Below are 57,290 nucleotides of genomic sequence, written 5' to 3'. Positions count from 1 at the left end.
GGACGGCCTGCCGGTCGAGGAATCGGTGGCCCGCGCGACGGCGACTGCGGGGTCTGCGGTGGTCTTCGCGGGGCTGACCGTCATGATCGCGCTGGTCGGGCTGAGCGTGGCGGGCATCCCGTTCCTCGCGGTCATGGGCGTCGCGGCGGCGGTGACGGTAGGCGTCACCGTGGTCGTCTCCCTGACGCTGCTGCCGGCGGTCCTCGCCATGGCGGGCGAGCGGCTGCGGCCCCGTGGGCGCTCGCGCGCGGCGTCGGACGAGGACGGTGAAGGCGACCGGACACAGCCGCGGGGTGCCGCCGACCGGTTCTTCGCCGGCTGGGTGCGGGGCGTGACCCGCTTCCCGGCGGTGACCGTCGCCATCGTCGTGGTGGTGCTCGGCGCGCTCGCCCTGCCGGCCATGAATCTGCGGCTCGCGCTGCCGGACGCCGGTGTGCTCAACGAGGACAACTCCGCGCGCGTAACCTACGACCTGGTCTCCGAGAAGTTCGGCGACGGCTTCAACGGGCCGCTCGTCATCACCGGGTCGATCGTGACGAGCAATGACCCCGTGGCCCTCATGGACGAGATCGGCGACGAGCTGGCCGACCTGCCGGGCGTCGCGGACGTGCCGCTCGCCACGCCCAACGAGTCCGCCGACACCGGGATCGTGCAGGTGGTCCCCGCGGGCGGCCCGACATCGGCCGAGACCGAGGCGCTGGTGCACGAGATCCGGAGCCTGCACGATCACTTCCTCGACACGTACGGGGTCGACCTCGCCGTCACGGGCTCGACAGCGATCGGGATCGACGTGTCGGAGAAGCTGGGTGCCGCGCTGCTCCCCTTCGCGCTGCTCGTGGTGGGACTGTCGCTCGTGCTGCTGACCATGGTGTTCCGATCGATAGCCGTGCCGATCAAGGCGACGGTGGGATACCTGCTCTCGGTGGGCGCGGCGTTCGGCGTGATCACGCTCGTCTTCGAGAACGGCTACCTCGCCGAACTCCTGGGCGTGACGCGGACGGGGCCGGTGATCAGCTTCATGCCCATCGTCCTCATGGGCGTGCTGTTCGGCCTGGCCATGGACTACGAGGTGTTCCTGGTCTCCCGCATCCGCGAGGACTACGTGCACGGCACGGGACGGGACCGGGCGCGGAAGGCCATCAGCAGCGGCTTCCGAGGCGCCGCCGGGGTCGTCACCGCCGCCGCCGTGATCATGACGGCCGTGTTCGTCGCGTTCGTGCCGCACGGGGACATGAACCTCAAGCCGATCGCACTCGGGCTCGCCGTGGGCGTGTTCGTGGACGCGTTCGTGGTCCGGATGGTCCTCGTGCCCGCCGTCCTCGCGCTGCTGGGTGAGAAGGCATGGTGGATCCCGCGGAAACTCGACGCCGCCCTGCCGTCGTTCGACGTCGAGGGCGAAGGGCTCGCACGCGAGATCGCGCTGGCCGACTGGCCCGAACCCGGCGCCCGGGACGCCGTCGCCGCCGAACGCCTGGTCGTCCGCGGCGAGTCCGGGACCGTGGCCGGGCCGGTGAGCGTCCGCGTCCCGGAAGGCGGCGCACTCCTCGTCCGCGGCGACTCCGCCGTCCAGGTCGGCAGCATCCTCCTGGCGATGGCGGGACGGGTCGTGCCCACCGGCGGGATCGAGATGGACGGCAAGCTCAAGACCATGGGACTGGTGCTGCCCGAGCGCGCCGCGACCGTCCGCGGAAGGGCCGCGGTCGTCGACGCCGGGAACGCCGTCGCGGGCATCCCGCCCGAGGAATCCGTCCGGCGAGCGGTGCGTGACCGCGCGCGCCTGATCGCCGTGGACGGCACCGAGACCGTCGGCGACCTGACCGAACGGATGGAACTGGCGCAGGCGCTCGCGGACGCGCACCGTGCGGGCGTCGCGGTGGTGGTGGGCGCGGTCGGCGCCACGGCGACCGACCTGGCGCCCCCGGGGACACCGGTACTGGACGTCGGCGCCGCGATCGGGGCCGCCGGCCTGGCCGACGAGCGCGGGAACGAGACTTCGATGCAGGAGGTGCGGCGATGAACGCGACGAGGTGGCTACGGCCGGAACCGGTACGGGACCGGCGGCGGGCGGCGGCCGTGGCCCTGCTGCCGCTCATGATCCTGGGGCTGCTCCTGGCCGCGCTGTGGGATCCGCAGGACCGGCTCGACACCGTGCCGGCCGCGATCGTGAACCTCGACGAGCCGGTGGAGATCGACGGGCAGCTGGTGCCGCTCGGCCGGCAGCTCGCGGCAGGGCTGGTGAGCGGTGGTGAGACGCCCGAGGAGGGTGAGTCCGCCGCCGTGCCGGCGTCGGACGACAGCTACGACTGGCGGGTGACGGACGCGGAGGACGCGGCGTCGGGGCTGGCGGACGGCGAGTACGCGGCCGTCGTGACGATCCCGGAGGGCTTCTCCGCGGCGGCGACGTCCTTCGGGAACGACGACCCGTCCGAGGCGCGCAAGGCGACGATCGACGTCGCGACCGCGCCGGACGGCAGGATCCTGGACGACGCGCTGGCCCAGATCGTGGCGCAGACCGCGACGAGCATCCTCGGCGACACCCTCACCGAGACGTATGTGGACAACGTGCTCGTGGGCTTCTCCACCCTGTCCGACCAGCTCGGCACAGCCGCGGACGGAGCCGGCGAGCTCGCCGACGGAGCCTCCGGAGCCGGTGACGGCGCGGCGCAGCTGGCCGACGGCGCCCACCAGGCGTCCGACGGCGCCGCAGAGCTCGGAGCCGGTGCGGGCCGGCTCGCCGGCGGTGCGGGGGAACTCGCCGGCGGCGTCGGCCGCTGGGCCGGCGGAGCGGACGAGTGGGCCGCCGGTGCCCACCGGTGGGCGGCGGGTGCCGACGACCTGTCCGCCGGGGTGTACGACCTGGCGGGTGGCGTCGGGCAGAGTGCCATGGGAGCGAACCGGCTGGCCGACGGCGCGGACGACCTTGCCGGAGGCGCGCAGGGCGTCGCGGACGGGACGCAGGAGCTTGCCGACCAGTTCGCCGCAGTGGACCAGCAGGTCGACAAGTACGCCGGGAAGGCGCGGGACGCCCTCGCCGGTCTCGAGGATCTCGGCGGGCACCTGGAGGAGCTGACCGCGGGGCTCGAGGAGCTGTGCGGCGGTTCGATCGTGGAGGAGGGCTCGGAGCCGAGCGAGGACGCCGAGGCTGAACTGGCCGAGCTCTGCGACCGGCTCGCGGACGTGGACGGCGAGGCAGAGTCCGGGATCGACACGGTCTCGGACCGGCTGGACGAGATCACGACCGGGGTGGACGATCTCGCGGGTGGAACGGCGCGGCTTGCCGCCGGTTCGCAGCGGGTGGCCGACGGGGTCTCCGGCCTCTCGGCCCGCGTCGGCGAGCTGTCCGGCGGGCTCAGCGAGCTGCAGGTGGGGGCCAACGACGCCGCCGCCGGGATGTCGGGGCTGGCCGACGGTGCGCAGGATCTCGCCGACGGCGCCACGGGTCTCGCCGGCGGCGCCGGTGAGCTGTCCTCCGGCGCAGGTGGCCTGGCTACCGGCGTCTCCGGCCTGGCTGCCGGCGCCGGGGACCTGGCCGGAGGGATCGACACCGTCGCGACCGGAACGGACGATCTCGCCGACGGGATCCACGACCTGTCCGACGGAGCGGGCGACCTGTCCGACGGCCTCGGCCGGGCCACCGAGGAGATCCCCGCCTACAGCGACTCGGAGCGCCAGTCCCTGGCCTCCGTCGTCGCGGACCCGGTCGAGGTCACCGGCGCGTCCGAGCTCAGCACCGGGGCCACCGGACCCATGTTCGCGGTCCTGGCACTCTGGCTCGGCGCACTCGGTGTGATGCTCGTGTTCCCGCCCGTGCCGTTCGGCGCCCGCGGGTCGACGCACGGCCCGCTGCGCCTGGCCCTCGAGGCGCTCGCGCTGCCGGCCGGGATCGGCGCGGCGACCGGTATCACGACCGGGGCGATCCTCGCGGGCGTCGAAGGCCTCGACGCGGGCGGATGGGCGGCCGCGATCACGGTCGGCGCCGCGGTGTCGGTCGCCTTCGTCGCCGTGAACCAGGCGCTGGCCGCCGGGCTCGGGCACGTGGGACGAGGGATCAGCCTGATCGTCGCGGTCCTGGTGATCGCGGCGGGCGTCGTCTCGACGGCGCCCGCCGGGCTCCGCAGCCTGGCTGCGTTCCTTCCGGTCGGGGCCGCCCAGGAGGCCCTGGCGGCGATCACCGCGAGCTCCGGCGGACTGGCCGCGGCCGGCACGGCGCTGGTCGTGTGGGCCCTGGCGGGCATCGCGGTGACGACATTCGTGGTCTCCCGCTCCCGTACGGTTCGCGCGGGAGGCCTCCGGCCCGCCCAGGCGACGTGACCCGGGGGTCGAGCCGGTCGCGACCCGGCCGGCTCGACCACCGGCCCGTCGGCGGCACGCGGGAACGGCCCACGACACACCGATCAGGCGGTGCGATCAGGCCAGGTACTCGTCCACCAGCTGCTCCGCCAGCCCGGTGTACGCCGCCGGGGTGAGCGCCGCCAGGCGTGCCGCGGCGTCGTCGGGCAACCCCAGCCCGGCGACGAACTCGCGCATCCGCTCCGCGTCCACACGCTGCCCGCGCGTGAGGTCCTTGAGCCGCTCGTACGGGTTGTCCATGCCGGGAACGCCCGCCACCGCGGCCGCACGCATCGCGGACTGGACGGGCTCACCCAGGATCTCCCAGTTCTCGTCGAGGTCCTCGGCCATCAGCGGGCCGTTCACCGCGAGTGCCTTCAGCCCACGGGACACGTTGTCGATCGCGAGCATGCTGTGCCCGAACGCCGGCCCGATGTTGCGCTGCGTCGTCGAGTCCGTGAGGTCACGCTGCAGGCGTGAGGTGACCAGCGTGGCCGCCAGCGTGTCCAGCAGGGAGCACGAGATCTCGAGGTTCGCCTCCGCGTTCTCGAACCGGATCGGGTTCACCTTGTGCGGCATCGTCGAGGATCCCGTCGCGCCCTCGACGGGGATCTGCGTGAAGAACCCCAGCGAGATGTACGTCCACACGTCGGTGGCGAGGTTGTGCAGGATCCGGTTGAACCGCGCGACGTCGGCGTACACCTCGGCCTGCCAGTCGTGCGACTCGATCTGCGTCGTCAGCGGGTTCCACGTCAGCCCCAGACCCTCGACGAACGCTCGCGACACGGCCGGCCAGTCCGCACCCGGCACCGCGACCGTGTGCGCCCCGAACGTCCCGGTCGCGCCGTTGATCTTGCCCAGGAACTCCGCGCCCTCGATCCGCCGCAGCTGCCGCCGCAGCCGGTGCGCCAGGACGGCGAGCTCCTTGCCCATCGTGGTCGGCGTCGCGGGCTGGCCGTGCGTGCGGCTCAGCATCGGCACCGCCTTGTGCTCGCGCGCCATCCCGGCGATCTGATCGGTGAGCGCGGTCGCCGCCGGGAGCCAGACGCGGCGGACCGCACCGGCCACCATCAGCGCGTACGACAGGTTGTTGATGTCCTCGCTCGTGCACGCGAAGTGCACCAGCTCCGACGCCGCGGGCAGGCTCGTCCCCGGGATGTGCTCGGGAGCCGCGGCGATACGGCGCTTGATGAAGTACTCGACCGCCTTCACGTCGTGCACCGTGGTGTGCTCGATCTCCTTGAGCTCCGCGATCTCCTCCGCACCGAACGTCGCCGGGATGGCACGCAGGTAGGAGATCTCCTCGCCCGTCAGGCGAGGCGCACCCGGGACCACCGGCCCGGGGACGTCGCCGGCGCCGTTGCACAGCGCGATCAGCCACTCCACCTCGACGACCAGACGCTCGCGGTTGAGCGCGGCCTCGCTCAGGTGGTCCACGAGCAGCGCGACGGCGGAGCGGTACCGGCCGTCGAGCGGACCGAGGGCGATCGGCGGCGTCACCTCGGCGAGGCTGACGCGGGCCGGGACGGACGTGTTCACGGTGGTCTCTGGCACGTGCACCAGTTTCCCATGGGAGGTCTCCCGAGAGCCCCGATGTCCCGTCATGACGCGGCTCGGCGGGTGCGACGCCGACCACAGGGCCGCGTTTCGCGGAGTTGTCGACAGGCGGCGACCTCCGGCCGACGACGGCGGCCACCGGGTGCCTAACGTCGTACCGGCAGGGAACGTCACGGGTGATCACGGGAGGAGGGGCACATGGACGCGACGGAGCCGGCGGTGGCGCTCGCGGCCGTGCGCGGACTCGTGGAGTCCGCGGTGGACGAGGCGACCGCGGCCCAGCGGGTGGGATGGGAGTCCGCGGCGGCGACGCGGTTCCGTGCGGAGGCGGCATCGCAGACTCGCCTGCTGGTGGGGGATCTGGACGCGGTGGATGAGGCGGTACGACTGATCGGAGGGCTCTCGTGAGTTCTCCGAGCATTCCGGCGGTGGCAGCCCCGGATGTGCCGCGTGACCCGGTGGACAACGTCGTCGTCACGGGTGGCACCGGTGTGGCCTCCGTCGACGCGGTGGAGGTCCGGCTCGCGGCCGCGCGGATCACGGGGGCGGTGGACAGCTTGCGGCGGGCGGCAGCGTTGTCCGGGGCGGCTTGGGCCGACCTGGGGGGCGGCGCCGCGGCATGGGGGCCGGCCGGGTTCGGTGCGGTGGCGGCCGCACCGAACCCGGCCGATGCCGGGGCCCGGCTGGTGGCGCGCTCCAGCGGTGCCTGGCACGATGCGGGCGCCCGGCACGAGGCAGGGGTCGTGCCCGGTGCCGGGATCGGGCCCGAGGCGGCGGCAGCTTTCGGGCCCGAGGCGGCGGCAGAGCGCCGCCTCGCGCGTGACGCGATCGAGGGGGTGGCGTCCGGGCTGCGTGTGCGTGCTGACGCCTTCGACGTGCTGGGCTGGCGGCTGCTGCGTGCCGCCGGGCTCTACGAGGAGGCGGAAGGGCTGGTCGAGCGCCTCGTCGGGGGTCTGGTCACGGCGGAGGGGTTCGTCATCGGTGCGGCAGTCGGGACGTGGCCGGTGCTGCGGCTCCTCGGCGGCGCGTACCGGCTCACGGGGAGTCCCGCCCTGGGGAGCGCGGGCTCCGGCGGCGTGCCGGCCGCAGCCGTGGGCCGGCCGTCGCCCGCCGAGTCGGCGGACGGGCACGGGCGACGGGGCGAGGCGCAGGGCGGGGACGCCGGTCGTGGCTGGACCGCAGGGGGGTTCGGCCACGGCGTCGTCCGGGGCGTCGCACCATGGACGGACGAGTTGGCGTACGGCTTCGGACACGGCCTCGCCTGGTCCGCCGGGGCGCGTCGCCCCGGGGTCCCGGGCGCGGCGGGGGAGCTCGCCGAGGCGGTACGCGCCGCCCCGGGGGACGCGCTGGGGCAGAGCGTCCGGCTGGAGCGCGTGGCGCCGGAGGACTTCGCGGGCGGCGCGCCTGCCTGGCGCGATCACGGTGCCGGGACCCTCGAGGAGGCGCTGGGGCGTGTCGACGACCTGTATCCGCGGCGGGGTGCCCCGGAGGCCACGATCGCGGTGCAGCGGGTCACGGGGCCCGGTGATGCCACGTCGTGGGCGGTGCTGGTGCCCGGGACCCAGTCGGTTCCGCCGGCCGCTCATCCCTGGGACGGTCTCACCGACCTGGAACTCGTGGCGGAGCGCCCGGACCAGGCGACCCAGGCCGTGGAGGCCGCGATGTCCGACGCGGGTGTCGGCCCGGACGAGCCGGTGGTCCTGGTGGGGCACAGCCTGGGCGGGATCGTCGTCACCGCGCTGGCGAGCCGCCCGGAGTTCGCGGAGCGCTATCGGATCGGCGGGGTGGTGACGGCCGGCGCGCCGACAGCGACGTTCCGGACCCCTCCGGGCGTGCCGGTGCTGCATCTGGAGACGGCCGAGGAGGTCGTCTCCGCCGTGGACGGCCGGTCGAGCGCGGAGAACCCCCGCGCACCGGATCGCGTCACGGTCGGCCGCACCCTGGCCGACTCCTCGGCCGAGGCGGACGTGGCCGCATCGGGCGACACGTCCCGGGCGCACTCGATCGGGACGCACGCCCGCACCCTGGCACTGGCCCGCGAGTCCGGTGACGTGCGGGTGGCGGACGTCGTCGGCCGGATCGAGCCGCTCCTGCGGGCGGAGCGCGCCGAGACCGCGTTCTACCGGTCGGAGCGGGCCGCCGGTATCAGTCCCGGCGCTTCGCCGGATCCGGCAGGATCGCCATGACGATCATCTGGGCCACCGCGATGACGAGCGCCGCGATCACGTACCACCAGAACCCGCCGGTCACCTCCAGCCCGTAGCTGTCGAACAGCCCCGTGACCAGCGTGGTGATCCACAGCATCAAGGCGTTGATCAGCAAGGAGATCAGGCCGAGCGTGAGCAGGTAGAGCGGCAGCGCCAGCAGGTTGACGAGCGGTTTGATGATCGCGTGCACCAGTCCGTAGACCACGGCGATCACGAAGAGCGAGAGGAGGTACGGGCCGGTTCCCTCGGGAGAGATGACCTGGACGTGGTCGCCGAACAGCACCGTCGTCAGCCAGATCGCGAACGCGGTGGCCAGGATGCGTAGCAGGAGCCTCATGGAGTCGAACCTACTCGTGGTCACTGGATGTTCGCAGGAAATCCGCTCCCGGGGCGGCACCCTCGCCCTCGCCGTCCATGGCATCCTGAATCGCGTGAACACCACCCCCGAGAACACCACGGTTCCCCTGCGCGCCGCCGTCGCCGCGCTGCCCGCCTATGTCCCGGGCGCCCGTGTGGCGCCGGGTTCCGGCGCGTGGAAGTTGTCCTCCAACGAGAATCCGTACCCGCCGCTGGAGTCGGTGCGAGAGGTGATCGCCCGCGCCGCCGCCGAGGTCAACCGCTACCCGGACATGTTCGCCACGGAACTCGTCGGGGCCATCGCCGAGCACGTCGGCCTGACGCCGGCGAACGTCGTGGTCGGGACCGGGTCGGTCTCGGTGCTCGGCCACGTGCTGCAGTCCGTCGTCGAACCGGGCGACGAGGTCGTGTACGCGTGGCGGTCCTTCGAGGCGTACCCGATCTACGCGGCGATCGCCGGCGCGACGTCGGTCACGGTGCCGGTCACGGCCGACGGCCGGCACGACCTGCCAGCCATGGCCGCCGCCGTCACGCCCCGCACCAAGGTGGTGCTGGTGTGCACTCCCAACAACCCGACCGGCCCGGCCGTCCGCTCCGACGAACTGGCCACCTTCCTGGCCGCGGTCCCGCGCGAGGTGCTCGTCGTCATCGACGAGGCGTACCTGGAGTTCGTGCGCGACCCCGACGTGCCCGACGCCCTGACGCTGCTGCGCGAGCACCCGAACGTCGTCGTGCTCCGCACGTTCTCGAAGGCGTACGGGCTCGCCGGCCTGCGCGTCGGCTACGCGCTCGCGCCCACCGCGCTCGCCACCGGCATCCGCTCCGCCTCGACACCGTTCGGCGTGTCCGGGATCGCCCAGCAGGCCGCGCTCGCCTCTCTCGCCCCGGCGGCGCAGGGGGAGCTCATGGAACGGGTCGACGCGCTGGTCGCGGAGCGGACCAGGGTCACCGACGCCCTGCGCGACCAGGGCTGGAAGCTGCCCGATACCCAGGCCAACTTCGTCTGGCTCGGCCTGGGCGACGCCACCATCGACCGCGCCACGGAGGCCACGGAGGCAGGCATCCTCGTGCGCCCGTTCGCGGGCGACGGCATCCGCGTGTCGATCGGCGAAACCGAGGCCAACGACGCCTTCCTGAAGCTCGCCGCCACCTGGCGCTGACCCCGCCGCGACCACACCGACCTCGGGCGACCACCCGGAGATCTTTCGGCGCGAGGCGACTTCACTTTCCTTTGCGCGCGGAGGGTGACAGGCTGAACGGGAAAGATGCCAACTCCCGGCGACACCGTCGTTGCCAGCGGGGCGGAGTCGTTTGGGGGAACCCTCCAAACCGGCGGCTCAAGCCTTGGCTGACGCGGCGGCTGCCGGACACGGTGGGCCCTAACCTACGCTTGCGTAGGCTACGTGAACGTAGGTCAGGGCCCGCAGCGAAGGAGAGATCGTGAACAGCGACATTGGCGAGGACAAGGTCCCGCTCTTGCAGCTCCTCACACCCGAGGGCGCACGAGTCACCGGCCGCGGCAACTCCGCGTACCGGAAGCGGATCGCAGGCCTCAAGCCCGACCAGCTGCGTGGGATGTACCGCGACATGGTGCTGACCCGCCGGTTCGACGACGAAGCGACATCCCTGCAGCGGCAGGGAGAACTGGGCCTCTACGCCCCCTCCCGCGGGCAGGAAGCCGCCCAGGTGGGCAGCGCGTACGCGCTGGCCACCCAGGACTTCGTGTTCCCGTCCTACCGGGAGCACGGCGTGCTGCACGTGCGCGGCGTGGACCCGGTGGACCGGCTCGGGTTCTGGCGCGGGTCCGACCACGGCGGCTGGGACCCCCACGAGTTCCACACGAACACGTACGCCGTCGTCATCGGCACCCAGGCGCTGCACGCCACGGGCTACGCGATGGGCGTGCAGCGCGACGGCGCCGTCGGAACCGGCGACAAGGACGTCGACACCGCGGTCGTCGCCTACTTCGGCGACGGAGCCACCTCCCAGGGAGACGTCAACGAGGGCCTCGTGTTCGCCGCGGTGAACCAGGCGCCCGTCGTGTTCTTCTGCCAGAACAACCAGTGGGCGATCTCCGAGCCCACCACCCGGCAGACCCGGAGCCCGCTCTACGAACGGGGCGAGGGCTTCGGGATCCCGAGCCTCCGCGTGGACGGCAACGACGTCCTCGCCGCCTACGCCGCGACCCAGGAGGCACTGGACCGGGCCCGCTCCGGCCAGGGCCCGAGCTTCATCGAGGCGTTCACGTACCGCATGGGCGCCCACACCACATCGGACGACCCGACCCGCTACCGCACCACGAGCCAGGAGGAGATCTGGCGCAAGCGCGACCCCATCGCGCGGCTCCACACGCTCCTGACGGCCGAAGGCGTCCTCGACGACGACTTCACGTCCGAGGTCGAGAAAGAGGCCGAAGCGCTCGGCGAGCGCATGCGCTCCGAGGTGCGCAAGCTGGAACCGGCCACCAAGACCGAGATGTTCGACACCGTCTACGCCACACCGCACTCGGTCGTGACCGGTGACCGGGCCTGGTTCGAGGCCTACGAGTCCGGCGCGGTCCCCGACGGCGCCCACGTCTCACAGGCCGCGACCGCACCGCAGGGAGGGAACCGATGACCGCCACGATGGAGCGCACCATGACCGACCAGGCCACGGCTGATCAGCCCGCCACGCAGTCCGGCACCGAGACCCTCACCCTCGCCAAGGCAGTCAACGAGGGCCTTCGTGCCGCCATGCGCCACGACGACAAGGTCGTGCTCATGGGCGAGGACATCGGCCCCCTCGGCGGTGTCTTCCGCGTCACCGACGGCCTGCAGGCCGAGTTCGGCGAGCAGCGCGTGGTCGACACCCCGCTCGCCGAGTCCGGCATCGTCGGCACGGCGATCGGCATGGCGATGCGCGGATACCGCCCCGTCTGCGAGATCCAGTTCGACGGGTTCGTGTTCCCCGCCTTCGACCAGATCACCACCCAGCTCGCCAAGATCTACAACCGGTCCCGCGGCCGCGTCCAGATGCCCGTCGTGATCCGGATCCCGTACGGCGGTGGCATCGGCGCCGTCGAGCACCACAGCGAGAGCCCGGAAGTGCTGTTCGCGCACACGGCCGGCCTGCGCGTCGTCAGCCCCTCCACACCGCAGGACGCTTACACCATGATCCAGGAGGCGATCGCCTGCCCGGACCCCGTGGTGTTCTTCGAGCCCAAGAGCCGCTACTGGTCCAAGGGCGAGGTCGACCTCGGAGCGCCGGTCGGCTCCGACACCCTGAACCAGGCACGGATCGCCCGCCCCGGCACCGACATCACGCTCGTCGCCTACGGCCCCAGCGTCGCACCGGCCCTGAAGACCGCCGAGGCACTCGCGGCCGAGGGCCGGTCGGCGGAGGTGGTGGACCTGCGCGCGGTGTCTCCGATCGACACCGCGACCCTGGTGGCCAGCGTCCGCAAGACCGGCCGCTGCATCGTGATCCACGAGGCCCCCACCTTCCTCGGAGCCGGCGCGGAGATCGCCGCCCGCATCACCGAGGAGTGCTTCTACGCACTCGAGGCCCCGGTGCTGCGGGTCGGCGGCTTCCACATGCCGTACCCGATCGCCAAGCTCGAGCACGACTACCTGCCGAGCGTGGATCGGGTGCTCGATGCCGTCGACCGCGCCTTCGCGCACTGAGACCGGAGGGAACGTGGCCAACCAGAGCTTTGCCCTGCCCGATGTCGGGGAGGGCCTCACCGAAGCCGAGATCGTCGAATGGCGGGTCGCCCCGGGCGACTCGGTGCGGGTGAACCAGACGATCGTGGAGATCGAGACGGCCAAGTCGCTCGTCGAACTGCCGTCGCCGTGGACCGGAACCGTCGCCGGGCTCCTCGTCGAGCCCGGAGCCACCGTCGAGGTGGGCACGCCGATCATCGAGATCTCCGTCGCCGGTGCGGCATCGCTGCCGGGATCCGGCGACAACGGCGCGTCGGCCGCCGCGGGATCGTCCGGAGGGCCGGAGGCCTCCGGCGACTCCGAGGGATCCGGCCCCGTCCTCGTGGGCTACGGCACCACCGAGGCGAAGGCGAGCGGTCGGAAGCGGCGCTACCAGGGAGCGGGCACGCCTGCGGCCTCCGGGGGCGCCGCATCTGCTCCCGCCGCATCTGCTCCCGCCGCATCCGCTTCCGCCGCACCGGCGCCCGCCGTCGTCCCGGAGGTTCCGGCACCCGCGGCCGCTCCCACGGCCGGCGTCGTTCCCGGGCGGCCGGCGGCTCCGGCCGGGCCGTCGTCGCTGTCGCCCGTGGTGAGCGTGCCTGCTCCGGGCGCGTCGAGGACCCGCGTCCTGGCGAAGCCTCCGGTCCGTAAGCTGGCCAAGGACCTGGGCATCGACCTGGCGGGCGTGCATCCCTCCGGGCCGGGCGGGATCGTCACCCGGGAGGACGTGCTCGCCCATCAGGCGGCGGCGCAGCCGAGGTCGCTCGCGACGTACGCGGGCGACACGGAGCCGTGGCTCGAGTCCGGTGCGGTGAGCACGGACGGGCGGGAGACGCGCGTCCCCGTGAAGTCGGTGCGCAAGCGGACCGCCGAGGCAATGGTGGCCAGCGCGTTCACCGCGCCGCACGTGACCGTGTTCCACACGGTGGACGTGACCAGGACGATGGAGCTGGTCGAGACCCTCAAGAAGGACCGCGACTTCTCCGACGTCAAGGTGACGCCCCTGCTGATCGCCGCGAAGGCGGTGCTGCTGGCGATCCGGCGGCACCCGCAGATCAACGCGAGCTGGGACGAGGCCGCGCAGGAGATCGTCTACAAGCACTACGCGAACCTGGGGATCGCCGCGGCGACGCCCCGGGGCCTCGTGGTGCCGAACATCAAGGACGCGCACCGGCTCGACCTGCTCGGGCTCGCGCAGGCGATCGCCGGCCTGACCGGTACCGCCCGGGAGGGCCGGACACCGCCGTCGGACATGACGGGGGGGACGTTCACGATCACGAACGTGGGCGTGTTCGGCATCGACACGGGGACGCCGATCCTCAACCCCGGGGAGGCGGGAATCCTCGCGTTCGGCGCGATCCGGCAGCAGCCCTGGGTGCACGACGGCGAGCTCGCCGTGCGCTGGGTGACGCAGCTCGCGCTGAGCATCGACCACCGCCTGGTGGACGGCGAGCTCGGCGCGCGGTTCCTGGCGGACGTCGCCGCGGTCCTGCAGGATCCGTCCCGCGGACTGGTCTGGGGCCGGTAACCCCGCGCACGACGGCCGGGGTGGTGCGTAGCAGCTGCTGCCTACCACCTCGGCCGTTTCGTCTGCCTGGGTGCGGACGCGCAGCGCGGCCTGCGTGGGTACTCCGCTCAGCCTGGGGAGTCCGGGCGATGTCGCGCCGGTTCACGATGTTCGCGCCGGCTCACCCGGCGCGGACGGCCCCCACGACGCGCACGCGCACGGCGACGTCACCGATCTCTTCGGGGATCTTGTCCACCACGGCGGGGTCGACCACGTTGACCTGGAGCACCCAGCCGCCGTCCGAGCTGGGGAGGTCGTCGACCGCCACCTGTTGCGCGAGAACGTTGACGCGTCCCACTCCGGGGGCCGGCACTCGCTGGAGGGCGACACCTCCGGGGGCGGGCCGTTCGGACTCGATCGGACTACTGAACTCGGGGGCGACACCGATACCGACCACGCCGCCGATCCCGGAGACTGCAGCGCGCAGTCCCCTCTTCGCCGCGCGCGCCTCGTCCAGTGTTGTCATCGACGTTCACCTCCCAGACCCGTCTTCCTGACCCACCATTGTGCGCCTGTTGCTCAGGCATGGCCAGGGTACGTCGGTGGTTCATCAGAGTGGCGAAGGTCACATTCCGGACGAGTCCCCGCCCGGTGAACCTACCTCTCGGTCGCGGCGAGCTCGACCTCCATCGTCTCGAGAACGACGTCGATCGGGTTCGCGTAGGTGAGGCCCTTGCCGCCCTGACCACCGCTCTCCGACCCCGCGAAGAGCAGGCCGAGCGCGGTACCGTCCTCACGGTACACGAGCGCTCCGGAGTCGCCGCCGCGGGAGAAGGGGGCCCCGTTTCCCTCGATCTCCACCTGGTCGTCGAAGCTCAGGGCGCCCAGATCCTCGTACCCCACGATGACGTCGTCCAGCTCGATCGCCGTGACCCGGCCCCGGGTGACCGACGTCGTCCGGCCCACCTTCTCAACCGTTTCACCACCGACCGGGCGCGCGATCCGGGCGACCCGGCCCACCGGGTACGCGTGGTCCACCTCGGAACTGTCCAGCCGCGCGATCGCGGCGTCCGTGGCGCACACCTCGCCCGAGACGAGCCGGGCCACCCGGGTCAGCTCGCCGACGCGGTCGCCCGGCATCAGGCCGCCGTCGGCCGGGCCGGGCTGCAGCACGACGTCGCCCGGGCTCGCCTGCGGGCTGCCCGCCAGGACGTGGTAGTTCGACAGCGCGTACAGCTCGCCCGGCGCCCCGGCTCGCCGCACGAAGGCACCGAGCGTTCCCGCGGTCACGCCCACGTGCCCGATCGAGATCCCGGGCCGGAGCGGGCGCACGTGGTCGGTCTCGCCCTCGGCCTGCGACGTCGGTGCCAGCCGGCGTGGACCGAGTTCGCTCAGCGGGCGGATGCGGCCGGTGCGGCGGACGTCGGCGTCGGGGCCGACCTCGTCAGCGACCCTGCGCACGACGGCTCGCGCCCGGGGCAGGCCGAGCCGGTAGCGCACGGCGATGCCGTAGCCGCCGTCCGGCCGCGGCACGAGCCCCAGGGCAAGCGTGGGAGCGCGAACGACGTCGTCGGCGGAGTCGGTGGATTCCGAGCCGGGGCCCGAGGGCTCGACGTCGGGATGGCCGGCGCGCCGACCGGAGGGCGGGACAGCCTGTGGACGAGGCCGTGCGCCGGGGCTCGGAGGCGCGCTCGCTCCGTATCGTTCCCCCAGTTCACGTGCGAAGTCTGCAAGCTGCTCCTTCATCTTGCGGGCCGCGTAACGCTCCATGGGACGATCCTTACTGAACTCACCGACACTCCGAGGGACAAGCCGCTGCGACACGCCGGATGGCGGTAAAAGTCATCCGAAAGGCGGATAACAGCAACCTTGACGTCGCGATATCGTCCCCGCTCCATACACCACGAACCGGAGTCGCGCGACGCAGTGATCGGAACCATGAGCAAGACGGGCAGCACGCGGTCGAGCCGCGCCGATGTCCTCGAGGCCCTGATGTGGGCGCTCGAGCACGACGTCGCCGCGTTCGACGAGCACCGCGCCGCGAGCCTCGCGGCGACCGACGACCTGGCACGCAAACGTGCGAACAAGCGCCTCGTGGAGCGCTACCGCAACGAGACGTCGCGTGACCGCTGAACAGGGTCAGATGTCCTCCTCGCCGATGCCGAGGGATTCTACGAGAGCGATGACCTCGGTGTACGTGATCTCGTCGACGCCGACCAGCTTCCCGGCCGGATCGACGCCCGCGTCGGCCGCGATCTGTTCGATCGCCTCCGGCGAGAGATTCAGCAAGGCGTCCACGATCGCGTCGGCGAGTTCCTCGTCGACCTCCGGCGAGAGCACGATCGGATCGTTCGGGATCATCCCGGACTCCCAGATCTGCCGATGGGCGTCCTGGTCGAACGTGCCGTCGGCGACGGCGGTCGCGAGGGTTCGCGAGTCGATCTCGGCCGCGTCCACCGAGCGGTTCCGCAGGGCGTCGAGCGCCGCGGCGTGCCCGCCCGTGTAGGAGATCCGCACCTCGTCCGGGGTGAGGTTCGCGTCGTCGAGGGCCCGGCGCGGAAGGATGTCACCCGACGTCGTCCCTTGCGCGCCGAGTGCGAGCGTGCGCCCTTCGAGCTGCGCCGGGTTGCTGATGCCGGAGTCGGCCGCCACCCAGATGCCGGTCGTGTACCGGGACAGGTTCCCGTTGGGCATGCCGAACGTCGCGACCGGCGTCACGGCGATGTCCTCGGAGGCGACGGCGTAGCCGATCGCGGAGAACTGGGCGACCTCGAGCTCGCCCCTCTCCATGGCCTCGACCTCACCGGCGTAGTCGTCGAACATCCGGACCTGGACGGCGCAGCCCAGCTCGGCCTCGAGAGCGTCGCCGAGGACCGTGTACGCGCCCTCGAGCTCAGCGGCATTCCCGGAGGGGCCGGCCCCGAAGCGGATGCCGCCCTCGGGGCAGGTCGTGTCGGAGGCTTGGGAGACAGCCGTGCAGGCGCTGAGAGATGCGGCGGTGAGCATGCCGAGCAGCAGTCCGGCGATCGTGCGGGCGGGCTTCTCGTGGTGGACGCGGGTTGCCTTCATGGGGGTGGGCTCCTCGCAGAGGTGAGGGCCGGGCGGACCCGGCCTCCTGGCGGGGCCGGACGGCCCCGGGGATGTCGTCGAACAGCGGGACCTCTGGACTCAGGCGACCTCCTCCACGACCTTGGCGGCCAGTCCGAACGCGCAGGCCAGCCCGACGCCCGAGGTCACGGACACGGCCGAGACCCCGGGCATCGGCTCGGCGACGAGGAAGGGCTGCGGGGCCGAGGCGAAGGTGGCCTCCCAACGCTCCACCGCCCGGAGCGGGACTCCGAGCAGGGATGCTCCCTCCGCGAGAAGGAGATCGTCGAGAGCCTCGGACCGGAACGGGTCGTGGGTGAACCCGTAGGAGTGCGTCTCGCCGAGCGTGACCGTGCCGTCGGGCAGCTGGGTGACCATCAGGTTCACGCCGGCGTCGAGCAGCTCGGGCCGTGTCCCGGCCAGCCGCTCGCGAACCCGTTCCACGGACGGGCTCCAGGCGAACCCCTCGTGGCGGAGCATGGAGGTCCCGGTGAGCACTGCCGGGCCGATCTCCCCGATCGAGCGGCGCGCCGAGCGAGCCGGTGCCACCCGCAGCATCTGCTGCCGGCAGTGCTGGATGCCGGCGTCGTGGGCGGCCTCGGGGAAGAGGCGTCCGACGTCGTGCCCGAGCGCGCAGACGACGCGGCGCGCGACGACGTCGCCGCGCGACGTCCGCACGAGCGTGACGCCGCTGCCCGGCTCCAGCCCGACGACCGACGTCGACCATTCGACACGACAGTCCCGCCGGGTGTTCAGCCACGCGGCAACGGCGGCGACGGCCGTTCGCTGGTCGATGCGCAGGTCCAGCGGGAGGAAGGCGCCACCCGTCACGCCCCGCGGCGAGACGGGCACGCGATCGGTTACGCCCTTGCGGGTCAGGATCTGGGCGTCGCCGTCACGGCGTGCGGCGAAGTCGTCGAGGACGGCGAGCTCGTCGGCGGCGCGGGCCACGACGAGGGAGCCGGTCTCGCGCACGGCGAACCCCGCCTCCTTGCCGAGGCGCAGCCAGCGTTCCCGCGACGCCAGGGCGTAGGAGAGCGCGATGCCGTCCTGCACCGTGACGCCGACGTGGCCGAAGTTCCGTACCGAGGCCCCGACCGCGCGGGCATCACGCTCGACCACGAGAACCGACCAGCCGCGGGACACGGCCTCGACCGCGTGCGCGAGACCGACGATCCCGGCGCCCACGATCACGAGGTCCACGCGAGAGGGCAGCAGGGATCCACCGGAGAAGCTGGTGCGTCGGCTCACAAAGAGAGGTTGCCGGACGCGAATCGTAGAGCTCAAGACCCGCACTGTCCTGGGCAAATACTTTCGCGCACTATTCATCGCGAGTTCCGGGGGCGCCATGTGGTGACCACCTCACGTTCACCGGCACGTCACATTTCGTCAGGGTATGGGCGCCGAAGTCGTTTCTCGCTCGACGCCGACGGCAATAGCCTTGGCCGGTGACCACCCGGCAGGACGCACGGACAACCAGTCAGACGGCATCGCTACTCGCGCGCCCGCGGTGGCTGCTCGCCGCCGTCGTGGCCGGCGTCGTCGTGGCCCTCGGCGCGCTGGGCGCCGCCGGGTCGTTCTCCGGCGCGTTCGCCGCGTTCCAGCAGTTCGCCGATCCCGGCGTCGTGGCGCGCTGGGGAACTCCCGTGGCCCGCACCGTGTCGAACCTGGCCGCGGCCGTCACGCTGGGATCCCTGGTCCTCGCCGCCTTCGTGCTGCCGGCCGGGCGGGACGGCCGGCGCGCGCTCGGGATCGCCGGCATCTCCGCGGGCGTCTGGACCGTCGCCGCCCTGACCGCGCTGGTGCTCGGCACCGCATGGGCCACCTTCCTCCCGCTGGACGACCCGGCGTTCGGTACCGCGCTGTGGTCCTACCTGACGGACGGCGAGGTGGGGCGGGCCCTGCTCGGGGCGGCCCTGCTCGCGGCGGTGACCTCGACGACGGCGCTCCTCGTGCGCGGCCCGACCGGTGCCGCCGTGGCCATCGCCATGGTGCTGGGCGCTCTGGGGCTGCAGGCCTCGACCGGCCACGCCTCCGGGGCCTCCAGTCACGACCTCGCGGTCTCCGCGATGTTCGTGCACCTCGTCGGGGCGGCGATCTGGCTGGGCGGCCTCGCCGGGATCGCGCTGCTCGGGCACCGCGCCACCACGCGGGCGGCGACCGTGCGCCGGTACTCGGCGATCGCCGGGTGGTGCTTCGCGACCGTCGCCGTGAGCGGCCTGGTCAGTTCGTGGATCCGGCTCGGCTCGCTGAGCGCGCTCGACACCGACTACGGCGCCCTGCTGCTCACCAAGGCCCTGCTGCTCGCGGTCCTGGGCGGGATCGGATGGCTGCATCGCCGCAACGTGGTGCACCACCTGGAAGGCGTGCAGCGGCTCGACGGCGGATCACGGCGCGCCGCCGGCCTCTTCTGGCGGCTGGCCGCCGTGGAGATCCTCGCGATGGGGGCCGTGTCCGGCGTCGCCGTCGCCCTCGGCTCGACGGCGCCGCCCGTGCCCGACGAGCCCATCGGCGACCCGACCCCGGCCGAGCTCGTCACGGGACACCCGCTGCCCCCGGAGCCGACGTTCACCCGCTGGATCACGGAGTTCCAGTGGGACGCGCTGCTCGCGTACGCCTGCGCTGCGGGCGTCGTCGTCTACCTGACCTGGTACCTGCGCCTGCGCCGGCGCGGCGACCGCTGGCCCCTGCTGCGCACGGTCTCGTGGTGCTGCGCCATGATCGCGATGTTCTGGGTGACCAACGGCGGCGCTGCCGCCTACGGCCACGTGCTGTTCAGCGGGCACATGGTGCAGCACATGGTGCTCGCGATGGTGGTGCCGCTGTTCCTGGTGCTGTCCGCACCGGTCACCTTGCTCCTGCGGGCCGTGCCCTCGCGCAAGGACGGGTCGCGCGGGCCGCGGGAGTGGGTGCTGTACCTGGTGCACTCGCGGTACGGGAGGCTCCTCGCGCATCCGATCGTGGCAGGGGTGCTCTTCGCCGGCGGGATGATCCTGTTCTACTTCACCCCGCTGTTCGAGTGGGCTCTGACGTCCTACCTGGGCCACGTGTGGATGTTCGTCCACTTCACGCTCGTCGGGTATCTCTTCGCCAACGCCCTGATCGGGATCGATCCGGGCCCGGCCCGGCCCGCCTACCCGATGCGGCTGGTGCTGCTGTTCGCCACGATGGCGTTCCACGCGTTCTTCGGCGTGGCCCTGACGAGCGGTACGTCGCTGCTCGTGCCCGAGTGGTTCGGGCTCATGGGGCGCGAGTGGGGACCGTCCGCGATCGAGGACCAGCAGCTCGGCGGCGCGATCGCCTGGGGGATCGGCGAACTGCCCACGCTCCTGCTGGCCGTGGGCGTGGCAGTGCAGTGGTCACGCTCCGACGCGCGGGAGGCACGCCGCAGCGACCGGGCCGCGGAGCGCGACGGCGACGCCGAGCTCGAGGCCTACAACGCGATGCTGGCACGGCGGGCGGAACGGTCGACCGAGCGGTCGAAGAGACCGCGCTGACCCCGTCTCACCGGCGAGGATCCTACTGACGGAGACTTCTTTCGGATTTTCTTGGCCGGCCCCCATCCTTTTCTCAGCCAAGCACGTTCTACCTAGTGTGAACATAATTGCGACCACCCCCAGCGCCGCTGATGTTCTGGAGTTCGCCAGCACCGACGTGCCCTGCGCGGACGAGCCCGATCTGTGGTTCTCCGAGCACCCCACCGAGCTCGAGACCGCCAAGCGGCAGTGCCTGACGTGTCCGCTCGCCCAGAAGTGCCTCGAGGGGGCCATCTCCCGCCGGGAGCCGTGGGGCGTATGGGGCGGGCAGATCGTCGTCGACGGCATCATCCGCCGGCGCAAGAACCGCCGCGGACGTCCCCGCCTCAAGAACTTCGCGGCCTGACAGATCCGACCACCATCGCCGAGGCAGCGCCTGGACGCTGCCTCGGTGGTCTCGTCATGCGGTGACGGTGCGCGGCAGGCGCCGTCGGCGGCGGCGCGTGAGCTCGCGGTGCTCGCAGACGCCTACTGCGGTTCGAGCAGGAACGCACCTTCGTCGAGTCCGTGAACGCCGGCCACGCGACGGGCCGCGGAGGCAAGCTCGGTCACGATCCGGCGCGCGGTCTCGGCGTCCTCGGGCAGGGTGAGCGGCCGGGTGGGGCGGCGTAGACCCGGGTCGCCTTCCTGGACGATGCCGAGTTCGGCCATGGTCTCGGTGATCGGCTTGGTCATCGCCGGGATCTCCTCGTCGTCGCCCGCACTACGTTGTCGCCTCGCCGCGACTGCGTCCGTGGGGTCAGGCCGTGATTTTGGTTCGTTCGGCGAGTGCGAGGAGGCCGGGGAGGCGTTGGGTGTTCCGGCGGGGTAGGAGTTCCTCGATGATGACGCGTGCGATGGTCTGCTGGGGAAGGAGTTCGGGGGTGAGGGTCTCGGCCTTGCGGAGGGTGTTGACGGCTTCGGTGTTGCGCCAGTCGAGCATCTGGGCGTAGGCGACGGTGAGGAGGTAGCGGGCGTGCATCGCCTTGGGGATGTTGTCGGGGTGTTCGACGCGTTGTGCGAGGTCGAGGCCGTGCCGGGGCTTGTCGGCGTTGACCGCGGCATCGACTGCTCGCATGGCGGCGACGGTGGGGCCGAAGGCGATGCCGGTGTATCTGCTGGAGTGGTCCCGGCGCAGACGGATGGCTGCTGCGTCCAGGAGTTGTTGCGCGTCGGCGGCGTCGTCGTGGCGGCCGGCGCGGGTGAGCGCCAGGGCCGTGTACCGCAGGAGTTCTCCCCACACGGTGAGTTGATCGGGCGAGGCCGTGGAGAGTCGGGGCTCGACTTGTTCCGCTGTTGTCGCGGCGATGCTCTCGGCGTCGCTCCAGAATCCTTGCCGGGTCAGGAGCCATGCCCGGGTGGCCTGCATCGAGGCAAGGAGAAGTTCGTCCTCGGCGAGGTCGGCGGAGCCGAGTGCCTCCGAGAGCGCCAGTTGCGCGAGGTCCTCGACGCCGAGGTGGGTCAGGAGTGAGGCGGTGAGCTGGAGAGTCTCGGCGAGCAGTGCGTGCGCTTCGCGCTGCCCGGCTGCCGGGACCTTTCGGCGGGCCTGGCGGGCTGCTTGGATCAGCGCCGGGAGTTCGCGCGCGAGCACGGCGTACTTGCCCCGCCAGTACAGGCTCCACAGGTCACGTAACTGATTGCGTAGTAGTTCGGGTGCGGGTGGCTCGTCTCCGGGACCGGCGATCCCGATGATTGCCCGCCGGAGGCCGAGGATCTCGCCGTTCTCCGCTCCGAGCATCAGCCCCTTGGGCTTGCCGAGAAGCTCGGCGGCGTTGGTGTCCAGGGCGCCCGCGATCTTCGCCAGCGAGTCGAGGCGGGCGCTGTTGCGCTGGCCCTGTTCGAGCTTGCTGATCAGGTCCAGCGAGACACCCGCACGACCGGCCAGGTCGTTCTGGGTCATATGACGCTGCGTGCGGGCAGCACGGATCTTCTCACCCAGGCTGTTCGTCGATGGCATCGTGCCCCCCCTTCGTGCGCGGCCGTTCCTACACTACGGGCGCCTTCTGGCTTGATACCAGGCCCGCCCGGCCCCGCGGTAGGACAAGACGTCCTAGTCGCGGCATCGATCGAGCTGCCGGACAAGGACATGGCGGGCGACCGTCACCCGAACCGGGATCCGTACGGTCGAAGACACCGGGAACTTGCCCGCAGGGGGCAACCGGCAGTGGCCGACGATGGCCACTCTCCTGGAAGACAAGTAGGCAAGGACGGTGATCAACGACCTCAACGACCTCAACGACCTCAGCGGCAGGATGCCTCCGACCCGTGGGATCGGTGATGTCCTGGACCTGACGGCCGGCCTGCTTTCCGCGGTGGGTGGTCCGCGGATCGAGTTGTTCACCGCTACCCGCAACCGGATCTGTCTGCAGCCGAGGGACCTGGCCGATGGTGAGGCGATCGCGCGGCTGCTGGGTTGTGACCGGCCGCTGGATCATCACCTGCTGACGCCGGGCTACACCGTGTGGACCGGGGAACGCGACGGCGTGGAGATCCAGGTCCGTTCCGTGCTGCGCCACCCGGCAGGAGCCGCCCGATGACCCCACCACGCAAGCGCACGCGGAAATGCTGATCGCGGTCGATGTCGACGGGACCCTGGTCGGTAAGGATCGCAAGGTTCCGGTCCAGACCGTCGATGCGCTGGAGTTGGCGCGGGCGGCCGGGCATCACATCGTTCCGGCCTCGGGCAGGTCGCTGGCCGGGCTGCTGCCGATGTGCCGCAGACTCGGACTGACCGATGGGTTCGCGATCGGGTCCAACGGCGCCGTGACCGTGCACCTCGATACGGGCATGCCCTCCGGCTATGAGCTGCTGGATGCCACCGTGTTCGAACCCGGCCCGCTCATCGCCAAGGCCCAGGCGCTCGAATCCGAGGTCCTGGTCGCGGTCGAGAGCCTCGGGGAGGGCTGGAAGGTCAACCACCAGTTCGAGCCCGGACTCCTCAACGGACCACAGCGCTTAGCCGGTACGCCCGACCTGCAGGGTGAGCCGACGACGCGGGTCGCGCTGCACGCTCCAGGCATGACCCGGCACACCGAGGCCCTGGCCGCACTGGGCGGCGTGACCGTCACACCCGCCGGGAAGAACTGGATCGACGCCACCACCGCCGACGTCACCAAAGCGACCGCCCTCGGGTCGGTCCGGACCCGGCTCGGCATCCCGGCCGCCGCGACCGTCGCCGTGGGCGACGACCTGAACGACATCGCCATGCTGAAATGGGCCGCCCGCGGCATCGCGATGCAACACGCACCCGCCCTCGTCCACCAGGTTGCCGATGAGACCACCGGCTCGATCGACGCGGCCGGGGTTGTGACCGTGCTCCACTCCCTGGTCCCGCAAGAGGCGCTCGACCCGGGGCTGTCCCCGCTGGCCGCGCAACTGACCGCCGCCACCCACACCACCACCGGACTCACCACGGTACGCGTCTGGCACGGCACCCACACCGACCTTGCCGGAGCCGAGGTCTGGACCCACCACACCGGAACCTGGACCCGCCACTCACCCATCCCCGCCGCCCGAGGCGCCACCATGCGCGACATCGAACACGCCGCCCACGAAGCCCGCCTCGACTACCCCCGCGGCCTCGAGGGCAAACGACGCGCCCAATGGCGCTCCACCACCGCCGTCACGGGCCGCCACTCCCAACGACCCGCAGGATTCGAACTCCCCCTCACCCCGTCTTCCTGACCCACCGATCTTGCGGCTGGGCGTGCACCCCCAGGAAGTCTCTTCCCTTCCTGCACCTCCTTGCACGGCGTCCGGCCGCAAGCCCGCCCACCCCTGGGCGGGCAGCCCCAGAAGGGCCGGGACCGACGCCCCTCGGTCCCGGCCCGCACCCCCAGGCACCACCCACAACACACCTGGAGGAAAGATGACCGCAACCACCGAGGCGCCCGGCGCCGAGATCGGCCAGCGCAACGAGCTGCAGTTCGTCTGGCTGGAGATAACGGGCAAATGTCAGCTCGAATGCGTCCACTGCTACGCCGAGTCCGGCCCCAGCGGCAGCCACGGCGTGATGAGCACCACCGACTGGGAACGCGTCATCGACCAGTGCGCCACCCTGGGAGTGGAGATGGTGCAGTTCATCGGCGGGGAACCCACCCTGCACCCGGACCTGCCCGAACTCGTGGAGCACGCCCTGGCCCGCGGGCTGGAGGTCGAGGTGTTCTCCAACCTGGTACACGTCTCGGACCGCATGTGGGACACGTTCACCCTGCCCGGAGTGCGGCTCGCCTGCTCCTGGTACTCCACCGACCCGAAGCAGCACCTGCTCGTCACCAAGCGCAACACCCACGCCCGCACCCGGGAGAACATCTCCGAAGCCATCCGCCGCGAGATCCCGCTGCGCGCGGGCGTGATCGGGATGCTCGACGACCAGAACGTCGAGGCAGCCACGGCGGAGCTGGAGGCTCTGGGCGTGACCGACGTCGGGGTCGACCACCTCCGCCAGGTCGGACGCGGGATCCGCGACCGCGAGGCGACCACGGCAGAACTGTGCGGCAACTGCGGCGACGGCGTCGTGGCCGTCAGCCCGACCGGCGAAGTGTGGCCGTGTGTCTTCACCCGGTGGATGCCGGTCGGGAACATGCAGAAGTCCACCCTGAGGGACGTCCTGGCCGGGCCGGCGCACTCGGCCGCGACGGCCGAGCTGCGGGCAGAGTTCGCGTCTCGTGCTACGGCGTGCAGGCCGAACTGCAACCCGACGTGCGAGCCCAACCGGTGCGGACCGACGTGCGCGCCTTCGTGTGAGCCGGCGCACTGCAATCCGACGTGCGCGCCGAAGTGCGGACCGAGCTGTGGACCGTGCGCACCTGGCGGACGCTGCTGGCCGTACTTCCAGTGACCCGGCCTGGTCACTCGGCCATCAGTCGGTGCACGAACCGCCCCGGGTCCGCGAGGAAGGCCCGTGTGGTGACCACGGGCAATGCGTCGTCGTAGTCGATGCGGGAAAAGCCGTTGTCGTCGAGCTGGTGGATCACCGCGCCGGGGATGGCGAGGAGGATCGGGGAATGGGTCGCGATGATGAACTGCGACCCCTTCTCGGCCAGCTCGACGACGCGGGACAGCAGGGCCAGGCACCCGGTCACCGAGAGCGCGGCTTCCGGCTCGTCGAGCACATAGAGCCCGTCGGTACCGAACCGGTGGGTCACCAGGTCGAGGAACGACTCGCCGTGCGATCGCTCGTGCGGGGAGGTTCCACCGTAGTCGGGCAGCAGGGGCGGAGAGTCTGGGTCCTGGTCGAGTCGTTCGATCTCGGAGGCGACATTGAAGTACGACTCGGCGCGCAGGAAGAACCCGTCTCGTGGGCGGCGTCCCGGATGCCGCACCACCCGAAGATGGTCGGCCAAAGGGAACTCGGCGGCGCGGGTGCTGAACTGGAAGTTGCGGGACCCGCCCTCGGCGTTCAGACCGGAGGCGACAGCGATAGCCTCGATGAGCGTGGACTTGCCGCTCCCATTGTCGCCGCACAACAGCGTCACCGGGCTGTCGAGGTTCAGACCGTCGCCGATCGTGAGGTTGCGGACCGCGGGAATGTTAAACGGCCATCCCTGTGACGGAAGCCGGTCCGCGCGCACTTCGCGCAAATACGGGCCGCCGACCGTGCGAGTGCGCGTCATATGAATATCGTGCCCTACTGAACGCACGCTGGTGACCACACGCAGCCGCACGAGAGACCAGGTCAACGACCGTGATCGGAGCCATCCACGATGGAGCACACTGACCGGCTCGACGCCTATCTCGTGGAAGCTGCTGAGCGGCTCGGTGTGGTACTTGACGGTGATCGCACCTTCGGGCACCACAACAGCACGATCGCGTCCCGAACGACCGACCCGGGTTGGCTCCGAGTGACGACGGACCACCGGGAATGGACCGATCAGCATATGTGGAACGGCATCGCCACAGCCGTCGGCGATCCGTTCGACGACGTTCCTATGCCCCGAGTTCGTCAGTCCGTCGAATGGGCCGACGGAGACTTGAACGTGCGGGCTGATCTGCTCACCTACGTCGACCAGCCGACGCTGGCCGACGGGCTTGTTCTGGACCACGACATCGATCTGCCTGACACCTGGTGGGCGACACTCCGCTCGGGCCTCGAACCGTTGAGACGCCTGACCACCACCAAGCGGATGGCGATCAACCCTCGCCGCTTCACGTCCACCATCCTCGCGATGTTCGGCGCCGAGATCGATCGCGACCGCATCGAGTGGGAGGTCGTCCACGGTGACTTGCACTTCGGGAACCTCACCGCACCCGACCTGGTCATTCTCGACTGGGAATGCTGGGGATGGGCACCGCAGGGCTACGACGCCGCCCACCTCGTCTGTTCTGCGATCCTCCGGCCCGATGTCGCCGCACGGGCACGGGCTGAGTTCGCCGATGTCCTGGACACCTACTCCGGCGGCGTCGCCCAGCTCATCGCAGCGGCGAAGTACCTACGCCTGGTCGAGGACGGCGACCACCCCGAGATCGCCATTCCTGTCCGCCGCCACGCCCAGGACGTCATCCGCGAGCAGCTCACGTCGTGACCTCTCCACCCATCCCGGCCGACGGCGTGCTGCACCACCTGGCCGACCGGATCCTGGGACGCTGAACCGTGCTGATCGAACGCATCAACATCGACACGCGGTCCACCGGGACCGACGAATGGCCCTACACCGTGCCGGCCGTGAAGCAGATCGCCGAGGCGGGACTGGACCTGACCAGTTCCCTGACGTTCCTTGTCGGGGAGAACGGCTCGGGCAAGTCCACCCTTGTCGAAGCGATCGCCGCCGCATGGGGCATCAACCAGCGCGGCGGACGCGGCAGAGCCGACCGCCGACCCGAACCCGGCACACTCGCGGCCGGCATCGACCTCGACCTGACCTCCACCGGCCGCCGCTACCGCACCGGCAAGAACCGGTCGAAGTCGTTCTTCCTGCGCGCCGAAGCCGCACTCGATCTCCTGGAGTTCGTCAGCTCGTTCAACCTCATCGTCCCCGGCTACCCACAAGAAGACCTGCGCACCCTGTCCCACGGCGAGGGCTACCTCGCCGTGTTCCGCGAGATCTTCTCCCGCCCCGGCCTGTACCTACTCGACGAACCCGAAGCAGCACTCTCCTTCACCTCCAGCCTCCAGCTCATCGCCGCCCTGCACACCGCTCCGGACAGCGGCGCCCAGGTCATCTGCGCCACCCACTCCCCCGTCATCGCCGCAACCCCCGGCGCGCAGATCCTCGAACTCGACGACACCGGCATCCACCCCACCACCTGGAACGACCTCGACCTCGTCACCCACTGGCACACCTACCTCAACAACCCCGACAGCTACCTCCGCCACCTCCTGGACTGATACGAGCAAGCGCGTCATCCGTGACGCCGTCGTCGGCGACGCAGAGCAGTTGGCCCTCGTGCATCACTCCACGTGGCGCCACGCCTACGCCGGCCTGCTGTCCGAGAAGCACTGGCTCACCGACCAGGAGATGGGTCACGTCGCCACTGCCGACGTTCATGCGTCGTCGTGACCACAACCAGACTCCTCATTGCCTGTCGCCGCGGGGATCCGCCGACGAACTGATCGCGGTCTGGGACGGCAAGCCCGCACGCGGCTACGGCGGAACCGCCGTTCGCGGCTTGAGATGTACGGGACGGCGCTCTTCCCGCATGCTCCACAATGTCTCAGTGAGTCTCGCCCGCCTGCCCCGTGTCCGCGCATCCGAGCTCGCCGGCCGCGGCTGGCTGAACACCGGCGGCAAGTCGCTCTCGCTCGCGGACTTCCGAGGTCGTCTTTTGATCTTGGACTTCTGGACGTTCTGCTGCATCAACTGCCTGCACGTCCTCGACGAACTGCGTGAACTCGAGGCCGCCCACCGCGACGAACTCGTGATAGTGGGCGTGCACTCACCCAAGTTCGAGCACGAGGCCGACCCCGAGGCGCTCGCGGCCGCCGTCGAACGGTACGAGGTGCACCATCCCGTGCTCGACGATCCTGAGCTCGTCACGTGGCGGGCGTACGCCGCGCGGGCCTGGCCGACCCTCGTCGTCGTCGACCCCGAGGGATACATCGTCGCCCAGATGGCGGGGGAGGGGCACGCGTCCGCCATCGGCGCGCTGGTGGCCGAGCTGATCGAGGAGCACGAGGCCAAGGGCACCCTGCACCGGGGCGACGGCCCCTACGTGCCACCGGAGCCGACGTCGGGCACGCTCCGCTTTCCGGCGAAGGCGATCGGGCTGCCCTCGGGCAACCTTCTCGTGGCCGACGCCGGCCACCACTCCCTGGCCGAGCTGGCGGGCGACGGCGAGACGCTGGTCCGCCGTATCGGCTCGGGCGATCGCGGCTTCCGCGACGGCGGTCCCGGTGAGGCGAGTTTCGCCGAGCCCAACGGGCTGTGCCTGCTGCCGGCGGAGGCCCGCGCCACGCTCGGCTACGACGTGGTCGTCGCCGATACCGCGAACCACGCACTGCGCGGCGTGCGGCTGTTCGACGGCGAGGTGACGACGCTCGCCGGGACGGGACAACAGTTCATGGTGGGCGGGCTGGAGAACAGCGTGGGGCGGACCGGGGAGCTCGACCTCGGGGCCGCCTACGACGCGCGGTCGATCCGTCTCTCCTCCCCGTGGGACGTGGTGTGGTCCCCGGAGCTGAGCGCGCTCGTCGTCGCCATGGCGGGGAACCACACGCTGTGGGCGTTCGGACCCGCACGCGAACTGGCGTCCATGTGGCTCCTGGCCGGCACCATGAACGAAGGCCTGGAGGACGGCCCGGGCAGGGTCGCATGGTTCGCTCAGCCGTCCGGCCTGGCGGTCTCGACCGGCCCGGACGGCCTCCCGGACGGCATGCTCTGGCTCGCCGACTCGGAGACCTCGGCGCTGCGCAAGGTGGCTCCCGTCGACGCCGAGATCGAGACCGCCGTCGGGCACGGGCTGTTCGACTTCGGGCACCGGGACGGCGCCGCCGGTCAGGCACTGCTGCAGCATCCGCTCGGTGTGGCGGTGCTGCCGGACGGCAGTGTCGTCGTCGCGGACACGTACAACGGCGCGATCCGCCGGTACGTACCGCCTGTGGAGGCGGCGCTCGCCGATGGCAGGCCGCTCGCCGCAGGCGAGGTGAGCACGCTCGCTACCGGGCTCGCCGAGCCGAGCGGCGTCGTCGTCCAGGTGGACGGTCGCGCGTGGGTGCCGGGGGACCGGGTGCCCGACGACGGCGAGGTCCACCTGCTCGTCGTGGAGTCGGCGGCGCACCGCCTCACCCGGATCGCGGTGGGCGAGGACCTGGCGGGCGAGATCCTGGATTCCGGGGCGCGCCGCACCCAGCGCCCCGCCACCGACGTCGCGGCCGGCCGGCTGCGGCTCGTGGTCCCCTTCGAGCCGGCGCCGGGCCAGAAGCTCGACGATCGCTGGGGACCGTCCACCGAGTTGAAGGTCAGCGCGACCCCGCCCGAGCTGCTGCGCGCCGGGGCCGGGAGCGGGACGGACCTGTTCCGGGACCTGGAGATCGATCCCGGCGTGTCCGAGGGCGTGCTCCACGTGACCGCCAAGGCTGCGTCGTGCGACGTCGTGCCGGTGGGGCCGGACGGCGAGCCCGACCCGGAGGTCTTCCCGGCCTGCCATCTCGCGAGTCAGGACTGGGGGGTACCGGTGCGGGTGGTCCCGGCGGGCGACGCCGGGCCGGACTCGCTCACGCTGCCCCTGCGGGGGTGAGGGCGCCGGTGCGGGCGCGGGTGAAGACCTTGTGATCGCACCACTCGAAAGGTTTCGATCGAGGCGGTCCGCGGGCTAGACTGACGCCGCAGGAATCACCGGCGTGACGGCCGCGGCATCCGCGGCCCGCGCATCATCGGCGGCCGGCGTGCCGCCCGGACCCGGAGGGGGTGGAGCTCATGACCCGTAGCGAGCCCCCCAGTAGTCCGAGCCGCGGCTGACGGCTCGACCGGCAGGTTCCACCACCGACAACGCACCGACGCGTCCATCGCATCGGTGTGCCGTGCCGTCTTCTTCCGAGCCTCCAGCTGCGGCTGCTCCGTGCCCCCGTCCGCTTGTGCCGCCCCACGCCCATCGCTTGACGGCGTGCCGAGGAGGCAGCAACGACCTCGGAGTACCTCATGACCACCTTCCTGCCCGCACGCCCCGTCCGCTCGCGCCCGCTCCTGGAGGCGCTGCGCCCCCGTCCGCGCCGTCGTCCCGCCGCGCCGTTCATCGCGCCCGACCCCGGAGCGCTCCTGCCGGGCACGCCCCGCCGGTCGCCCGTCGTCGCCGCCGCGATCTACGACGACGGCGAGCGCACCGCATCCTTCTCGAAGCTGTCGGACGCCTTCCGCGCACTGCGCAGCCGCTCCGGCGGCATGGCCTGGATCAGCCTGGAACAGCCCGCCGGCCCGGGGGTCGCGGCCCCGCAGGCGGGTTCCGGAAGCTCTCCCTCCGAGGCGGTGCTCAACTCGCTCGCCGAGGAGTTCGACCTGCACCCGCTCGCCGTCGAGGACGCGATCCAGGCGCACCAGCGCCCCAAGATCGAGCGGTACGGCGACACGCTCTTCGTGGTGCTGCACGCCGCCCGGTACGACGACGACGCCGAGCGCGTCGAGTTCGGCGAGCTGCACGTGTTCATCGGCCCGGACTTCGTCGTCACGGTCCGGCACGGGGCGTCCCCGGACCTGGGCGCCGTCCGCGATCGGCTCGAGAAGGACCGGACCATGCTCGCGCGCGGCCCGGAGGCCGTGCTGTACGCCATTCTCGACGACGTCGTGGACGGCTACGCGCCCGTCGTCGCGGGCCTCGAGAACGACATCGACGAGATCGAGTCCGAGGTGTTCGGCGGCGACCCCGACGTCTCGCGGCGCACGTACGAGCTCTCCCGCCAGGTCGTGGACTTCCAGCGGGCCGTGCGGCCGGCGCAGAAGATCTGCGCGTCCCTGGCGAAGGGCGCGGAGAAGTACGACGTCCACCTCGAGCTCCAGGCCTACCTGCGCGACGTCGCGGACCACCTCACCGAGGCCGCGGACCGTATCGACTCCTACCGGGTAGCGCTCCGCGACATCCTCACCGTGAACGCCACGCTCGTCGCGCAGCGGCAGAACGAGGAGATGAAGCACCTGTCCGAGGTCAGCCTGCGGCAGGGCGAGGAGGTCAAGAAGATCTCCGGCTGGGCCGCGATCCTGTTCGCGCCGACGCTGGTGGGCACCGTGTACGGCATGAACTTCGACGTCATGCCGGAACTCGGCTGGGCGTGGGGTTACCCGGCGGCCCTGGTGGCGATGGCCGCGGTGAGCGTGGGGCTCTTCGGCGTGTTCCGGGGGAAGCGCTGGATCTGAACGGCGGGGCGGCGGCCCGTCCGGCGGATGCCGCGGGTCCGCCAGCCGCTCGTCCGGTAGCGGCCGGCCGTCCGGCAGATGCCGCTCAGGAACCGGCCGCCGGGACCCGCGGCGCGGGGATGCCGGCCCCGGTGCCCAGATGGGCGCGGGCGTAGGCCAGGGCCTCGGCGAGGTCGGCCGTGCGTTCCTCGGCGCTGCGGCCCCGCGTCGAGATCTCCAGGCAGACGTCACCCTGCCAGCCCCGCCGGCCCAGCTCGGCGAGCACCTTGTCGCACTTCATCGTTCCCCGCCCGGGGACGAGGTGCTCGTCGCGGGCGCTGCCGGTGCCGTCGGCGAGGTGCAGGTGCCGCAAGCGGTCGCCGAAGATCTCGAGCAGTTCGAGCCCGTCCTGCTGGGCGACGCTCGCGTGCGAGAGGTCCAGGGTGACGGCGTCGTAGCTGTGGTCGGTCGGGTCCCAGCCGGGGAGGTACGCCTGCATCTCCCGGCCGCCGCCGCGCCAGGGATACATGTTCTCGACGGCGATCGTCACGCCGGTGTTCTCCGTGAGGGTCGCGACCTGCTCCTCGAACTGGCGCGCGTACTTGAACTGCCAGCGGAAGGGCGGGTGCACCACCACCGTGGCCGCGCCGAGCTCCTGCGCCATGTCCACGGTCCGGTGCAGCTTGGGCCCGGGCGCACGGCCCCACACGCGCTGACTGACCAGCAGGCTCGGAGCGTGCAGCGACCGCACCGGCATCCCGGTCTCCGCGGAGTGCCGCGCGAGCGTGAGCGCGTTCCGCGTCGCTTCCTCCGACCAGATCATCACTTCGACGCCGTCGTACCCCGCCGAGGCCGCGGCCTCGAAGGCGTACGGCACGCGGCGCGGGAACACGGATGCGGTGGACAGCGTCACATGGACACCGGGCAGGGTGGTGTCGGGCGCGGTCCTGTCGAATCCGATCGGTTCCTGCATGTCAGCCACCTTAAGAGGGGTTCGTAACGAAAACGTGACCTAGGGGTTCACGGAGCATGGCGACCTGCGCGGATATCACGGACCACCCCTCCCGAGATCCCGGACGGCCTCGCGCGCGGCACGCGCCGTCGGTTGGTCGAGGACGCTCCTGGCCAGTTCACGGCACTGTTCCAGTGTGACCTGGCGCAGTGCGTCGGCCACCGCTGCGAGCGCGCGCGGTGTCATCGACAGCGAGGTGACGCCGAGGCCTACCAGTACCGGCGCGAGCAGCGGGTCCGCGGCGGCCTCGCCGCACACGCCCACCGGACGACCATGCACCGCCCCGCCCTCGCACGCCACCCGGACGAGGTCGAGCACGGCGGGCTGCCACGGCGTGGACAGCGCGGCGACCCCGGCCAGGTCGCGGTCCGCCGCCATCGTGTACTGGGTCAGGTCGTTCGTGCCGAGGCTCGCGAACGCGGCGTCGGCGAGCAGCCATCGCGCCTGGATGGCCGCCGCGGGCGTCTCGATCATGACGCCGGCCGTGGTGAGGTCGTGCGCGGTGCACGCTGCGACGAACTCGCGCGTCTCGTCGGCCGTGGCCACCATCGGCGCCATGACCCAGACCTCGGCGTTCTCGGCGCGTGCCGCCCGCGAGATCGCCTCGAGCTGGCGATCCAGCACGTCAGGATGGTCGACGGCGGTCCGGATGCCGCGGACCCCGAGGGCGGGGTTGTCCTCGTGGTCGGGCGTCAGGAAGCGCAGCGGCTTGTCCGCGCCGGCGTCGAGCGTACGGACGACGACGCGGCGTCCGCCGAACCGCGCGAGCACCGCACGGTAGGCGTCGACCTGCTCGCCGACCGTCGGCTCCGTGCCCCGCCCGAGAAAGCAGAACTCCGTGCGGAACAGGCCCACGCCTCGCGCTCCGGCGCCGGCCGCGGCGACTGCCTCCGCCGGGTCGGCGACGTTCGCGACGAGGTCGACGTCGTGGCCGTCGCGCGTCGCCGCGGTGCCGTCGAACATGCCGCGCGCCGAGGGCCGGCGTCGGACCAGGGGCCTCGTGCCGGCGTCCGGCCCGCCCCCGGCGTCGTCGTCCTCGTCGAGGCCCGCCGCGGACAGGTCGGCCGCGTCAGGGGCGACGAGGACCATGCCGTCGGTGCCGTCGACCAGCACGCTCTCGCCCGTGGAGAGGTCGGCGGCCTCTCCGAGCGCGACGACGGCCGGGATGCCGAGCGATCGCGCGATGATCGCCGTGTGCGACGTCGGGCCGCCGCGGGAGGTAACCACGGCGAGCACCGTGGCCGGGTCGAGGGTCGCCGTGTCGGCGGGCGCGAGATCGGTGGCGACCAGGACGAACGGGTGACCCGGATCCGGGACCCCGGGAGGCGGCGCGCCGGTCAGCGCGGCCACGATGCGGTCGCGGACGTCCCGCACGTCCCGCGCCCGTTCCGCCATCGGGCTGCCCAGCGACTCGAGCTGGGCCGCCACGGTTCCGGCGGCGTCCCACACCGCGCGTTCCGGTGTGAGGTGGTCGGTGCGGACGCGGTGGGCGGCGTCGGCGGCGAGCGTCGGGTCGGCCGCCATCGCGGCGGTGACGGACAGGATGTCGGAGGCGGTGCCCGTGGCGCGCCCCGCGCGCTCGGCGAGGTCCCGCTCGACCCGCACGGCGGCATCCCGCACCGCCGCGACCGCCCGGCCCACCGCCGCCGGCTCGATCCGGCTGGTCGCGGGCTCCGGCACGCGCGGCGGCATGTGGACCACCGGGCCCGCCGCCCGTCCGGGACTCGCGGGCACGCCGGTTCGCTTCTCCACGGGCATACCGCTCCCGTTCTGCGTGGGATGACCAAGAGGTTCCGCCGGTGGGGCGCAACCACTAACTCAAGTGCGCGAGGCACGTTACATGCTCAGGCCCCCGCCTGCCGAGACTGCTCCTCCGTGCGCTTCTGCCAGGATGGCGGTATGGCGCTCACCGTGCTGTCTCCCGTCTCCGGAACCGTGGTCGCGATGGCGGACGTCCCCGACCCCGTCTTCGCCGAGGGCATGGTCGGCCCGGGGATCGCCGTCGACCCCTCGGTGGACGGGGCGACGTCCGACGTCGTGGCACCGTGCGGCGGAACACTCGTGAAACTGCACCCGCACGCGTTCGTCGTCGTCGCGACGGAGGATGCCGTGGCGACGGAAGGCCGGGAAGCGGGTGGCGGACCGTGGGGCCGCGGCGTCCTGGTGCACCTCGGGATCGACACCGTCCAGCTCGGGGGAGCGGGGTTCACGGTGCACGTCGCCGAGGGCGACGTGGTGGCCGCGGGCCGGCGCCTGGTCACGTGGTCGCCCACCGAGGTGTCCGACGGCGGTCGCTCGCCCCTGGTACCGGTAGTGGCCCTGGACCTGTCGCCGGCCGACCTGCAGGTGCTCACCGCACCAGGCGACCCGATCGCGGCGGGAGATCCGCTGCTGCGACTCGGGTGACCTGGTGAACGGCGAGGGGACCGAGGGACGGCTCAGCGCCTGCCCACTCGGCAGGCCACGTCGAGGTCGTAGGTCGTCGTCGTCCCCGAGACCTCGTTGGCGACCACCAGCAGCGGCGACCGCGTCGGCGAGTCCTTCGCCGCGATGAACGTCAGCCCCTCCGGCCCGAGGTCTCCGGCCCGCGCGAGGGCGGCGTCGATGTCGTCGGCGTCCTCGACCGAGACGGAGTAGTCGCGGTTCGAGATGTAGGTGACGAACTCGGCGTCGGCCGGGCGGGTGATGTCGTAGACCATGACGCCGCCGGCGCGCTCCAGCGAGACGAACGCGTAGGTGGCGCCGCGGACGCGGCCGACGGTCACACCCTCGGGCTCAGGACCCTTGTTGTCGGAGCGACCCTCGAAGTTCGTCTCCGAGTGGTTCGTGTTGAACGCCTCGCCGAGCGCCTGCGCGGTGATGCGCTCGAAGTCGTCGCCGGAGTCGAACACGAGCTCGCCGTCCGTCGTCCAGATCGAGAACGACCGGCCGCCGAACGTGTACAGCTCCTCGTAGCACGAACCGTCCGCGGACAGGCCGTCGACCAGCGACACGTCGACACGGCCGAGGTCCTCGTCCCCGAGCAGACCGGCCGCCGGCGCGTCGTCGCACACCGGGGGCAGGCCGTCGTCGCCCAGGTGCTTGGCGCGGGCGGAGTCGACGAAGTCGCCCCACTCGCGCGAGTCGCCCTCGTTCGCCGTGACCAGGTACGTCCGGCCGCGAGACGTGTACGACGTCATCGCGTCCGGCAGGTACAGGCCGTGGACCGGGTACGTGCGCGGCTCGGCCTTGTCGTCCCGGTCCGACGGGTCCAGGCCCGCGCCCGGCACCGAGTGGTCCTTGGCGCCGAGCGGCCACAGGTCCGTGACCGCGGCCGTCGCCAGGTCGACCACCGCCACCGCGTTCGCCTCCTGCAGCGCCACGTACGCGGTGCGGGAGCGCTTGTCGATGGTGACGTACTCGGGCTCGAGGTTCTGCGAGACCGGGTGCGAGGAGTCGCCCTCGGGGGTCGGGACGTGCGGGCCGAACACGCGCACGCCCGCGGGCAGCGCGTCCCCCTCGAACGCGTGGAAGTCCGCGGTGCGGACGGCGCTCTGCGCCGGCGTCGCGACCCTCCACGGCAGGGAGACCACCGAGACGGTGCCCTCGGGGTCGACAGAGAAGTCGTCGTCGGGCTCGCCCTCGTTGGCGACGACGGCGGTGCGGCCGTTCGGCGTCAGGGCCACCATGTCCGGCAGGGCACCCGCGCGCACCGCACCCAGAGCCTCGCCGTCGCCCGCGGCATCGAAGAAGACCAGCCAGCCGGCGTCCGTCTTGACATCGGACTCCACCGCGACGACACCCAGGCCGTCGCGGCGCACGGCGACGGAGTTGGCCTGCGCGCCCTCGGGGACCACCGAACCGTCGGCGGACTCCACTCCCGTGGTCCGGAGCGAGAACAGCTCGACCGGATTCGCCGGGTCGGCGCCGTCGAGCACCGTGACCTCGGCGGCATGAGCGTTCACCACGAAGAGGCGGTCCGTGCGCGGGTGATGGGCGACGATCTCGGCCGCCGACTCGTCGAACACGTCCGTGGCGTGCGTGCCGATCGGGGAGAGGGACAGCGTGGCGTCGTCGGCCGAGTACACGACGGGGTCGAGGTCGGCGCCGGACGACGTCGAGGCGATCGCGACGCCGGTGATCGACATGGACAGGGCGGCACCGGCGGCGACGGCGGCCGATGTCAGGGTCATGGGACGGAGGATCCGCATGGTGCAGCTCCGGAGGTCTGCCGGCACACCGGTCGTGCCGATCACCGGTGACGCTAGGCCGACCGGGTGGATCCGTTCCTGAGCAGGGGTGACCCGACGGTGACGCGACGGTGAACCCCCGGTGATCGACCCGGCTCGCGCGGCTCCCGCCGTCCGGGCCGGCGCTCCGACGTCAGGCGGGGACGCGCTCCAGGGCGCGTGCGCCCACCGCGCGGAGCACGAACGTCTCCGTGGCGCGGATCGTGCGCTCGCGGGCGGCGGGCTCGTCCGGGATCAGCCGGCCCGACAGGCAGGCGTTGACCAGGTGCACGGTGGGTTCGACGTCCTGCGGCGGGAAGATCCCGGTGTCGATCCCCTGGGTGATGATGCGGCGCAGGATGGACTCGACGATCTCCGCGTGCTCCCGCAGGCGGGCCTGGGTGGCTCGCGAGAGGACGGTCCGCAGGTCGGGTCCGGGGGCGAGATGGAAGACGCGCGTGAGCTGAGCCTGCTGGCGGATGTAGGTGCGGAGCTGTTCCACCGGGTGGTCGATGCCGTCGAGCGCACGCTCCAGGGTGTGCGCGTACTGCTCCGTCTCGTGCGTGATGAAGCCGAGCAGCAGGGCTTCCTTGTCGTGGAAGTGGTTGTAGACGGCCGTCCGCCCGACGCCCGCCGCCTCGGCGATGTCCGCGAGCGTGATGGTGTCGAAGCCGCGCTCCGCCATCAGCGTCGAGAGTGCGGTGAACAGCTTCTGCCTCGTCATCTGGCGGTGCTCGTGCAGGCTCTTGCCGATGATCTTGGGCATGATGACATCATAGGGGTATCCCGTCAGCTACAGGCCCGTGCCGTCATATCAGACCCCGACGGCGATGGTGGTATCGGTCACCGCGATCCGGAGTGGATCCGCCGGGAACGGCGGTTCTCTGTTGCGCGCCGGAAACATAGGGCTCACCGGCGCGCAATGAATCGCGATCCCCGTCACGGGCATGTTTCACGTCCGTAACATCCCTGATGTCGGGGCTATCGACAACGGCAGTAGTGTGCCCGCATGACGCTTCTTGCAGGGATCATCCCCGCAGAACATGCCGCGGGGCACACGCTCGTCCTACCGTGTCCCGACGGTCCGGTGGCGGTCAGTCCGATGGCGTCGGCATGGTTCTCCGATGTCGCGTGGCTACGAGAACCGTCGCGTGCCTCGGGGGCGCGCAAGATGACCGGAGCGCGATTCCGCGGGATCCAGCAGGCCGAGTCCGTCACACCCGGCGTCATGCGCCTCGGCGAGGAACACATCGCGACGGGCCCGTTCGCGGTGGAGGGGGAGCGGCTCGCCGAGATCTCCCTGAACGCTCCGAAGGCGGAAGCGTACGTCCTCTCACGCAGTGACGGGCTGCGCGACGTGCGCGCGGCGGCGCCGACGTCGTACGACGACCGGGACGGCATCGCCAGGTCCTTCCCCCAGGCGCTCCCGCAGGGCGAGGAGCTGCGGGTGATCCAGTGGGCCGTCGCCGCGGCGCGCAAGACCGGTGGCGTGCTGCTCGGCGACGGGCTCCGGCTCATGGCCCCGGACCCCTTCGCCTCCGTGAACCTCGGGCTCTACAGCGCGCACCCGCTCGCAGCCGGCGATGTCCTGCCGTTGCTGCGCGCCTTCATCGCCACCGCGGAGGTCGGGGCGGACCATTCGACGCCGGACGGGTCGCCGCGTTACCGGCTCGTGGGGCCGACCGCCTACGACGGATCGATGGTGATCGACGTCGAGCGTGTGGACCGGGTGCCCCGCGCGCTCGGCGCGCTCGACTGGCGCGCCTACGGGCCCTTCGCCTACCGCATGAACTGGTTCCCGGCCGACCCGTACGAACTCGAGCTGGAGCAGCCCTCGGGCCTGCACGTCATCGCCCGGGCCAGGATGCGGTCGTCGATAGCGCGCCTCGCGATGTCCCTCCAGAGCCGGATCGCGGGCGTCGTCGTGGACGACGGCGGGTTCGTGGCCGGCGCCGAGGATCTCGAGACGCGCAGCGACCCGCCGGCGAGCTCGGGAAGCGGTCGCGCCTGGGTCTGACGGCGGCGCCTGGGTCCGACGACGGCGTCCGGGTCCGAATGGGCGGCCCCGGCCATGTCCATGCATTTTCATTGTCCACAGATTTTTTCCACAGGGCTGTGTATATGTGGCAAAGTCCCAGGCGTGCTTGTGGACAGTGCTGTGGACGGACGTGTCGGCAAAAAGGTGCGTGAATGACAGCGCCGGACCGGTTGCCACCCCGCCGAATGGGAACTAGAAACGTGGCTATCGGTTCGGTGAGTGACGGCTCGGTCGGTGTGCTGCAGTAGCGCCGAAGGGCCGGCCGCCGGACGCCGGTCGACCGGAGAACGACAGGACGTCCCGTACTGCGGTGCGGGCTGTGGGTGACGACACAGGTTCCTGAACGGACCCGGAAGACCACCCGCGTCCGACACGTCCTGCACCAGTTTCGGCCCGGCGACCCGGGCCAGAGGGACGTGGACCCGGAGCCGTGACGTCGACGCGGCGCCTCCGGTCCCCGGGTAAGTCGGCCGGAGGTACGCGGTACGCCAGGGCTCCCGGCCTGCCCCGGGAGCCCTGGCACCTCGGAGATCGCGCCAGTCGTTCTCCCTCAGCGGTCGAGCGTCGTCAGGTGCAGCGACACCGGCAGGTTCCACTTCGCCGCCGCGAGCCAGCCGCTCCAGCAGCGCCAGGCGACGCCACCGTCTCGCGCGGGATGGTGGCCGGAGCGCTCCGCGAGCCGGAGCCGCGTCGCGAGTCGCTCGGCGGCCGACGCCTGGGCGACGAGGAGGTCGACGGAGATCGTGCCGAGAATCTCGTCCCCGAGATCGAGGTGGTCGACGCCGGCCCGCACCTCGAGGGCGTGCGTGTCGGTGACATGGGCGATCAGGGCTGTGACGGCGACGAGCTCGGCCGGGCCGGAGCGGGCCGGGGCGGGGCCGCTCACCGCGACCACGTCCGGGTGACCCGTTCCCGCGAGAGAGTGCCGTTGATCCGGCGGAGGGCGCCGGCCACGGCTCCAGCAGAGTCCGTCCAAGTTGCCATTCCAGTCCTTTCGAAGTCCGCCCCAGAGGTCTCTCTAGGTGCGTAGTCCACGATGGGTACGATGACTAGAGAGCGCAACTCGAACGCCGAAAAGTTGCGCATCGGCAACAGCAGATAGTTAGGTGGATCCCGTGTCTAGAGAGGGCCGAGTGACAGCTTCCAGCATTGCCAAGGACCTGCGCGCCGAGATCCGCGCCGGGACGTACAAGCCTGGCGACCGACTTCCCAGCGAGGCGGCGCTGATGACGACCTACGGCGTCGCCCGCATGACCGCCCGCCACGGCCTGTCCATGCTCAAGGACGAGGGCCTCACGGTGACCCGTCACGGGTCGGGCGTCTTCGTGCGGTCCTTCGATCCGATCGTCTTCGACAGCACGGGGTCGGCGTCCGACGACAGCACGATCACGCCGGTCATGGACGAGACCGACGCCGGACTGACGGTCCGCACTCTCGCGGTGACGCCCGAGGAGGATCCGACGGAGGAGGCGCGCAAGGCGCTCGGCCTCGACCCCGGGGTCCAGGTGACCACGCGCGAACGGCTGCACGTCAAGGGGCGCAAGCCGATGCTGCACGGCGTGTCGTACGTGCCCGCGTCGATCGCCGCCGGCACGCCGATCGCGGACGACGAGATCGGGCCGGGCGGTACCTACGCCCGCCTGAAGGAACTCGGGCACGAGCCGGTGAAGTTCCACGAGGACGTCGTCGCGCGCATGCCCACCATCGAGGAGATCGAAGCGTTGCGCATCGAACCCGGCACCGCCGTGCTCCAGGTGATGCGTACCGCGCTCGACGCCCAGGACGTCGCGGTCGAGTACAGCCGCATCGTGCTCGACGGCGGCGAGTTCATGCTCCGCTACAACTTCGACGCCTGACGGCACGTTCGACGCCTGACGGCACGCGCGGCCCTCGGCCGGCCGCACACTCACCCCGCGGCCGGGCCGAGGTCCACGCGTGCGGGGCGGCCGGGATCGGCGGTCACCACGAGCCGTCGGCGTCCCGGACCCGCACAACCCAGGGACGACGGCGCGACCCGCGGAAGGGCTGTCCACAGCTGGATCCCGTGCAACAGCGCCGGGGCCCGCCTGAGGTAAATTCGGCGGCCGATGATGCCGGAGTTCCGGGACACCTACGAGCACCTGGGCGGATGCGGGTGCCCGGCGCGTCACGGAAGGGCGGGGCCGCGATGGGTTGGCTGGCTGTGGACCACGGGTACGAAGTCGCCCTGGTGGGAGGCCGAGTGGCAGCGCGGTCCACGTCGGGCCGGTCCACGGGACGGCTGTTGAGGTCGTTGCCGAAGGAGCTCAGGGGCCGTCCCGAGATCGACCGGCTGCAGCGGCTCGCACGGTGGCTGGAGCGGCACGCCGCCGAGTGCCTGGCGCAGGTGGACCACTGGATGGTCTGGTCGGTGCCCGTGCCGACCGGCCTGCTGGCGCAGGTCTGGCCGGACGAGGCGTGGCGGTCGGCACTTCGCGACATGGTGGTCGTCGGCGACGATCCGGACGAGCCGGCACTTCTGCGGGACGTCACCGGATCGGGTGAGCTGCAGGTGGTGGGCCTGGACGGGAAGACCGTGGGGATATCCCCCGCGACGGTGCTTCTGCCGCACCCCGTATCGCTGCCTCGTCTCGCCGAGGTGCGGAGACTCGCCGCCGAGTCGGGTGCGGCGGGCCGGGTCGAGCAGATCCACCGGGAGACGTGGATCAAGCCGGACGATCTCCGGGAGAGAGGTGTGGGGCTCCGCCCCCGCAAGATATGACGAGACGGAGCGGCCCAACCTCGTTGGGCACACTCCGTCTATCCGTCGAGAGCGGGTGACGGGAATCGAACCCGCGCTGTCAGCTTGGGAAGCTGAAGTTCTACCATTGAACTACACCCGCAACGTCCTGGTTCAGTCCGGTTTGGCCACCCTACGATGGTCCCCGGAGGAGGTCCACGGTATCTCCACCACAACCTGCTGAACTGGTGTGCGCACTGATCATAACCGACGTCGCCGGAAAGCCGAACCCGACGACACAACACTGCCCGCGACTGGAGACGCCGTGAACAGGCACCACCCGAACGACGAGCCGACTGAGGCCATCGACTACGACAAGACCGTCCAGGTTCCGGGTGGCCGACCCCTCGACGAGACCATCCCGTTGCCCGACGGAACACGTGTCGAGTCCGGCTACACCCGCCCCCTGCACTTCCCGGGGAGCACGCCCCCGCCACCGAGCCCTCCCACGTCCAAGGTGAAGGGCAAGTCGCGTGTGGTCGCCGGGCTGCTCGGCATCTTCCTCGGCGCGCTCGGTGCCCATCGCTTCTACCTCGGGTACCGGGCGCTCGGCCTCGTCATGCTGGCCATCACCGTGATCGGCGCGCTCGCGAGCTTCGGTTTCGTCTCGGCGATCTGGGGCGTCATCGAGGGCATCCTCTACCTGGCGCTCCGCAAGGGCTACTGGTCCGTCGACGCCAAGCAGCGCCCGCTCCGCGACTGACCTGCCGGGGCCGACCTCTCCGATCGGCACGTCCACGAGCGGTCGGGAGTTCCATGAGTGATCGGCAGATCAATCTGCCGATCACTCATGGAAGGACCGACCACGCGACGGCCGCCGTCGGACGGACCACGCCGCGACCGCCGTCGGACCGACCCTGCCGACCTCGCTCACGCCGAGTACCGTGTCCGCGTGCTGCTCTCCGATCGTGACATCCGCGCCGAGCTCGACGCCGGGCGCGTCTCCCTGGACCCGTACGACGCGGAGATGATCCAGCCGTCGAGCATCGATGTCCGGCTCGACAGATACTTCCGGCTCTTCGACAACCACAAGTACCCCTTCATCGACCCGAGCCAGGAACAGCCCGACCTCACCCGCCTCGTCGAGGTGGAGCCCGGCGAACCGCTCGTGCTGCACCCGGGCGAGTTCGTGCTCGGCTCCACCTACGAGTCCGTCACGCTCCCGGACGACGTCGCCGCCCGCCTCGAGGGGAAGTCCTCGCTCGGCAGGCTCGGCCTGCTCACGCACAGCACCGCCGGATTCATCGACCCGGGGTTCGGCGGCCACGTCACTCTCGAGCTCAGCAACGTCGCCACGCTCCCCATCACCCTCTGGCCGGGCATGAAGATCGGCCAGATGTGCTTCTTCCGGCTGTCCTCACCCGCCGAGCACCCCTACGGCTCGGACGTGTACGGGTCCCGCTACCAGGGACAACGCGGCCCGACGGCGTCGCGCTCCTCGAAGTCCTTCCACCGTACCGACGTCTGAACCGGCGCCACCAGGAGACCGGGCTACGCTCACGCTCCATGACGTACTCGCCCCTACCGCGCAGTGTGGGTCAGGCCCACCAGGCGCGACACCTGCTCGCCCTTCCCGGCGACGTCACCGTGGACGAGGTCGAGGTGCTCGCCACCTCTCGGTTCACTGCCACGCGGTGGGACATCACCCCGGCCGGGATCCTGCCCGGCGACGTCACCAGCGCGCCGCAGGGCCCGCGGGCGAAGGGCAACGCCCCCGGCATCCTGCGCGTCTCCCGGCACGCGACCCTCACGGGGCCGTTCGCGCCACAGGGCGACGGGTTCGAGCTCGGCCTGCCCCCCGGTATCGCGATGGTGTTCGACGTCGTCTGCCACCGCGAGCGCGGCGAGCCCCCGTTCAGCATCGGCGACCGGGACGGCATCGGGCGCGCGTTCGCCAAGGGGCTCCCGGAACGCGAGGAAGGCCGCCTGGTGACCTGGCTCGTCGCGGTGGCCCGCCGGCTGGGCGGTTCGCTCCGCGTCGACGTCGGCGGGCTGTGGACCTCCGCCACGGCGTCGTCGGGCGGTCCGGGGCCTCGCTCCGGTACCGGCGTCGTGCTCACGCCCGACGCCGACGTCGCCGTCGACATGTCGGTGTACTCGAACGTGTGGCTCGAACCCGAGGCCGCGCTCGCGACCGTCCGGCCCCTGCACTCCCGCACGCGTCTCGCGACGGAGGGGGAGGAGTGGGGCGGCCCGCCCGCAGGCATCGCCGACCGCCCGCTCTACCCCGGCGAGAAGATGGATCCCGAGCGGCGTAAGGAACTCCACGCCGCCGCCGACGACTTCGACATCGCCGCACTTCAGGGCCCGCAGGTCCTCTACGGCTACGGGCTGCTGATCGACCTCGGCGTCGACGGCATCGTCGTGGTCGAGGTGGCCGGCGAGGAGCACCTTCCCCCGATGCTGCGCGGACTCCCGTGGACGGCCGACGGCGCCGTCCGCTACCGCGTGCACTGGGAGCCGCCGGACCAGGTCGAGGCCAACCAGGAACAGCCGGGTCTGGAGCATCGCATCGCGCGCAAGCGCGCCGCCGAGCTGGTCGCACGCATCGCCGGCCGCGTGCAGGACGCCGTCGGCGGCGAGATCGCCGACGAGGACGAGTTCCTCGTCGACCCGGCCGACCTGTAGACGGGGCTGCCTTGGAGTGACTTCAGCAGCCTTGGGCACGTCGCCGCGATCGCAACCGGTCCCGGGCCGCCGGAATGGTTGCGAGGACCGAGGACGCGACGCAGGAGCGCCCGCAGGGCTGAGCCCGGCGGCTCCGGAAGACAGAGTTGAGCCCGGCGGCTGCGGAAAACAGAGTTAGGCTCCCGCAGTGCCTGTCAGCCCATTGGAACGCGTTCCCGCGCCCGCGGTCTTCGTCGTCTCGGGCCTGACTCAGTACGTCGGCGCGGCGGTGGCGGTCGGCCTGTTCGTGCGGCTCGGCGCCCCCGAGGTCGGCTGGTGGCGCATCGCCCTCTCCGCGGCGGTGCTCGTCCTGTGGCGCCGGCCGTGGCGCCGCACCTGGTCGCGCCGCGATCTCGGCTGGTCGGCGGCGTTCGGCGTCGTCCTTGCCGCCATGAATCTCGCCTTCTACATCGCCATCGAGTACCTGCCTCTCGGTACCGCGGTCGCGATCGAGTTCTGCGGTCCCGTCGTGGTGGCCGCACTGACGGGGCGCGGCTGGCGCTCGCGGGCGGCGATCGGCGCGGCGGCCCTCGGCGTGGTGCTCCTCGCGGGCATCACGCTCGACTCCGGCCTGTCCCGGGCCGACGCCGTCGTCGGGCTCGGCGCGATCTTCGCCGCGGCGACCTGCTGGGGCCTGTACATCCTGCTGGGGCGGCGCGTCGCGCGCGTCGGGGCGGGCATTGACGGCCTCGCGATCGGCATGGCGGTGGGTTCGCTCTGCTTCGCGCCGTTCTTCGTGCACAGCACCCCCGCGGTGGTGTCCGACGGCGGTCTGTTCCTCCTTCTCGTGGTCGTCGCCGTCTGCTCGTCGGTGGTGCCGTACGGACTGGAGCAGGTGGTGCTGCGGCGTGTGCCGCCGGCGACGTTCGCCGTCCTGCTCGCGCTGCTGCCGGCGACGGCGGCCGTGGTGGGCGCGGTGATGCTGCAGCAGGTGCCCGGGGTGGCGCAGGTGGTTGGGTTGCTGTGCGTGTCGGCGGCGATCGCGCTGTCGCCGCCCCGGGCGGAGTGAGCAGGGCGGACCGGGGCGCGCCGGACCGAGTCTTGCGGAGTCAGAGGTACTGTCCGGGGCCTCGCTCGTGGTGCTGCCCGTCCTTCTGCTCGTCGGAGCCGGGCGGGAAGGGGCCGGCGTGGGTGCCGGGCGGGAGGGCGCGGCGCATACCGGTGAGCTGCGCCTGCGCTGCCATCTGCTGGGCGACGAGTGCGGTCTGTATCCCGTGGAAGAGGCCCTCCAGCCAGCCCACGAGCTGCGCGTGTGCCACGCGGAGCTCGGCGTCGGACGGGGGGTCCTGTTCGGTGAACGGCAGCGTGATGCGGTGCAGCTCGTCGACGAGGTCGGGGGAGAGCCCGTCCTCGAGTTCCTTGATGGAGCGTTCGTGCACCTCGGCGAGGCGGGTACGGGCGGCGTCGTCGAGCGGCGCGTCGCGGACCTCGTCGAGGAGCCGCTTGATCATGCCGCCGATGCGCATCACCTTCGCCGGTTCCTCCACCTGGCCGACCACGTCCTCGGCGTCGGTGTCGTCCTCCGGCTCGTCGGGCTGGTCGTCGGAGTCCCGGACGGCGTGGCCGTCGGGCGTGACGACCTGCGGGTGGTTCTCGTGGTCGGGGGTCGTGGTGTCGTCGTCCGATGCGGGCGGGGTGTCGTCGGCGTGGGTCATGCCGCCCAGTCTTCCGTGTCCGGGTGATCGACGGCAGCCGACTCGCGTATCACGATATGGACACGGCGGCTTCCCCTAGATGATTGCCAGAGGTACTCCGTCGTCGTTCCCGGGCTTGGTCAGGGCACCAGGAGCACTTTGCCGAACACTTCGCCCGATTCCAGGAGATCGTGGGCGTCCTGAGCCTCCGCGAGCGGCAATCGCGCGTGGACGACCGGCCGGACCCGTCCGTCGTCGACCATCGGCCACACGTGCTCCCTGACGGCGGCGACGACGGCGGCCTTCTCCTCCGCGGGACGTGAGCGCAGGGTCGTCCCGGTGACCGTCGCGCGCTTGGCCATGAGTGCCGCGAGGTCGAGCTCGCCCCGTCGGCCTCGCTGCAGCCCGATGACGACGAGACGTCCGCCGGGAGCGAGCGCCCGCACGTTGTCGGTGAGGTAGGCGGCGCCGACGACGTCGAGCACGACGTCGGCGCCGGCGCCGCCCGACGCCTCGCGGACCAGCTCGACGAAGTCCTGCGTGCGGTAGTCGATCGACTGGTCCGCGCCCAGGTCAGCGCATCGCGCGGCCCGCTCGGGGCCGCCGGCCGTGGTCGCGACGCGCGCGCCCAGGGCCTTCGCGATCTGGATCGCGGTGGTGCCGACGCCACCCGATCCGCCATGGAGCAGGACCCACTCGCCGGCCCGTAGCCGGCCGACCGTGACGAGGTTGTCCCACGCGGTGCATACGGCCTCGGGAAGCGCGGCGGCATCGATCAGGTCTAGGCTGCGGGGTGCCGGCAGGATCTGGGTGGCGCGTACCGTGACCTGGTCCGCATATCCGCCGCCGTCGAGGAGAGCTACCACGCGATCTCCCGCGTGCCAGCCCGACACGCCGGGACCGACACGCGCGATCTCACCGGAGATCTCGAGGCCCGGCCAGTCGGGCGCACCGGTCGGTGGAGGGTAGTGCCCGGCTCGTTGCAGCAGGTCAGCATGGTTTACGCCGGCCGCAGCAACATTGACCAGCACTTCGCCTATCTCGGGAACCGGGTCAGATATGGTCGAAAGGGAGAGTTTCCCTGAGCGCCCGGTTGCGGATATCGTGACGGCTCGCACACCGATGGAGCCTAGCCGGGCGTCGGTCACTTGTACGCACTCCGCGAGAGTGCCGGAGCACGCGCCAGCGCGTTCCGCGACATCGCGGACAGTGATGGAGAGAGGTACGCATGTTCCGCAGGTTGGGAGTTCGCGGGAAAGTTCTTGCGACCCTGGTTGTGCCTGCCCTCGTCATGATCATCGCGGCGGCGTACATCACCTGGACGTCCATCGAGTCGGCACTGCGCGCGCAGCAGACGGCCGATCTGGTCGCGGCGCTCGAGCAGCAGGACGACGCGGGCACGGCATTCGCACAGGAACGTGCGCTGACCATCGCCGCGTCCGCCCCGTGCATTCCGGGCCAGAATCCCTGTAACTCGGACGAGGCCAAGGGTCTTCTCCTGCAAGGGATGCCGGAGCGAACCGAGGACGGGAAGGTCGTCAAGGAGGACGGCGAGATCGTCTACGCGTTCCCGTCGGCCCAGGAACAGACGAACGACGCCCTCGACGAGCGCGACGCGCAGTTCAAGGCGCTCGACACGAGCTTCCTCGATCCGCGCGTGAAGGGCGCCATCGACCAGACCATCTACGACCGCGCCGAGGTCCTCGAGGTCCAGCGCAAGGTCCGGGATCAGTCGATCGCGGAGCAGCAGGTCACTCGGGCCTACAACATCTTCATCGACGACTCCGTCGACGTCATGACGCAGCTCGCGGACACGACGGCGAACCGCGACCTGGGTGAGCGGATCCGGGCGCACCAGCTCCTGGACGAGCTGATGCTGACCAACACCTACGAGCGCCCCCTGATCGGCAACCTCCTGACGGCGTCCGCGGTGGCACAGCGGGACGGCAAGGAGATCGACCGGTCGATCGTGCTGCGCGCCCTCGAGCAGATCACCCTGGGTGACATCCAGGAGGAAGAGGCGAACCTCGCGCTCGACAAGATTCCTGGTGAGCGCCAGGTCCCACCGATGGACGGCTCCGTCGGCACGGTCCGTACGCTGATCCTGCAGGGCAACGAGCAGGACCTGATGCAGAACACGGCTCTCGCCAGCTCGTTCGGCGCCGAGTCCGCGACGTGGGTCGAGGAGACCCGCATCGTCCGTGACCAGATCCGCGAGGACGCCCTGAGCCTCGCCGAGTCGCAGGCCCGCGAAGCCTTCAACACCGCCTTGATCACCGGTGGCATCGCGATCGGCGCACTCGCCTTCTCCATCATCACCGCGCTCGTGATCGCCCGCCGCCTGGTCTCGCCGCTGCGCCGCCTGACCCAGGCGGCCGGCGTCGTTCGTGACCGCCTGCCCACCCTGGTGGAGCAGGTGTCCGTCCCCGGCCAGGCGCCGACGATGGACCTGGACCCGATCAACGTCGAGTCCTCGGACGAGATCGGCCAGCTCGCCGCGGCGTTCAACGACGTGAACCGCACCACCATCGAGGTCGCGCGGGAACAGGCAGCGCTCCGCGGCTCCATCGCCGAGATGTTCGTCAACGTGGCACGTCGCGACCAGGTGCTGCTGAACCGTCAGCTCGCGTTCCTCGACGACCTGGAGCGTTCCGAGGAAGACCCGACCACCCTGTCGAACCTCTTCCGCCTCGACCACCTCGCGACGCGAATGCGCCGCAACGCCGAGTCGCTGCTGGTCCTCGCCGGCATCGACTCCGGCCGCCGGGTTCGTCAGCCGATGCCGGTCTCCGACGTGATCCGTACGGCGTCGTCCGAGATCGAGCTGTACGACCGTGTGCGGCTCAACCTCGTCAGCGACCCGATGATGCTGGGCCACAACGCGCTGAACGCGGCGCACCTGCTGGCCGAACTGCTGGAGAACGCGACGATGTTCTCCGAGCCGCACACTCCGGTGGAGGTCTCCACCGAGCGCACCGAGGACTTCGTCTCGGTGACCGTCCGCGACCACGGCCTCGGCATGACGCCGGAGGAGATCGCGGAGGCGAACACCAAGGTCGCCAGCCACGCGGCCTCCGACGCCGTCGGGGCCCAGCGCCTCGGCCTCTTCGTGGTCGGTCGCCTGGCGGACCGGCTCGGCGCCGGCGTCGAGTTCGGTACCGGCACCGAGAGCACCGGGACCATCGTCACGGTGCGCTTCCCGGCCGTGCTCTTCCTGCCGGACAACTCGCTGCCGCTGCCGCAGCCGACGGACCCGCTGGAGGCGTCCACCCAGGCCGCCGCGGCGCGCGTGGGCGGGATGCCGGACGGTTTCGCGGGTCCGACCCCGCCGGTCGCGCCCGCCGCACCCGGCACGACGTCGTTCCCCATGGCGGGCAGCGATTCGATGCCGCCCACGCCGCGGCGGCCACAGGTGACCGCCCCGGCGGGTTCGATGGGCACGCCGGCGATGCCCGAGCCTCCCGCGGCCGTCCCGGTCGACCTCGACGCACTCACGGACGGCACGACCGCTCTGGGCATGCCGCGCCGCCGGCAGTCGACGCCCACGACGGGCATGCAGACGACGCCCACCGGCTCGATCGTCCTTCCGGAGATCCAGACGCCGACCATGCCGGACATCGCGCCGGGCGACGAGGCCGGCTGGACGCCCCCGCAGGACGTGGCGCAGGGCAACTCGCTGCCGAGCCGTGCGTCGGCGAAGAAGCAGCAGGAGGAAGCCGAGGCGGCTGCGGCGGCCGAGGCCGCGGCAGTGTTCGAGGAGACCTCCCCGGCGCCGGTGAACGTGGACCAGCGCAGCGCGCTCTTCTCGAGCTTCCGGTCGATGAACACCATCGACGGGGCGGAGTCGCAGTCGCTGCAGCTCGATCCGGTCACGCAGGACCCGGCCTCGCTGCCGGGCGGACCGGACACGGACATCATGCGGTTCCCGGCGGCCGCCGGCGTGCGGCCCCCGACGAACGGGATCCCGCAGCAGCAGCGGCCCCCGACGAACGGGATCCCGCAGCAGCAGCGCCCGATGACCGCCTCCCAGCCGCAGGTCCGGCCCGGGCACGTGCCGCCGTCCGCCGCGTTCGGCGCCCAGCCCCTGGACGCCGACGACGACGGGCGTTACGAAGCGCTGCCCGCGTTCGAGGAGCTCATGCAGGACCTGCCGAGCCGTCGTTCCGTGCGGGAGGCCAAGCCGGCCGGCAAGCGCGGGCTCTTCGGTCGCAAGCCCGGCCAGCCGGCCACCGGTGAGTTGCGTACGTACCAGCCCGACGTCCAGCCGGAAGCACAGCACGCCCTCACCTCACGCGCTCCGATCTCGTCGGTCCCGCAGCCCACCGCGGTCCCGCAGCCGGCTCCGGCCGCGCCGTCCACGGCGAGCGAGGCCGCCCCGGCGGACTACATGCCGGCGGACTACTCACCGGCGAACTACTCACCGGCCGACTACGCGCCGACCGACTACGCGCCGACCGACTACGCGCCGCGGGACTATGCGCCGACCGACTACGCGCCGCGGGAGCATGCTCCGGCGGATCACGCTCCGACGGACTACACCCCGGCGGTGTCGTCCGCGCCGACGCCGGCACCTGCCGCGCCCGCCGCTCCCCCCGAGCCCTACCAGCGTGGGTACCAGGAGGGCTACCAGCGAGCGATGGAGGAGACCCGGGCTCACACGGTGGTGAACCCGGAGACGTCGGCCGTGCCGCGGACCGCGGTCCCGGCTCCGGAGCCCGCGACGAGCCCGGTGCACTCGCGTGCCTCGCAGGCCGCGGTGCCCCTGGTGGGTGGCCCGGCCACGGAGGCCGTGCCGATGCCCCCGGCCGACGCGACGCGTCCGCCGGTCGCCTCCGCGGCTCCGGCGCCGCAGATGTACGCACCGGCCCCGGCCGTCGAGACGCCTTCGCCGTCCCCGTCGTCCGGTGGCGTCGAGTTCCGCGATCCGTATCCGACCGGTGCCGTGTACGACCCGTCGTACGGCGACCCGGCGTCGCTGACCCGGCGTACGCCGGGCTCCGACAGCGACGGCACGAACCCCCTGGACCGCGAGTACGTGCGTGACTCGGTGGAGGCCAGGTCGGAGTGGGTGGCGTCGGCCACCCTGTACGAGGAAATGACCAGCCTCCTCAACCGGGGGGCTTATCAGGAAGACGATGTGAGCGACTCCTACCGGCCCGAGACCGTCTCCACCGTCTCGGCGTCGGCGGGCGGAGCAGCTCCGACCGGACTCACGCGCCGAACGCGCGGAGCGTCCGGAACGGGGGCGGACCCGGCCGTGGAGAAGCACTCGGCTCGCATCGAGCGTGATCCCGAGCAGCTCCGCTCGCGACTGTCGGCCTTCCAGTCGGCTACCGTGCGTGGACGCGACGAAGCCGTGGACCAGAGCGGGACAGAGCACGACCCTGGAAACAAGAACGACGAGGGGGGCTCGACGTGGTCCCCCTCGACGATGAATGATGTCCCTGACTCAGCGCCGCAGCCGCGGTGACAAGCGCGTCTGTGGATTCTGACTAGGAGGAACAGAAGTGACCCTCAGCACCGAAGCAACCAATTTCGGGTGGCTGCTCGACAACTTCGTGCGTACCGTCCCCGGTAGCCGCCACACCCTCGTGGTGTCTGCCGACGGTCTGCTCATGGCGATGTCCGATCAGCTCGACCGCACCAGCGGCGACCAGCTGGCCGCGATCGTCTCCGGAATGTCGAGTCTCACCCGCGGCGCCTCACGCCAGCTCAACGGCGGGAACGTTCGCCAGTCGATCATCGAGATGGACAACGGCTTCCTCTTCCTGATGAACGTGTCCAACGGCTCCGTCCTGGGCGTCGTCGCGGAGGCGACCTGCGATATCGGCCTGATCGGCTACGAGATGGCCCTGATGGTGTCCCGTACCGAGGCCACCCTGACGCCGCAGTTGATCTCGGAGATGCGTGGCAGTCTCCCGGTCGACGGGCAGACCCGAGCCGCCAGTCTGGGATGAGGCATAGACGATGACGTACGCACCTTTGGGTTCCCAGGGGTCCGCCGATGTCCATGAAACCTCGACGGTCCGGCCCTACGCGGTCACCGGAGGCCGTGTGCGGTCGGCGATGTCCGACCTGCCGCTCGAGGCTCTTGTCGAGGTGATGCCCGGGGCGGTCACCGGTCAGGGCCTTCCCCCCGAGAAGCGCGCGATCCTCCAGCACGCTGCGCACACGTACGTGTCGATCGCCGAGCTCTCCGCTCTGCTTCGGCTGCCCCTCGGTGTCGTCCGGATCCTCGTGGCGGACATGCAGGAGGAGGGGCACATCACGGTGCACACCTCGACCCCCGTCAACGTCCACACAGGCCATGGAAGCTCGAACTCGGGCCTGTCGCTCAGTGTCTTGGAGAGTGTTCTGAATGGCATTTCCGCCCTCTAGCAACGGGACCGGCGCCGGCCCGAACTGGGCGCCGGTGTCCGATTCCGCGACGGGTGCTCCCGCTCGGCAGAGCGTCCTCGGCGGGGGCGGGTCCGCGCCCACGGCACCGTCCGCCGGGCCGCGCTCGGCCCAGCCCACGCAGCCCGCCCCGCCGGTAGTTCAGCAGCCTCCGTCCGGCAAGGCGGGATCCGCCGCGCAGCCGGCCGGTGAACGCACCGCCCCCACCGTGGTGAAGATCGTCGTCGCCGGCGGATTCGCCGTCGGCAAGACGACGTTCATCGGTTCGATCTCCGACGTCGAGCCCCTCAACACCGAGGCCGCCATGACGGAGCACTCGGTGGGCGTGGACGACGCCGGTGGTGTCACCGACCGCAAGACCACCACCACGGTGGCCATGGACTTCGGCCGCGTGGAGCTGCCGGGCAACCTGTGGCTCTACCTCTTCGGGACGCCCGGCCAGGACCGCTTCCTGTTCATGTGGGACGACCTGGTGCGCGGTGCGATCGGTGCCGTCGTCCTGGTGGACACGGACCGACTGGAGCAGTGCTTCCCGGCGATCGACTACTTCGAGTCGCGCAACATCCCGTTCGTCGTCGGCGTGAACTGCTTCGACGGCGTGGCGAAGCACCGGCTCGAGGACGTTCGCGAGGCGCTCCAGATCCCCGAGCACGTGCCGATGCTCTACACGGACGCCCGCTCGCGCGCGGCGACCAAGCAGACCCTCATCGCCCTCGTGCAGCTCGCGATGCGCCAGCTGCGCGCCGGCAAGCAGGGCTGAGGAGCGACCGAGCCAGGTTCGCCGACGGAGCACCGCCGAGGTGCCCCGCCGAACGGCGGGCTGTCCATGGACGGGCGGCCCGCCGTTAGACTTGTCCGGCACCGGGAGGGCTGACAGAGCGGCCTAATGTGACGGTCTTGAAAACCGTTGTGCGGCAACGCACCGGGGGTTCGAATCCCTCGCCCTCCGCTTCATGACCAGTGTGTTTGTCCATTTCTTGGGTTTCCGTCGCTGGCTGGACGGCTGAGATTGGCGCAGAAATGGCGCAGACGGTCCGACGGCGAAGGGCCCCGACTTCCCGTCGGGGCCCTTCGTCGTTCTCTCGTACGCGCTACGCCGCGGCGCCGACGCCGACAGCCTCCGCGAGCTCGACGGCCTCACCCTTGAGCGGGCCCGTGGCCGACCGGGCGATCTCCGCCGCCAGTGACCTCGCCATCGGAATGTAGCGCACGCCCTCGGGGCTCACGCGGTGCGCGTGCCCGAGGTAGTGCACGGCCGCTGCGGTCTCGCGCTTCTGCTGGTACCCGGCCGCCAGATCGAGCAGGAGGCGCGAGCGTCGCTCCAGGGAGCTGATGCCGGCCGGGTCGATGGACTCGGAGCGCCGCAGCGCCTCGCCGGGTGTCATGAGTCCCACGGCCGCGCTGACGCCGTTGATGGCGACGTTGTATCCGTCGAACGCGGTCAAGGTGTGCGTGTACCCGGGGGGCAGGCTCTGGGCGGCGAGGTCCGCCGTAGCGAGGTATCGGCCGCTGTCGCCGGCGCGGCCGTCGAGGCCGGTAGAGATGGCGGCCTGGATGTTGAGCGACCCGTAGACGCTGAGTACTTCGGGCGCCTCGTCCTCGAGCTGGGCGCGCAGCAGCGCCATGCCGGCCTCGTCAGTCTGGACGGCCTCCTCGGAGTAGCCGGCGGCACGCTGCCCGATCGCGGTGGACCAGGCGGCGAGCGCCAGCGACAGGGGGCTGTCGGCTTCCTCGCTGTGGTTGCGTCCGCGGTCCACGGCGAGCCAGTACAGCTCGGGCTCGCAGATGTGTGCGAGCAGTCGCTGAACGAGGCGGTAGCCGTCGGCGGTGGCCGCGTGGGCGGCGCGGCGTTCCTTGCCGTGGTGGGTCCTGATGCAGGCGTGTGCGTCGCGGATGAGGTCGGGTAGCAGGGCGCCGACCTCGGTGCGCTGGTGGGCGCTGGCGTGCCAGAGGCGCCACGCGGCATCGACGCGGCCCGCGAGTTCTTCCGGGCTCACCGGGCCCAGAGTTACCGGGCCGCCGAAGCTGACGCCATGCATCGCTGCGCGGATCTTCGGGACGGACTCGTGCGACAGCTTGCCGACGGCGTCCGTGGGAACGCTCAGGTCCCCGCCGGTCAGCGCCGCGACGTCGGACACGCGCAGTGCAGTCGCGAGTCGGACGAGGTGCGTGATCGATCGGAGCTGGCGCTTCCCGTTCTCGATCTGCTTGAGCCAATCCGGGGATCGGCCGACGAGACCGGCGAGCACGGGGCGCGATAGTCCTCGCCGTTCCCGCAGAATCCGGATGCGCTCACCGGTGGTCAGTTCTTCGGGCAGCTCCGTCATAACTACTCCCTGGCGATGCGGATGGTCATTCCAGAGTACGACCGCACTTCCGTCCCGGATAGACCTGTCCCCCATTTGCGAGGGGGACACTTTGTCCCCCTTGCTCGCCGTGGCGCTATTTACCGTCGATCTCATGACATCACGCACTGAACTTTCAGCATCGCCATGTCTCCTCGCCATCGACGTCGACGGCACCCTGCTGCAGACGGGCAGCCCGCCGTCGGACGCCGTCGTCGAGACCGTCGGCCACCTCGTGCAGGGCGGCCACAGCGTCGTACTCGCCACGGGCCGATCGCTGCTCGGTGCCACCCAGGCCGCCCTGTGGCTCAAGTTGCGCGACGGGTGGATCGTGGCGTCCAACGGCGCGATCACGGCCCGCATCGGAGGCGGGAAGATCTCCGTCGTAGAACGCAGCAACGTGGACGTCGAGAAGATCGTCCGGCACGTCGCCCCGAAGCAGCGCGTACGCATCGCGGCCGAGATCCCCGGCGAGGGCTACCGAGTCACCGAACGGTTCGAGGCGCACGAACTGCCCGGCACGCAGCACCTGACGAACCTCGAGGGCATGTGGGTGGCCACCACACCGCGCGTCTCCCTCGTCGGCCCCGGCGCCGGCTGGCTCGTCCACGACTTCCACGCCATGGGCATGACCGCCGACGCCCCACACTCCGGATGGCTCGACGTCACCGCCGCCGGCGTCAGCAAGGCCGCCGCGCTGGAGCGGGTGCGGGCATCTGTCGGCGTCCCGTCGTCGCGTACGGTCGCCGTCGGCGACGGGACGAACGACGTCGATATGCTTCGCTGGGCCGGCCGCGGCGTCGCCATGGGCCACGCCAGGGGGATCGTGCGCGACGCCGCGAATGAGATCACCGGCACGATCACGGACGACGGCGTGCTAGCCGTGTTGCGGTCCGTGGCCGGGTGGACACCGGCGGAGGTGGGCCGGTGAGTGTCTTCGAGGGCGAGGAAGACTTTGCCGGGGAGGCGGCGTACGTCCCGCCCGTGTGGGAGGTGGGCGACCGTGTGCGGCGCGTGGCCGGGCCGGAGATCCTGCTCGGCTCGGTCGGGACCGTCGTCGCCGTCGACATCCCCGGGAAATGGCCCATCCGCGTGGCGGTCGATAAGCGGATCGGCTTCGGCGAGGTCCTGTGCCTGGCCCGCGAGCTCGCACCCGAGGACGAGGCGACGTCGTGATCTGGGTGACCTGGGTGTTGGTGGGGTACGTCGTGCTGCTGGTCGTGCTGCTGGTCGTGCGGCGGGCGTGGCAGTGACGTCGGCGAGCCCCGCCCGATGGGGACGGGCGGGGCTCTGACCGTCCGCCCACCCAGAGCGGACGGCGCGGTGCCGGGCGGAGAACGGGGCCCGGCCCCGGTTCTCCTCCACGCTACGGCCGTCGTCGGCGGGTGTCTGCGGGCGGGCGGGTGAGATCTCGGGTGAAGTGGGCAGCCATGTAGTGACATCCATCACGATTTGGTCCATTGTGGACCTGGACACAACAGGATGGGGACCCGTGTGGGCACGAACCGGAACTCGGCCAAGAGGGCTGAGCGGCGCCTGGCCGACATGTCGGTCACGCCTCCGGCGTACCAGCCGCCACCGGAGGCCGAGTGCACCCCGTTCACGACGCCAGTCGACCTGGACGACGATGGGCGGTTCCGGCTCCACCTGGCGCAATTGGTCCACAGGAACAAGATCGTTCACTTCAGCGTGTCGATCCAGGTCCGCGAGCACTCACTGGCCGATTGGCAGGACGCGTTCCGAATCGACACCTCGCACGGCACGGTCCACCATCACAGGTTCTGGCCGGATGGCAGGGAGGAGCGTCAGGAGTTGGAGACGATACCGGCGAGTGGCTCCCAGCAAGTCGTGCAACAGTGGTTCAAGAGAGCAACCGATCTGTGCCAAAATTCGTGGCCGATGTACGTGAAGGGGTGGTTCGAATGATCGATATCCCTGCGGGTCGACTTGAAGCTGCGCGGGTCTTGACTGATTTTCTCACGTCCGAGGAGGGCCGTGGGATCCTTGAGCGCAACAACTACGAGTCGGGGACACCGCTGTTCCCGGCCAGTGAAGCGGAGACGGTCTACTCGGTCGTCTCGCGGATGCGTCAGGATGACGGCGACGCGGCGGTCGTTGCCGTCTACTTTCCGAGCCGGCCGACTTCGCTCGCCTTCATTGAGTTCTCCAAGAAGAAGGCTGGTGGAAAGAAGCAGAACCTGCCAACTGGCGGTGACGCCACGATCGGCATGCTCGCCGACTACCTGATCAAGGCCAAGCATCGGGTCACGATCTCGGTACAGCAGGAGATCTCTGCCGAGGCATTTGAGCTCGCCTCGGCCTGATGCATGACGAATCGCCCCCGCTCTCCGAAGAGAGCGGGGGCGATTCTGTGTGGAGTCACCGACGCCCGTTGGCGACGGACTCAGGCTACTCGCGGTTCGGCACGATCCCCACGGACACGGCGCCGAGCGCGGCGAGCAGGATGAGCAGCCAGCCGGACGTGGTGATGGTGCCCTCGGTCGCGAGGGGGACGGCGGCCTGGAGGGCGGTGCCGACGACGGCGACGATGGCCTTGGCGTAGCGGCCGACGCCGTCGGACAGGTTCGGTACGAGGTAGACCGACACCGCGGACACGAGGGCGATCGCGATGCCGAACACCTCCACGAGGGTCACGACGTCGTCGGTCAGCGCGGTCACGAGAACGCCGAGCGCGGCCGTGAGGATGGCGACGATCGCCTTCGCGTAGCGCG

General features: G+C 71.3%; 52 protein-coding genes and 2 tRNA genes (1 of these 54 running past the window's edge). 35 read left to right on the top strand and 19 right to left on the bottom strand.

Translation table 11 applies throughout. The features are described from left to right. Both ACYVK5_RS02870 and ACYVK5_RS02865 read left to right on the top strand, forming a co-directional pair. Positions 1–2,017: the 3' portion of an MMPL family transporter gene (locus ACYVK5_RS02870; protein WP_460701781.1), read on the top strand. It extends 788 nt beyond the left edge of the window; only the last 2,017 of its 2,805 coding nucleotides appear in the window; its start codon lies beyond the left edge, outside the window; it ends in the stop codon at positions 2,015–2,017. Next, the gene (locus ACYVK5_RS02865) at positions 2,014–4,311 is read left to right on the top strand and encodes a YhgE/Pip domain-containing protein (protein ID WP_460701780.1); all 2,298 of its coding nucleotides are present in this window, start codon (positions 2,014–2,016) and stop codon (positions 4,309–4,311) included. The genes ACYVK5_RS02870 and ACYVK5_RS02865 overlap by 4 nt, the downstream gene beginning before the upstream one ends. 96 nt (positions 4,312–4,407) lie before the next feature. Here ACYVK5_RS02865 and purB read toward each other — a convergent pair whose 3' ends face one another. After that, positions 4,408–5,892: an adenylosuccinate lyase gene (purB, locus tag ACYVK5_RS02860; RefSeq protein ID WP_460701857.1), complete on the bottom strand. Its 1,485-nt coding sequence runs from the start codon at positions 5,890–5,892 to the stop codon at positions 4,408–4,410. Between the two features lie 192 nt (positions 5,893–6,084). Between purB and ACYVK5_RS02855 the strand changes: the two genes are divergently transcribed. Both ACYVK5_RS02855 and ACYVK5_RS02850 read left to right on the top strand, forming a co-directional pair. Continuing rightward, positions 6,085–6,294 carry a hypothetical protein gene (locus ACYVK5_RS02855; protein WP_460701779.1) on the top strand — a complete coding sequence of 70 codons (210 nt, stop codon included), beginning with the start codon at positions 6,085–6,087 and terminating at the stop codon, positions 6,292–6,294. A gap of 20 nt (positions 6,295–6,314) precedes the next feature. After that, complete coding sequence (locus ACYVK5_RS02850; protein ID WP_460701778.1) at positions 6,315–8,072, top strand: hypothetical protein; 1,758 nt, start codon at positions 6,315–6,317, stop codon at positions 8,070–8,072. On the opposite strand, the gene ACYVK5_RS02845 is transcribed toward ACYVK5_RS02850, so the two are convergent. After that, positions 8,032–8,430 carry a phage holin family protein gene (locus tag ACYVK5_RS02845; RefSeq protein WP_460701777.1) on the bottom strand — a complete coding sequence of 133 codons (399 nt, stop codon included), beginning with the start codon at positions 8,428–8,430 and terminating at the stop codon, positions 8,032–8,034. The two genes, ACYVK5_RS02850 and ACYVK5_RS02845, sit on opposite strands and share 41 nt — an antisense overlap. 94 nt (positions 8,431–8,524) lie before the next feature. Here ACYVK5_RS02845 and hisC point away from each other — a divergent pair, with 94 nt between their 5' ends. The 4 genes from hisC (at position 8,525) to ACYVK5_RS02825 (ending at position 13,658) form a co-directional block, all read left to right on the top strand. Next, on the top strand, positions 8,525–9,610 hold the full coding sequence (hisC, locus tag ACYVK5_RS02840) for a histidinol-phosphate transaminase (RefSeq protein ID WP_460701776.1): 1,086 nt from the start codon (positions 8,525–8,527) through the stop codon (positions 9,608–9,610). Positions 9,611–9,890: 280 nt separating this feature from the next. After that, positions 9,891–11,066: a pyruvate dehydrogenase (acetyl-transferring) E1 component subunit alpha gene (gene pdhA / locus ACYVK5_RS02835; RefSeq protein WP_460701775.1), complete on the top strand. Its 1,176-nt coding sequence runs from the start codon at positions 9,891–9,893 to the stop codon at positions 11,064–11,066. Next, positions 11,063–12,112 (top strand): alpha-ketoacid dehydrogenase subunit beta, encoded by a 1,050-nt coding sequence (locus tag ACYVK5_RS02830; protein ID WP_460701774.1) that lies wholly within the window; start codon positions 11,063–11,065, stop codon positions 12,110–12,112. The genes pdhA and ACYVK5_RS02830 overlap by 4 nt, the downstream gene beginning before the upstream one ends. 13 nt (positions 12,113–12,125) lie before the next feature. Beyond that, the gene (locus ACYVK5_RS02825; protein ID WP_460701773.1) at positions 12,126–13,658 is read left to right on the top strand and encodes a dihydrolipoamide acetyltransferase family protein; all 1,533 of its coding nucleotides are present in this window, start codon (positions 12,126–12,128) and stop codon (positions 13,656–13,658) included. A gap of 160 nt (positions 13,659–13,818) precedes the next feature. Here ACYVK5_RS02825 and ACYVK5_RS02820 read toward each other — a convergent pair whose 3' ends face one another. Next, the gene (locus tag ACYVK5_RS02820; protein ID WP_460701772.1) at positions 13,819–14,163 is read right to left on the bottom strand and encodes a hypothetical protein; all 345 of its coding nucleotides are present in this window, start codon (positions 14,161–14,163) and stop codon (positions 13,819–13,821) included. 131 nt (positions 14,164–14,294) lie between these two features. Continuing rightward, positions 14,295–15,407: a chymotrypsin family serine protease gene (locus ACYVK5_RS02815; RefSeq protein ID WP_460701771.1), complete on the bottom strand. Its 1,113-nt coding sequence runs from the start codon at positions 15,405–15,407 to the stop codon at positions 14,295–14,297. Positions 15,408–15,575: 168 nt separating this feature from the next. On the opposite strand from ACYVK5_RS02815, the gene ACYVK5_RS02810 reads away from it, so the two are divergent. Continuing rightward, positions 15,576–15,770, top strand: a complete 195-nt coding sequence (locus ACYVK5_RS02810; RefSeq protein WP_460701770.1) for a hypothetical protein — start codon at positions 15,576–15,578, stop codon at positions 15,768–15,770. A 6-nt stretch (positions 15,771–15,776) separates the two neighbouring features. On the opposite strand, the gene phnD is transcribed toward ACYVK5_RS02810, so the two are convergent. Beyond that, positions 15,777–16,706, bottom strand: coding sequence for a phosphate/phosphite/phosphonate ABC transporter substrate-binding protein (phnD, locus tag ACYVK5_RS02805; protein WP_460701769.1), 930 nt, complete (start codon positions 16,704–16,706; stop codon positions 15,777–15,779). A 99-nt stretch (positions 16,707–16,805) separates the two neighbouring features. Further along, positions 16,806–17,975, bottom strand: coding sequence for a TIGR03364 family FAD-dependent oxidoreductase (locus ACYVK5_RS02800; protein ID WP_460701768.1), 1,170 nt, complete (start codon positions 17,973–17,975; stop codon positions 16,806–16,808). A 197-nt stretch (positions 17,976–18,172) separates the two neighbouring features. Between ACYVK5_RS02800 and ACYVK5_RS02795 the strand changes: the two genes are divergently transcribed. Beyond that, positions 18,173–20,221 (top strand): cytochrome c oxidase assembly protein, encoded by a 2,049-nt coding sequence (locus tag ACYVK5_RS02795; protein ID WP_460701767.1) that lies wholly within the window; start codon positions 18,173–18,175, stop codon positions 20,219–20,221. A gap of 97 nt (positions 20,222–20,318) precedes the next feature. Next, positions 20,319–20,606 (top strand): WhiB family transcriptional regulator, encoded by a 288-nt coding sequence (locus tag ACYVK5_RS02790; RefSeq protein ID WP_460701766.1) that lies wholly within the window; start codon positions 20,319–20,321, stop codon positions 20,604–20,606. Positions 20,607–20,728: 122 nt separating this feature from the next. Here ACYVK5_RS02790 and ACYVK5_RS02785 read toward each other — a convergent pair whose 3' ends face one another. Next, the gene (locus tag ACYVK5_RS02785; protein WP_460701765.1) at positions 20,729–20,935 is read right to left on the bottom strand and encodes a hypothetical protein; all 207 of its coding nucleotides are present in this window, start codon (positions 20,933–20,935) and stop codon (positions 20,729–20,731) included. A gap of 64 nt (positions 20,936–20,999) precedes the next feature. After that, entirely contained in the window at positions 21,000–22,196 is a 1,197-nt protein-coding gene (locus ACYVK5_RS02780; protein ID WP_460701764.1) for a helix-turn-helix domain-containing protein, read from the bottom strand. Between the two features lie 253 nt (positions 22,197–22,449). On the opposite strand from ACYVK5_RS02780, the gene ACYVK5_RS02775 reads away from it, so the two are divergent. The 3 genes from ACYVK5_RS02775 (at position 22,450) to ACYVK5_RS02765 (ending at position 25,079) form a co-directional block, all read left to right on the top strand. Further along, positions 22,450–22,776: a hypothetical protein gene (locus tag ACYVK5_RS02775; RefSeq protein WP_460701763.1), complete on the top strand. Its 327-nt coding sequence runs from the start codon at positions 22,450–22,452 to the stop codon at positions 22,774–22,776. Positions 22,777–22,801: 25 nt separating this feature from the next. After that, positions 22,802–23,923, top strand: coding sequence for an HAD family hydrolase (locus ACYVK5_RS02770; RefSeq protein WP_460701762.1), 1,122 nt, complete (start codon positions 22,802–22,804; stop codon positions 23,921–23,923). A 184-nt stretch (positions 23,924–24,107) separates the two neighbouring features. After that, positions 24,108–25,079, top strand: coding sequence for a radical SAM protein (locus ACYVK5_RS02765; RefSeq protein ID WP_460701761.1), 972 nt, complete (start codon positions 24,108–24,110; stop codon positions 25,077–25,079). A 10-nt stretch (positions 25,080–25,089) separates the two neighbouring features. On the opposite strand, the gene ACYVK5_RS02760 is transcribed toward ACYVK5_RS02765, so the two are convergent. Continuing rightward, positions 25,090–26,283 carry an AAA family ATPase gene (locus tag ACYVK5_RS02760; protein WP_460701760.1) on the bottom strand — a complete coding sequence of 398 codons (1,194 nt, stop codon included), beginning with the start codon at positions 26,281–26,283 and terminating at the stop codon, positions 25,090–25,092. Here ACYVK5_RS02760 and ACYVK5_RS02755 point away from each other — a divergent pair. The 4 genes from ACYVK5_RS02755 (at position 26,218) to ACYVK5_RS02740 (ending at position 31,521) form a co-directional block, all read left to right on the top strand. Next, a complete protein-coding gene (locus tag ACYVK5_RS02755) occupies positions 26,218–26,763 on the top strand; it encodes a phosphotransferase (protein ID WP_460701759.1) in 546 nt (181 codons plus the stop codon). The two genes, ACYVK5_RS02760 and ACYVK5_RS02755, sit on opposite strands and share 66 nt — an antisense overlap. 68 nt (positions 26,764–26,831) lie before the next feature. After that, positions 26,832–27,566, top strand: coding sequence for an AAA family ATPase (locus ACYVK5_RS02750; protein ID WP_460701758.1), 735 nt, complete (start codon positions 26,832–26,834; stop codon positions 27,564–27,566). A gap of 311 nt (positions 27,567–27,877) precedes the next feature. After that, entirely contained in the window at positions 27,878–29,914 is a 2,037-nt protein-coding gene (locus ACYVK5_RS02745) for an NHL domain-containing thioredoxin family protein (RefSeq protein WP_460701757.1), read from the top strand. 401 nt (positions 29,915–30,315) lie between these two features. Beyond that, positions 30,316–31,521, top strand: a complete 1,206-nt coding sequence (locus ACYVK5_RS02740; RefSeq protein WP_460701756.1) for a magnesium and cobalt transport protein CorA — start codon at positions 30,316–30,318, stop codon at positions 31,519–31,521. 85 nt (positions 31,522–31,606) lie between these two features. On the opposite strand, the gene ACYVK5_RS02735 is transcribed toward ACYVK5_RS02740, so the two are convergent. Next, positions 31,607–32,473 carry a sugar phosphate isomerase/epimerase family protein gene (locus ACYVK5_RS02735; RefSeq protein WP_460701755.1) on the bottom strand — a complete coding sequence of 289 codons (867 nt, stop codon included), beginning with the start codon at positions 32,471–32,473 and terminating at the stop codon, positions 31,607–31,609. 75 nt (positions 32,474–32,548) lie between these two features. After that, positions 32,549–34,270, bottom strand: a complete 1,722-nt coding sequence (gene ptsP, locus ACYVK5_RS02730; protein ID WP_460701754.1) for a phosphoenolpyruvate--protein phosphotransferase — start codon at positions 34,268–34,270, stop codon at positions 32,549–32,551. Between the two features lie 141 nt (positions 34,271–34,411). Between ptsP and ACYVK5_RS02725 the strand changes: the two genes are divergently transcribed. Continuing rightward, complete coding sequence (locus tag ACYVK5_RS02725) at positions 34,412–34,918, top strand: PTS sugar transporter subunit IIA (protein WP_460701753.1); 507 nt, start codon at positions 34,412–34,414, stop codon at positions 34,916–34,918. Between the two features lie 32 nt (positions 34,919–34,950). On the opposite strand, the gene ACYVK5_RS02720 is transcribed toward ACYVK5_RS02725, so the two are convergent. Beyond that, positions 34,951–36,684: a choice-of-anchor I family protein gene (locus tag ACYVK5_RS02720; protein WP_460701752.1), complete on the bottom strand. Its 1,734-nt coding sequence runs from the start codon at positions 36,682–36,684 to the stop codon at positions 34,951–34,953. Between the two features lie 190 nt (positions 36,685–36,874). After that, positions 36,875–37,486 carry a TetR/AcrR family transcriptional regulator gene (locus tag ACYVK5_RS02715; protein WP_123812886.1) on the bottom strand — a complete coding sequence of 204 codons (612 nt, stop codon included), beginning with the start codon at positions 37,484–37,486 and terminating at the stop codon, positions 36,875–36,877. Positions 37,487–37,729: 243 nt separating this feature from the next. On the opposite strand from ACYVK5_RS02715, the gene ACYVK5_RS02710 reads away from it, so the two are divergent. After that, complete coding sequence (locus ACYVK5_RS02710) at positions 37,730–38,737, top strand: hypothetical protein (protein WP_460701751.1); 1,008 nt, start codon at positions 37,730–37,732, stop codon at positions 38,735–38,737. 571 nt (positions 38,738–39,308) lie between these two features. Here the strand turns inward: ACYVK5_RS02710 and ACYVK5_RS02705 are convergent. After that, a complete protein-coding gene (locus ACYVK5_RS02705) occupies positions 39,309–39,644 on the bottom strand; it encodes a hypothetical protein (protein ID WP_460701750.1) in 336 nt (111 codons plus the stop codon). Between the two features lie 247 nt (positions 39,645–39,891). Here ACYVK5_RS02705 and ACYVK5_RS02700 point away from each other — a divergent pair, with 247 nt between their 5' ends. Continuing rightward, the gene (locus ACYVK5_RS02700; RefSeq protein ID WP_460701749.1) at positions 39,892–40,614 is read left to right on the top strand and encodes a GntR family transcriptional regulator; all 723 of its coding nucleotides are present in this window, start codon (positions 39,892–39,894) and stop codon (positions 40,612–40,614) included. A gap of 365 nt (positions 40,615–40,979) precedes the next feature. Further along, positions 40,980–41,498, top strand: a complete 519-nt coding sequence (locus ACYVK5_RS02695; protein WP_460701748.1) for a DUF4132 domain-containing protein — start codon at positions 40,980–40,982, stop codon at positions 41,496–41,498. A gap of 50 nt (positions 41,499–41,548) precedes the next feature. Here the strand turns inward: ACYVK5_RS02695 and ACYVK5_RS02690 are convergent. Further along, a tRNA-Gly gene (locus tag ACYVK5_RS02690) sits at positions 41,549–41,619 on the bottom strand. 162 nt (positions 41,620–41,781) lie between these two features. On the opposite strand from ACYVK5_RS02690, the gene ACYVK5_RS02685 reads away from it, so the two are divergent. From ACYVK5_RS02685 to ACYVK5_RS02670, 4 genes are all read left to right on the top strand, one after another. Next, the gene (locus ACYVK5_RS02685) at positions 41,782–42,219 is read left to right on the top strand and encodes a TM2 domain-containing protein (RefSeq protein ID WP_460701747.1); all 438 of its coding nucleotides are present in this window, start codon (positions 41,782–41,784) and stop codon (positions 42,217–42,219) included. A gap of 189 nt (positions 42,220–42,408) precedes the next feature. Further along, a complete protein-coding gene (gene dcd / locus ACYVK5_RS02680; protein ID WP_460701746.1) occupies positions 42,409–42,984 on the top strand; it encodes a dCTP deaminase in 576 nt (191 codons plus the stop codon). Between the two features lie 38 nt (positions 42,985–43,022). After that, on the top strand, positions 43,023–44,144 hold the full coding sequence (locus ACYVK5_RS02675; RefSeq protein WP_460701745.1) for a hypothetical protein: 1,122 nt from the start codon (positions 43,023–43,025) through the stop codon (positions 44,142–44,144). A 187-nt stretch (positions 44,145–44,331) separates the two neighbouring features. Then, a complete protein-coding gene (locus ACYVK5_RS02670) occupies positions 44,332–45,192 on the top strand; it encodes an EamA family transporter (protein WP_460701744.1) in 861 nt (286 codons plus the stop codon). A 40-nt stretch (positions 45,193–45,232) separates the two neighbouring features. Here ACYVK5_RS02670 and ACYVK5_RS02665 read toward each other — a convergent pair whose 3' ends face one another. Both ACYVK5_RS02665 and ACYVK5_RS02660 read right to left on the bottom strand, forming a co-directional pair. After that, positions 45,233–45,838 (bottom strand): bacterial proteasome activator family protein, encoded by a 606-nt coding sequence (locus ACYVK5_RS02665; RefSeq protein WP_460701743.1) that lies wholly within the window; start codon positions 45,836–45,838, stop codon positions 45,233–45,235. Positions 45,839–45,957: 119 nt separating this feature from the next. After that, entirely contained in the window at positions 45,958–46,935 is a 978-nt protein-coding gene (locus ACYVK5_RS02660; RefSeq protein WP_460701742.1) for an NAD(P)H-quinone oxidoreductase, read from the bottom strand. Between the two features lie 110 nt (positions 46,936–47,045). On the opposite strand from ACYVK5_RS02660, the gene ACYVK5_RS02655 reads away from it, so the two are divergent. The 5 genes from ACYVK5_RS02655 to ACYVK5_RS02635 all read left to right on the top strand — a co-directional run bounded on the left by ACYVK5_RS02655 (position 47,046) and on the right by ACYVK5_RS02635 (position 53,162). Then, positions 47,046–51,287, top strand: a complete 4,242-nt coding sequence (locus ACYVK5_RS02655) for an ATP-binding protein (protein WP_460701741.1) — start codon at positions 47,046–47,048, stop codon at positions 51,285–51,287. 37 nt (positions 51,288–51,324) lie between these two features. Beyond that, entirely contained in the window at positions 51,325–51,774 is a 450-nt protein-coding gene (locus tag ACYVK5_RS02650; RefSeq protein ID WP_123812895.1) for a roadblock/LC7 domain-containing protein, read from the top strand. A gap of 10 nt (positions 51,775–51,784) precedes the next feature. Then, complete coding sequence (locus ACYVK5_RS02645) at positions 51,785–52,195, top strand: DUF742 domain-containing protein (RefSeq protein WP_123812896.1); 411 nt, start codon at positions 51,785–51,787, stop codon at positions 52,193–52,195. Between the two features lie 226 nt (positions 52,196–52,421). Beyond that, entirely contained in the window at positions 52,422–52,973 is a 552-nt protein-coding gene (locus ACYVK5_RS02640; protein ID WP_201845977.1) for a GTP-binding protein, read from the top strand. Between the two features lie 104 nt (positions 52,974–53,077). Continuing rightward, positions 53,078–53,162, top strand: a tRNA-Ser gene (locus tag ACYVK5_RS02635). Positions 53,163–53,304: 142 nt separating this feature from the next. Here ACYVK5_RS02635 and ACYVK5_RS02630 read toward each other — a convergent pair. Beyond that, positions 53,305–54,540: a helix-turn-helix domain-containing protein gene (locus ACYVK5_RS02630; protein WP_460701740.1), complete on the bottom strand. Its 1,236-nt coding sequence runs from the start codon at positions 54,538–54,540 to the stop codon at positions 53,305–53,307. A 133-nt stretch (positions 54,541–54,673) separates the two neighbouring features. Here ACYVK5_RS02630 and ACYVK5_RS02625 point away from each other — a divergent pair, with 133 nt between their 5' ends. The 4 genes from ACYVK5_RS02625 to ACYVK5_RS02610 all read left to right on the top strand — a co-directional run bounded on the left by ACYVK5_RS02625 (position 54,674) and on the right by ACYVK5_RS02610 (position 56,882). Next, on the top strand, positions 54,674–55,489 hold the full coding sequence (locus tag ACYVK5_RS02625; protein ID WP_460701739.1) for an HAD family hydrolase: 816 nt from the start codon (positions 54,674–54,676) through the stop codon (positions 55,487–55,489). Continuing rightward, positions 55,486–55,734, top strand: coding sequence for a hypothetical protein (locus tag ACYVK5_RS02620; protein WP_460701738.1), 249 nt, complete (start codon positions 55,486–55,488; stop codon positions 55,732–55,734). Before ACYVK5_RS02625 ends, ACYVK5_RS02620 begins: the two co-directional genes overlap by 4 nt. Before the next feature lie 318 nt (positions 55,735–56,052). After that, positions 56,053–56,484, top strand: a complete 432-nt coding sequence (locus ACYVK5_RS02615; protein WP_460701737.1) for a DUF7718 family protein — start codon at positions 56,053–56,055, stop codon at positions 56,482–56,484. Further along, entirely contained in the window at positions 56,481–56,882 is a 402-nt protein-coding gene (locus ACYVK5_RS02610) for a hypothetical protein (protein WP_460701736.1), read from the top strand. Before ACYVK5_RS02615 ends, ACYVK5_RS02610 begins: the two co-directional genes overlap by 4 nt. Positions 56,883–56,967: 85 nt before the next feature. Here ACYVK5_RS02610 and ACYVK5_RS02605 read toward each other — a convergent pair. After that, a partial coding sequence (locus ACYVK5_RS02605) for a hypothetical protein (protein WP_460701735.1) occupies positions 56,968–57,290 on the bottom strand: 323 nt, incomplete at its 5' end.

The sequence above is a fragment of the Myceligenerans halotolerans genome (assembly GCF_054782975.1).
The sequence above is the reverse complement of the archived record's forward strand: the minus strand, read 5'-3'. Positions and strand labels throughout refer to the sequence as shown.

Excerpts from the sequence above, each read along its gene's own strand:
- ACYVK5_RS02865 (WP_460701780.1), top strand. The coding sequence starts at position 2,014 with ATGAACGCGACGAGGTGGCTACGGCCGGAACCGGTACGGGACCGGCGG.
- ACYVK5_RS02855 (WP_460701779.1), top strand. The coding sequence starts at position 6,085 with ATGGACGCGACGGAGCCGGCGGTGGCGCTCGCGGCCGTGCGCGGACTC.
- ACYVK5_RS02845 (WP_460701777.1), bottom strand. The coding sequence starts at position 8,430 with ATGAGGCTCCTGCTACGCATCCTGGCCACCGCGTTCGCGATCTGGCTG.
- ACYVK5_RS02830 (WP_460701774.1), top strand. The coding sequence starts at position 11,063 with ATGACCGCCACGATGGAGCGCACCATGACCGACCAGGCCACGGCTGAT.
- ACYVK5_RS02820 (WP_460701772.1), bottom strand. The coding sequence starts at position 14,163 with ATGACAACACTGGACGAGGCGCGCGCGGCGAAGAGGGGACTGCGCGCT.
- ACYVK5_RS02815 (WP_460701771.1), bottom strand. The coding sequence starts at position 15,407 with ATGGAGCGTTACGCGGCCCGCAAGATGAAGGAGCAGCTTGCAGACTTC.
- ACYVK5_RS02810 (WP_460701770.1), top strand. The coding sequence starts at position 15,576 with ATGAGCAAGACGGGCAGCACGCGGTCGAGCCGCGCCGATGTCCTCGAG.
- phnD (WP_460701769.1), bottom strand. The coding sequence starts at position 16,706 with ATGAAGGCAACCCGCGTCCACCACGAGAAGCCCGCCCGCACGATCGCC.
- ACYVK5_RS02785 (WP_460701765.1), bottom strand. The coding sequence starts at position 20,935 with ATGACCAAGCCGATCACCGAGACCATGGCCGAACTCGGCATCGTCCAG.
- ACYVK5_RS02780 (WP_460701764.1), bottom strand. The coding sequence starts at position 22,196 with ATGCCATCGACGAACAGCCTGGGTGAGAAGATCCGTGCTGCCCGCACG.
- ACYVK5_RS02770 (WP_460701762.1), top strand. The coding sequence starts at position 22,802 with ATGCTGATCGCGGTCGATGTCGACGGGACCCTGGTCGGTAAGGATCGC.
- ACYVK5_RS02765 (WP_460701761.1), top strand. The coding sequence starts at position 24,108 with ATGACCGCAACCACCGAGGCGCCCGGCGCCGAGATCGGCCAGCGCAAC.
- ACYVK5_RS02745 (WP_460701757.1), top strand. The coding sequence starts at position 27,878 with ATGCTCCACAATGTCTCAGTGAGTCTCGCCCGCCTGCCCCGTGTCCGC.
- ACYVK5_RS02740 (WP_460701756.1), top strand. The coding sequence starts at position 30,316 with ATGACCACCTTCCTGCCCGCACGCCCCGTCCGCTCGCGCCCGCTCCTG.
- ACYVK5_RS02735 (WP_460701755.1), bottom strand. The coding sequence starts at position 32,473 with ATGCAGGAACCGATCGGATTCGACAGGACCGCGCCCGACACCACCCTG.
- ptsP (WP_460701754.1), bottom strand. The coding sequence starts at position 34,270 with ATGCCCGTGGAGAAGCGAACCGGCGTGCCCGCGAGTCCCGGACGGGCG.
- ACYVK5_RS02725 (WP_460701753.1), top strand. The coding sequence starts at position 34,412 with ATGGCGCTCACCGTGCTGTCTCCCGTCTCCGGAACCGTGGTCGCGATG.
- ACYVK5_RS02720 (WP_460701752.1), bottom strand. The coding sequence starts at position 36,684 with ATGACCCTGACATCGGCCGCCGTCGCCGCCGGTGCCGCCCTGTCCATG.
- ACYVK5_RS02715 (WP_123812886.1), bottom strand. The coding sequence starts at position 37,486 with ATGCCCAAGATCATCGGCAAGAGCCTGCACGAGCACCGCCAGATGACG.
- ACYVK5_RS02710 (WP_460701751.1), top strand. The coding sequence starts at position 37,730 with ATGACGCTTCTTGCAGGGATCATCCCCGCAGAACATGCCGCGGGGCAC.
- ACYVK5_RS02675 (WP_460701745.1), top strand. The coding sequence starts at position 43,023 with ATGACGTACTCGCCCCTACCGCGCAGTGTGGGTCAGGCCCACCAGGCG.
- ACYVK5_RS02665 (WP_460701743.1), bottom strand. The coding sequence starts at position 45,838 with ATGACCCACGCCGACGACACCCCGCCCGCATCGGACGACGACACCACG.
- ACYVK5_RS02655 (WP_460701741.1), top strand. The coding sequence starts at position 47,046 with ATGTTCCGCAGGTTGGGAGTTCGCGGGAAAGTTCTTGCGACCCTGGTT.
- ACYVK5_RS02645 (WP_123812896.1), top strand. The coding sequence starts at position 51,785 with ATGACGTACGCACCTTTGGGTTCCCAGGGGTCCGCCGATGTCCATGAA.
- ACYVK5_RS02630 (WP_460701740.1), bottom strand. The coding sequence starts at position 54,540 with ATGACGGAGCTGCCCGAAGAACTGACCACCGGTGAGCGCATCCGGATT.
- ACYVK5_RS02625 (WP_460701739.1), top strand. The coding sequence starts at position 54,674 with ATGACATCACGCACTGAACTTTCAGCATCGCCATGTCTCCTCGCCATC.
- ACYVK5_RS02610 (WP_460701736.1), top strand. The coding sequence starts at position 56,481 with ATGATCGATATCCCTGCGGGTCGACTTGAAGCTGCGCGGGTCTTGACT.